54 protein-coding genes and 1 tRNA gene (1 of these 55 running past the window's edge) are annotated in these 57671 nt (G+C 41.6%); 31 read left to right on the top strand and 24 right to left on the bottom strand.

All coding sequences use genetic code 11. From position 1 onward, the window contains the following. On the bottom strand, positions 1 to 1878 hold the 5' portion of the coding sequence (gene glnE, locus FTU22_RS13195; RefSeq protein ID WP_180094876.1) for a bifunctional [glutamate--ammonia ligase]-adenylyl-L-tyrosine phosphorylase/[glutamate--ammonia-ligase] adenylyltransferase. Its footprint begins 882 nt before the window's first position; the window shows 1878 of its 2760 coding nt (coding positions 1-1878); the start codon lies at positions 1876 to 1878; its stop codon lies beyond the left edge, outside the window. Positions 1879 to 1997: 119 nt separating this feature from the next. Next, positions 1998 to 3257: a sensor histidine kinase KdpD gene (locus FTU22_RS13190; protein ID WP_180094874.1), complete on the bottom strand. Its 1260-nt coding sequence runs from the start codon at positions 3255 to 3257 to the stop codon at positions 1998 to 2000. 1122 nt (positions 3258 to 4379) lie between these two features. Between FTU22_RS13190 and FTU22_RS13185 the strand changes: the two genes are divergently transcribed. Together FTU22_RS13185 and FTU22_RS13180 are read left to right on the top strand one after the other, a co-directional pair. Further along, positions 4380 to 6614 carry an NADP-dependent isocitrate dehydrogenase gene (locus tag FTU22_RS13185; protein WP_180094872.1) on the top strand — a complete coding sequence of 745 codons (2235 nt, stop codon included), beginning with the start codon at positions 4380 to 4382 and terminating at the stop codon, positions 6612 to 6614. A 191-nt stretch (positions 6615 to 6805) separates the two neighbouring features. Next, positions 6806 to 7105 carry an HNH endonuclease gene (locus FTU22_RS13180; RefSeq protein ID WP_168378735.1) on the top strand — a complete coding sequence of 100 codons (300 nt, stop codon included), beginning with the start codon at positions 6806 to 6808 and terminating at the stop codon, positions 7103 to 7105. Positions 7106 to 7362: 257 nt separating this feature from the next. On the opposite strand, the gene FTU22_RS13175 is transcribed toward FTU22_RS13180, so the two are convergent. Next, positions 7363 to 7449, bottom strand: a tRNA-Leu gene (locus FTU22_RS13175). A 178-nt stretch (positions 7450 to 7627) separates the two neighbouring features. Between FTU22_RS13175 and queA the strand changes: the two genes are divergently transcribed. The 8 genes from queA to secF all read left to right on the top strand — a co-directional run bounded on the left by queA (position 7628) and on the right by secF (position 15889). Next, entirely contained in the window at positions 7628 to 8668 is a 1041-nt protein-coding gene (gene queA, locus FTU22_RS13170) for a tRNA preQ1(34) S-adenosylmethionine ribosyltransferase-isomerase QueA (RefSeq protein WP_180078731.1), read from the top strand. 21 nt (positions 8669 to 8689) lie between these two features. Continuing rightward, positions 8690 to 9718 (top strand): hypothetical protein, encoded by a 1029-nt coding sequence (locus tag FTU22_RS13165; protein WP_180094870.1) that lies wholly within the window; start codon positions 8690 to 8692, stop codon positions 9716 to 9718. 54 nt (positions 9719 to 9772) lie between these two features. Continuing rightward, a complete protein-coding gene (locus FTU22_RS13160) occupies positions 9773 to 10339 on the top strand; it encodes a LemA family protein (protein ID WP_078191268.1) in 567 nt (188 codons plus the stop codon). Between the two features lie 80 nt (positions 10340 to 10419). Next, entirely contained in the window at positions 10420 to 11316 is an 897-nt protein-coding gene (locus FTU22_RS13155) for a DUF4303 domain-containing protein (protein WP_180094868.1), read from the top strand. A gap of 80 nt (positions 11317 to 11396) precedes the next feature. Continuing rightward, positions 11397 to 12527: a tRNA guanosine(34) transglycosylase Tgt gene (tgt, locus tag FTU22_RS13150; RefSeq protein ID WP_078194179.1), complete on the top strand. Its 1131-nt coding sequence runs from the start codon at positions 11397 to 11399 to the stop codon at positions 12525 to 12527. A 106-nt stretch (positions 12528 to 12633) separates the two neighbouring features. Further along, complete coding sequence (gene yajC, locus FTU22_RS13145; protein WP_078191271.1) at positions 12634 to 12963, top strand: preprotein translocase subunit YajC; 330 nt, start codon at positions 12634 to 12636, stop codon at positions 12961 to 12963. 54 nt (positions 12964 to 13017) lie between these two features. Next, a complete protein-coding gene (secD, locus tag FTU22_RS13140; protein ID WP_180094866.1) occupies positions 13018 to 14916 on the top strand; it encodes a protein translocase subunit SecD in 1899 nt (632 codons plus the stop codon). 10 nt (positions 14917 to 14926) lie between these two features. Beyond that, positions 14927 to 15889 carry a protein translocase subunit SecF gene (secF, locus tag FTU22_RS13135; protein WP_078194181.1) on the top strand — a complete coding sequence of 321 codons (963 nt, stop codon included), beginning with the start codon at positions 14927 to 14929 and terminating at the stop codon, positions 15887 to 15889. A gap of 61 nt (positions 15890 to 15950) precedes the next feature. On the opposite strand, the gene FTU22_RS13130 is transcribed toward secF, so the two are convergent. The 5 genes from FTU22_RS13130 to cysM all read right to left on the bottom strand — a co-directional run bounded on the left by FTU22_RS13130 (position 15951) and on the right by cysM (position 22189). After that, positions 15951 to 16601 carry a hypothetical protein gene (locus tag FTU22_RS13130; RefSeq protein ID WP_180094864.1) on the bottom strand — a complete coding sequence of 217 codons (651 nt, stop codon included), beginning with the start codon at positions 16599 to 16601 and terminating at the stop codon, positions 15951 to 15953. 81 nt (positions 16602 to 16682) lie between these two features. Then, positions 16683 to 18989, bottom strand: coding sequence for a bifunctional (p)ppGpp synthetase/guanosine-3',5'-bis(diphosphate) 3'-pyrophosphohydrolase (locus FTU22_RS13125; RefSeq protein WP_078194183.1), 2307 nt, complete (start codon positions 18987 to 18989; stop codon positions 16683 to 16685). A gap of 33 nt (positions 18990 to 19022) precedes the next feature. Then, positions 19023 to 20411 (bottom strand): 23S rRNA (uracil(1939)-C(5))-methyltransferase RlmD, encoded by a 1389-nt coding sequence (gene rlmD / locus FTU22_RS13120; RefSeq protein WP_180094862.1) that lies wholly within the window; start codon positions 20409 to 20411, stop codon positions 19023 to 19025. Positions 20412 to 20417: 6 nt separating this feature from the next. Beyond that, complete coding sequence (locus FTU22_RS13115; RefSeq protein ID WP_180004601.1) at positions 20418 to 21236, bottom strand: 3'-5' exonuclease; 819 nt, start codon at positions 21234 to 21236, stop codon at positions 20418 to 20420. Between the two features lie 32 nt (positions 21237 to 21268). Next, the gene (gene cysM / locus FTU22_RS13110; RefSeq protein WP_078191278.1) at positions 21269 to 22189 is read right to left on the bottom strand and encodes a cysteine synthase CysM; all 921 of its coding nucleotides are present in this window, start codon (positions 22187 to 22189) and stop codon (positions 21269 to 21271) included. 153 nt (positions 22190 to 22342) lie between these two features. Between cysM and FTU22_RS13105 the strand changes: the two genes are divergently transcribed. The 5 genes from FTU22_RS13105 (at position 22343) to rsfS (ending at position 28267) form a co-directional block, all read left to right on the top strand. Then, positions 22343 to 25150 (top strand): ATP-binding protein, encoded by a 2808-nt coding sequence (locus tag FTU22_RS13105; protein WP_180094860.1) that lies wholly within the window; start codon positions 22343 to 22345, stop codon positions 25148 to 25150. Between the two features lie 111 nt (positions 25151 to 25261). Next, positions 25262 to 26050 carry a crotonase/enoyl-CoA hydratase family protein gene (locus FTU22_RS13100; protein WP_180039859.1) on the top strand — a complete coding sequence of 263 codons (789 nt, stop codon included), beginning with the start codon at positions 25262 to 25264 and terminating at the stop codon, positions 26048 to 26050. A gap of 32 nt (positions 26051 to 26082) precedes the next feature. Beyond that, entirely contained in the window at positions 26083 to 26952 is an 870-nt protein-coding gene (locus FTU22_RS13095; protein ID WP_180094858.1) for an NAD(P)-dependent oxidoreductase, read from the top strand. 42 nt (positions 26953 to 26994) lie between these two features. Then, positions 26995 to 27792, top strand: coding sequence for a hydroxypyruvate isomerase family protein (locus FTU22_RS13090; RefSeq protein WP_180094856.1), 798 nt, complete (start codon positions 26995 to 26997; stop codon positions 27790 to 27792). A 73-nt stretch (positions 27793 to 27865) separates the two neighbouring features. Continuing rightward, positions 27866 to 28267, top strand: coding sequence for a ribosome silencing factor (gene rsfS / locus FTU22_RS13085; RefSeq protein WP_078194190.1), 402 nt, complete (start codon positions 27866 to 27868; stop codon positions 28265 to 28267). A 92-nt stretch (positions 28268 to 28359) separates the two neighbouring features. Here the strand turns inward: rsfS and FTU22_RS13080 are convergent, their stop codons facing one another. The 5 genes from FTU22_RS13080 to FTU22_RS13060 all read right to left on the bottom strand — a co-directional run bounded on the left by FTU22_RS13080 (position 28360) and on the right by FTU22_RS13060 (position 33581). After that, positions 28360 to 28971, bottom strand: coding sequence for a hypothetical protein (locus tag FTU22_RS13080; protein WP_180094854.1), 612 nt, complete (start codon positions 28969 to 28971; stop codon positions 28360 to 28362). Between the two features lie 13 nt (positions 28972 to 28984). Then, the gene (locus FTU22_RS13075; RefSeq protein WP_180094852.1) at positions 28985 to 30316 is read right to left on the bottom strand and encodes an ammonium transporter; all 1332 of its coding nucleotides are present in this window, start codon (positions 30314 to 30316) and stop codon (positions 28985 to 28987) included. Positions 30317 to 30663: 347 nt separating this feature from the next. Further along, positions 30664 to 32118: an NAD(P)(+) transhydrogenase (Re/Si-specific) subunit beta gene (locus FTU22_RS13070; protein WP_078191286.1), complete on the bottom strand. Its 1455-nt coding sequence runs from the start codon at positions 32116 to 32118 to the stop codon at positions 30664 to 30666. A 3-nt stretch (positions 32119 to 32121) separates the two neighbouring features. Continuing rightward, a complete protein-coding gene (locus FTU22_RS13065; protein WP_078191287.1) occupies positions 32122 to 32442 on the bottom strand; it encodes a proton-translocating transhydrogenase family protein in 321 nt (106 codons plus the stop codon). Between the two features lie 11 nt (positions 32443 to 32453). After that, positions 32454 to 33581 carry a Re/Si-specific NAD(P)(+) transhydrogenase subunit alpha gene (locus FTU22_RS13060; protein ID WP_111885447.1) on the bottom strand — a complete coding sequence of 376 codons (1128 nt, stop codon included), beginning with the start codon at positions 33579 to 33581 and terminating at the stop codon, positions 32454 to 32456. Positions 33582 to 34522: 941 nt separating this feature from the next. Between FTU22_RS13060 and FTU22_RS13055 the strand changes: the two genes are divergently transcribed. Together FTU22_RS13055 and FTU22_RS13050 are read left to right on the top strand one after the other, a co-directional pair. After that, positions 34523 to 35440, top strand: coding sequence for a DMT family transporter (locus tag FTU22_RS13055; RefSeq protein WP_180094850.1), 918 nt, complete (start codon positions 34523 to 34525; stop codon positions 35438 to 35440). Between the two features lie 123 nt (positions 35441 to 35563). Then, complete coding sequence (locus FTU22_RS13050; protein ID WP_180008993.1) at positions 35564 to 36760, top strand: MFS transporter; 1197 nt, start codon at positions 35564 to 35566, stop codon at positions 36758 to 36760. A gap of 52 nt (positions 36761 to 36812) precedes the next feature. Here FTU22_RS13050 and FTU22_RS13045 read toward each other — a convergent pair whose 3' ends face one another. From FTU22_RS13045 to FTU22_RS13035, 3 genes are all read right to left on the bottom strand, one after another. Next, positions 36813 to 37457: a HEPN domain-containing protein gene (locus FTU22_RS13045; RefSeq protein ID WP_180022580.1), complete on the bottom strand. Its 645-nt coding sequence runs from the start codon at positions 37455 to 37457 to the stop codon at positions 36813 to 36815. A 97-nt stretch (positions 37458 to 37554) separates the two neighbouring features. After that, positions 37555 to 37965 carry a hypothetical protein gene (locus FTU22_RS13040; RefSeq protein ID WP_180094943.1) on the bottom strand — a complete coding sequence of 137 codons (411 nt, stop codon included), beginning with the start codon at positions 37963 to 37965 and terminating at the stop codon, positions 37555 to 37557. Between the two features lie 194 nt (positions 37966 to 38159). Beyond that, on the bottom strand, positions 38160 to 39575 hold the full coding sequence (locus FTU22_RS13035; protein WP_180094848.1) for a methylenetetrahydrofolate reductase C-terminal domain-containing protein: 1416 nt from the start codon (positions 39573 to 39575) through the stop codon (positions 38160 to 38162). Positions 39576 to 39859: 284 nt separating this feature from the next. Here FTU22_RS13035 and dusA point away from each other — a divergent pair, with 284 nt between their 5' ends. Further along, positions 39860 to 40891, top strand: coding sequence for a tRNA dihydrouridine(20/20a) synthase DusA (dusA, locus tag FTU22_RS13030; protein ID WP_180094846.1), 1032 nt, complete (start codon positions 39860 to 39862; stop codon positions 40889 to 40891). Positions 40892 to 41009: 118 nt separating this feature from the next. On the opposite strand, the gene FTU22_RS13025 is transcribed toward dusA, so the two are convergent. After that, a complete protein-coding gene (locus FTU22_RS13025) occupies positions 41010 to 41528 on the bottom strand; it encodes an Asp-tRNA(Asn)/Glu-tRNA(Gln) amidotransferase subunit GatC (RefSeq protein ID WP_180065618.1) in 519 nt (172 codons plus the stop codon). Between the two features lie 391 nt (positions 41529 to 41919). After that, a complete protein-coding gene (gene coaBC, locus FTU22_RS13020; RefSeq protein WP_180059448.1) occupies positions 41920 to 43191 on the bottom strand; it encodes a bifunctional phosphopantothenoylcysteine decarboxylase/phosphopantothenate--cysteine ligase CoaBC in 1272 nt (423 codons plus the stop codon). Between the two features lie 112 nt (positions 43192 to 43303). Here coaBC and radC point away from each other — a divergent pair, with 112 nt between their 5' ends. Both radC and FTU22_RS13010 read left to right on the top strand, forming a co-directional pair. Continuing rightward, complete coding sequence (gene radC, locus FTU22_RS13015) at positions 43304 to 44005, top strand: DNA repair protein RadC (RefSeq protein ID WP_180008987.1); 702 nt, start codon at positions 43304 to 43306, stop codon at positions 44003 to 44005. Positions 44006 to 44080: 75 nt separating this feature from the next. Then, entirely contained in the window at positions 44081 to 44992 is a 912-nt protein-coding gene (locus tag FTU22_RS13010; protein ID WP_078191309.1) for a bestrophin family protein, read from the top strand. A gap of 96 nt (positions 44993 to 45088) precedes the next feature. Here the strand turns inward: FTU22_RS13010 and FTU22_RS13005 are convergent, their stop codons facing one another. Then, positions 45089 to 45940, bottom strand: coding sequence for a PHP domain-containing protein (locus FTU22_RS13005; RefSeq protein WP_180094844.1), 852 nt, complete (start codon positions 45938 to 45940; stop codon positions 45089 to 45091). A gap of 44 nt (positions 45941 to 45984) precedes the next feature. Here FTU22_RS13005 and FTU22_RS13000 point away from each other — a divergent pair, with 44 nt between their 5' ends. From FTU22_RS13000 to mnmC, 4 genes are read left to right on the top strand one after another with little or no spacing between them, the layout of a single operon-like run. Next, entirely contained in the window at positions 45985 to 46596 is a 612-nt protein-coding gene (locus FTU22_RS13000) for an inner membrane-spanning protein YciB (protein ID WP_078191311.1), read from the top strand. A 28-nt stretch (positions 46597 to 46624) separates the two neighbouring features. Continuing rightward, positions 46625 to 46927: a YciI family protein gene (locus FTU22_RS12995; RefSeq protein ID WP_180094842.1), complete on the top strand. Its 303-nt coding sequence runs from the start codon at positions 46625 to 46627 to the stop codon at positions 46925 to 46927. A 5-nt stretch (positions 46928 to 46932) separates the two neighbouring features. Beyond that, positions 46933 to 47448, top strand: a complete 516-nt coding sequence (locus tag FTU22_RS12990) for a hypothetical protein (protein ID WP_180024579.1) — start codon at positions 46933 to 46935, stop codon at positions 47446 to 47448. Positions 47449 to 47485: 37 nt separating this feature from the next. After that, a complete protein-coding gene (gene mnmC / locus FTU22_RS12985; RefSeq protein WP_180094840.1) occupies positions 47486 to 49441 on the top strand; it encodes an FAD-dependent 5-carboxymethylaminomethyl-2-thiouridine(34) oxidoreductase MnmC in 1956 nt (651 codons plus the stop codon). Positions 49442 to 49475: 34 nt separating this feature from the next. On the opposite strand, the gene FTU22_RS12980 is transcribed toward mnmC, so the two are convergent. After that, entirely contained in the window at positions 49476 to 49790 is a 315-nt protein-coding gene (locus FTU22_RS12980; RefSeq protein ID WP_180024581.1) for a rhodanese-like domain-containing protein, read from the bottom strand. Positions 49791 to 49882: 92 nt separating this feature from the next. Between FTU22_RS12980 and FTU22_RS12975 the strand changes: the two genes are divergently transcribed. The 3 genes from FTU22_RS12975 (at position 49883) to FTU22_RS12965 (ending at position 51535) form a co-directional block, all read left to right on the top strand. Continuing rightward, entirely contained in the window at positions 49883 to 50371 is a 489-nt protein-coding gene (locus tag FTU22_RS12975; protein WP_078194203.1) for a YajQ family cyclic di-GMP-binding protein, read from the top strand. A 27-nt stretch (positions 50372 to 50398) separates the two neighbouring features. Beyond that, positions 50399 to 50902 carry a DUF4442 domain-containing protein gene (locus FTU22_RS12970; RefSeq protein WP_180094838.1) on the top strand — a complete coding sequence of 168 codons (504 nt, stop codon included), beginning with the start codon at positions 50399 to 50401 and terminating at the stop codon, positions 50900 to 50902. A gap of 132 nt (positions 50903 to 51034) precedes the next feature. Then, complete coding sequence (locus tag FTU22_RS12965; protein WP_180094836.1) at positions 51035 to 51535, top strand: ester cyclase; 501 nt, start codon at positions 51035 to 51037, stop codon at positions 51533 to 51535. 66 nt (positions 51536 to 51601) lie between these two features. Here the strand turns inward: FTU22_RS12965 and FTU22_RS12960 are convergent, their stop codons facing one another. From FTU22_RS12960 to FTU22_RS12950, 3 genes are read right to left on the bottom strand one after another with little or no spacing between them, the layout of a single operon-like run. After that, positions 51602 to 52021, bottom strand: coding sequence for an acyl-CoA thioesterase (locus FTU22_RS12960; protein WP_078191328.1), 420 nt, complete (start codon positions 52019 to 52021; stop codon positions 51602 to 51604). 21 nt (positions 52022 to 52042) lie between these two features. After that, positions 52043 to 52474 (bottom strand): thioredoxin TrxC, encoded by a 432-nt coding sequence (trxC, locus tag FTU22_RS12955; RefSeq protein WP_078191319.1) that lies wholly within the window; start codon positions 52472 to 52474, stop codon positions 52043 to 52045. Then, complete coding sequence (locus FTU22_RS12950; protein WP_078191320.1) at positions 52475 to 53371, bottom strand: alpha/beta hydrolase; 897 nt, start codon at positions 53369 to 53371, stop codon at positions 52475 to 52477. A 124-nt stretch (positions 53372 to 53495) separates the two neighbouring features. On the opposite strand from FTU22_RS12950, the gene FTU22_RS12945 reads away from it, so the two are divergent. The 4 genes from FTU22_RS12945 to FTU22_RS12930 all read left to right on the top strand — a co-directional run bounded on the left by FTU22_RS12945 (position 53496) and on the right by FTU22_RS12930 (position 57096). Continuing rightward, positions 53496 to 53831, top strand: coding sequence for a TIGR01244 family sulfur transferase (locus FTU22_RS12945; RefSeq protein ID WP_180094834.1), 336 nt, complete (start codon positions 53496 to 53498; stop codon positions 53829 to 53831). Then, positions 53824 to 54246 carry a beta-lactamase hydrolase domain-containing protein gene (locus FTU22_RS12940; protein WP_180094832.1) on the top strand — a complete coding sequence of 141 codons (423 nt, stop codon included), beginning with the start codon at positions 53824 to 53826 and terminating at the stop codon, positions 54244 to 54246. The genes FTU22_RS12945 and FTU22_RS12940 overlap by 8 nt, the downstream gene beginning before the upstream one ends. Positions 54247 to 54449: 203 nt before the next feature. Then, positions 54450 to 55631 carry a hypothetical protein gene (locus tag FTU22_RS12935; protein ID WP_180094830.1) on the top strand — a complete coding sequence of 394 codons (1182 nt, stop codon included), beginning with the start codon at positions 54450 to 54452 and terminating at the stop codon, positions 55629 to 55631. Positions 55632 to 55716: 85 nt separating this feature from the next. Beyond that, positions 55717 to 57096, top strand: coding sequence for a dihydrolipoyl dehydrogenase (locus FTU22_RS12930; protein ID WP_180094829.1), 1380 nt, complete (start codon positions 55717 to 55719; stop codon positions 57094 to 57096). A gap of 230 nt (positions 57097 to 57326) precedes the next feature. Here the strand turns inward: FTU22_RS12930 and FTU22_RS16375 are convergent, their stop codons facing one another. Then, positions 57327 to 57503: a hypothetical protein gene (locus FTU22_RS16375; protein ID WP_257223001.1), complete on the bottom strand. Its 177-nt coding sequence runs from the start codon at positions 57501 to 57503 to the stop codon at positions 57327 to 57329. Positions 57504 to 57671 lie beyond the last annotated feature (168 nt).

The raw sequence follows: 57671 nt of genomic DNA, 5'->3' as shown, positions 1-57671 counted from the left end.
TGGATAGCCATGTTTTTTGGCAACAATTTGATATGCCAAATGCAAGGTTGCATTCACAGACACTTCAGCAATATCGGTCAATGCATCCGATACTTTCATCAATGGGCTTTCAGCCAAAACATCACTAGCAGCTACTGCTAAGACATTGGATTTTTTAAATAATCGAAGAACACGCATCTGATCTTCAACTTGATCAATTTCAATTCGAAGCAGTTGTTGACGTAGAGAGTCTTCTAAATCTTTACGCTTTGGCAGCTCAAAATCCATCGATAAAAACTCATCCAACAGCACGGGATAATGCGTCAATTCTTCGCAGATCCACGGACTCACTGTTGCCATTTTCACTAATCGTTGTAATGCCCCTTTGCTCTCAATCAGCATCACCAAATAGACCGTACGGCGCAGCACCGACTCCACCAAAGGCATGAGACGTAGTAAGGCCACCTGAGGTTTATCTGACTGTAATATCGCCTCAATGAGATGTGGCCAAAAGGTTTTTAAGCGCTGTACAGCTTTGGCAGGTAATTTTTTCAGCGCATGTCCATACCAAAATTCGTGAATTAAATTTTTGGCATCATCATCTAGAACATCGTTCAACTGGGCTTCTAAATGACTAAAACTTTCCAATAACGGATCGGGTTCTTTTTCTTTAATAAGATGTTCAAACTGGTAAATGACTTTGGCACGTTTCTGATTGAGCACATTCAAAAAGTCATCCCAAGATGCAAAACCTAAAGTATCTAAAATACGTTGGCGTGGTTCAGGCTCATGGGGCAACGATTGGGTTTGCTGATCATTGAGCGCTTGTATCGCATGTTCAATACGACGTAAAAATAAATACGCATCTTCTAAATCAGCAACCGCGGTATTTTCTAATAATCCAACTTCACCTAAATGATGCAGACTCACTAAACATTGACGGTCTTGCAACTCGAGTTTTGAACCGCCATAGATGAGCTGAAAGACTTGAACAATAAACTCTACTTCACGAATTCCGCCTGCACCGAGTTTAATGTCATCTTCAATATTACGACGTAGCACTTCACGTTCGATCATGGCTTTCATGTCACGCATAGCTTCGAAAGCAGTGTAATCGACATATTTGCGGAAGACGAATGGTCGGGTCATTTCTAGTAACTCGGCGCCTTCTTTACCGCCCGTGACGATACGTGCCTTAATCCAGGCATAGCGTTCCCATTCGCGTCCATGCTGGCTTAAATATTTTTCTAATGCCGCATGACTGATTGCTAAGGCAGAACCATCACCCCATGGGCGAAGGCGCATATCTACACGGAAGACAAAACCATCTGCGGTAATATGGTCAAGCAGGTAAATTAATTTTTGTCCCCACAAAATACAGAACTGCTGTACATCGATACATTTTCGACCATTGGTTTCGCCCTGTTCATCAAAGGCAAAAATAAGATCAATATCACTTGAAAGATTAAGTTCCTGTGCACCAAGTTTTCCCATGGCAACCACAATTAGGTCTTGAAATTTCCCCTTATAGCCTAGCGGTTCACCATATTTCGCAATCAACGAATTCAGCGCAAAATCTTTTGCCGCACAGATGGACGCATCGGCAAAGTCTGAAAGCTCTCGAGTTAAGGTGACGACATCGGTGAGTTGATTGGCATCTTGCCAAATCCAACGAAACATGAGACGTGCGCGCAGCACACGAATTGCACGCATCCAACTATTTTCATCTTGGATATCGGCAAGGCTGCTTGCGACAAAATGTTGAATTTGTGCTGTACTGAGCGAGGTTTGAAACTGATCAATTGCATAGTCTTGTTCTAAACTGGCCTGATGGATTCCGAGCACCTGTTCAGCATATTGACTGGCACGTAATGTTTTCTGCAATTGCTCCGCATTCATTTCACAAACCCTAGCGTGATTTTTTTCTAGTTATAACAGTTGATAACGCTTAGGGAAAAGTATTTTTAGGCTTTTATACCAATAGATGCGCATTAAAGTTCACTTAAGGTCGCATCTTTCTATGCACTGCTGCTCTCGGTACTTAGGGTTTGATGCAGGCTCGTCGCCTGTGGCAACCAGACTTTAAATTGTGTGCCTTCACCTTCTTTCGAATTCACCACAATTTCACCCTGATTTAAGTCCACAAAACGTTTACAAAGGACTAAACCCAACCCCGTACCACGTTCTCCTGCCGTACCTTTAATACTAACCGTCAGTTTTTGCTGAAATAAATCATCAATCTGAGCTTGGGTCATCCCCAATCCAGTATCTTGAATAGTGAATACAACCCGTTCTCCATCTCGATCGGCTGAAATAGTCACCACACCTCTACCATCGGTATGGGTAAATTTCAATGCGTTTGACACCAAGTTTTGCATCACTGATGTGATCATATTGATATCTGCATTGACTTTAATGCCTTCAGGCACGGCATTGATCAGTCGAATATTTTTCTTCACAGCCAAGCTATTTAAGACATCACTTACGATTTTTGCAGACTGATGTAAATCAAAATTAATCGGGTGATAAACAAAGCGACCACCTTCTGCCATGGCCCAGTTTAATAAGCTTTCTAAAAGGTTATACGTCGACTGTGTGGTGTCATATAAATAGTCTGCAATATTTTGAACGCTTGAATCATCTAAGGTATGACGCTCCTGTGCCAAAACTTCAGAAAATCCAAGTAGACCATGAAAAGGTGCTCTTAAATCATGCGCAATAATTTGGAAAAATTTAGTCTTACTAAAATTCAGTGCCGACTGCTGTTCATAGGCTTCTTTTAATTCAGCATTTTCAACGCGAAGCTGAACAATATTGACTAGACTTTGTACAAATTCTTCAACGATCTTTAATTGCTTGGCTTCAAATGCAGTGACTTGATCATCAAATAAAATAACTTTACCAATAGATTCTTGGTCATATTTTAAATCGAAAGCGACTAAACGCTGATGCCCTAATCCAAGTTCTTGCATATAGTCGGAATAAGCTTGGTAATTTTCAGCGTCTCGGTCTATACGAGAATGTTCAGCAAAAAACTGATCGAGACGATCATCATCAGCTTCGGCCATAAATGCCTTAAATATGTGCTCTGACGCATACCATATATAAGGTTCATTTTTAAATGCGAGGACAGCATTATCGACTTGCACAATACCACGCGCGAACTTTAAAAATTCTGCAATGCGGTTGTCGTCCGTATAAACCCCCATCAATAAAGACAAACGACAGGCAGTTAATAATTCGGTTTGTGTACCAATATCCAGTAAACGTAAAGCCATCCCGTTGCTCTCCTCAGGGTTTATCTTAAAGATAAAAACCAACTGTTATGTTCAAGATTAATAGCAAAAATAGCCCAAACACTCAATAACAAAACCCAACAAAAAGACAAACATCATTTACGAATACGCTATTTAATCGAACTTTCATCCAATTAGAAAATAAAAATATCTATAAAGAACATAACATTAAAGGTAAAACAAAATTTAAAACAATAAAATTAGAAACTTAAATTAATTTAAATTTTATTGACTGTTTATTTTAAATCGCACTTTTCGCATTTTATTCAAACTAAAAACATGACCAAAAGAAATATTCATTTACATAAGACCTAAAAAACTGGGTTTAATTTTCTTTAAATACATCACAAAAAATAGTGAGTTTTATGACTATTCTATGACCAGATTACTCATCAGGATGCTCGTTTCAGTCAGCTACACTAAATGAATCTATTATTAATCTTTTCTATTAGACTAATTTATTAGTTTTTATCAGTTGTGTGTGTCATTTGAGCATTAAACCATACTTGCTCGCTTTTACTTTATTAAACTGAGCTAAAGATTCGTTTCATGCTTCTAATGCACATGAACTCATTCACCCAAATGACTGAAGCTGAAAAAGTGCCATGCCTTATTCATCAGATATATAAGTTATCGCATAAACATTCCGCGACCGCTCAAAGTCAAACGGAGCATCAAACTCACGTCGTTCTTTAATAAAGTCCCCAACCCTGACTGATTTTTGAACTTCCGCACCAAATCTACATCTAAAAGTTAAGGCATTCGGTTTGACCTATCAAACGCTTTGCTTTACAACTAAAACTTGAACGAGCCATAAAGAACAGATCAGCCCCAAAAAAATGATATAAATTTAATAGTTCAATAGCTTTAAGCTATGAATAACAAGCTTTCAATATTTCCCTTTTCGGTTTTGCGCTAAAATTGGGCGTCAAACTGCACTTCTTTTGTATCATTTTTCTACGAAATGACCACATCACAGGATCTTGCGTTGACTGAAAAGCAATGAACCCCGATACTTTCATAGTTTTATTTAAGCAAATCGGTTCATAGAGGCGAGCCACAAGCTCGAACCTCAAAGACACAATCTAAAGCAAGGGGCTATATATGGCTGGTGGAAAGTCAACTATCATCTACACACTGACCGACGAGGCGCCATTATTGGCGACTTACTCTCTGCTGCCGATCATTGAAACCTTTACTAAACCTGCTGGCGTTGAAATCGTTAAACGCGATATCTCAGTTGCAGCACGTGTACTCGCTGAATTTTCAGACTATCTAAGCGAAGAACAAAAGGTGCCAAATAACTTGGCAGAGCTTGGACAATTAACCCAAGATCCAAGCACAAACATTATCAAACTTCCGAACATCAGTGCTTCAGTTGGCCAATTAACTGCTTGCATTAAAGAATTACAGTCTAAAGGTTTTGCAATTCCGAACTACCCAGAAAACCCAGCGACTGAGGAAGAAAAAGAAATCAAGGCACGTTATAGCAAATGCCTAGGTTCTGCTGTAAATCCTGTACTTCGTGAAGGTAACTCTGACCGTCGTGCGCCTACTGCAGTAAAAAATTACGCGAAGAAACATCCGCACTCTATGAGCGAATGGAAACAGTGGTCACAAACTCACGTTTCTCACATGGACGAAGGTGACTTCTACCACGGCGAAAAGTCTATGACTTTAGACCGCGCTCGCAATGTAAAAATGGAATTGATCACGAAGTCTGGTGAAACTGTTGTTCTTAAGCCAAAAGTTGCGCTTCAAGAAGGCGAAATCATCGACTCAATGTTCATGAGCAAAAAAGCACTTTGCGACTTCTATGAAAAAGAATTAGATGATTGTAAAGAAGCAGGCATTTTGTTCTCTCTACACGTAAAAGCGACCATGATGAAGGTGTCTCACCCAATCGTTTTCGGTCACTGTGTGAAGATTTACTACAAAGATGCATTCGAAAAACATGGCAAATTGTTTGATGAGTTAGGTATTAACATCAACAACGGTATGTCTGGTCTTTACGAAAAAATTGAAACTCTTCCGACTTCTCTTCGTGAAGAAATCATTGCTGACTTACACGCTTGCCAAGAACACCGTCCCGCACTTGCAATGGTTGATTCTGCAAAAGGTATCACTAACTTCCACTCACCTAATGACGTCATTGTAGATGCTTCTATGCCGGCAATGATCCGTGGTGGCGGTAAAATGTGGGGTGCTGACGGCAAACAGTACGACTGTAAAGCTGTAATGCCTGAATCTACTTTCGCGCGTATCTACCAAGAAATGATCAATTTCTGTAAATGGAATGGTAACTTTGACCCACGCACTATGGGTACAGTTCCTAACGTTGGTCTGATGGCGCAAAAAGCTGAAGAATACGGTTCACACGACAAGACTTTCGAAATTCCTGAAGCAGGTATTGCAAACATCACTGACCTTGAAACAGGTGAAGTGTTGATGTCTCAAAACGTGGAAGAAGGCGACATCTGGCGTATGTGTCAGGTGAAAGACGCTCCGATCCGCGACTGGGTGAAACTTGCAGTAACTCGTGCACGTAACTCTGGCATGCCTGCGATCTTCTGGCTTGACCCATACCGTCCACACGAAAACGAATTGATCAAGAAAGTTCAAACTTACTTGAAAGACCACGACACTACTGGTTTAGACATTCAAATCATGTCTCAAGTACGTGCTATGCGTTATACACTTGAACGTGTTGCTCGTGGCCTAGATACAATTTCTGTAACTGGTAACATCCTACGTGACTACCTAACAGACTTATTCCCGATTATGGAATTGGGTACTTCTGCGAAAATGCTTTCTATCGTGCCTTTAATGGCAGGTGGCGGCATGTACGAAACTGGTGCCGGTGGTTCTGCTCCTAAACACGTACAACAGCTTGTTGAAGAAAACCACTTACGTTGGGATTCTTTAGGTGAGTTCTTGGCACTTGCTGTTTCTCTTGAAGAAATGGGCATCAAAGAAGACAACGCGAAAGCTAAACTTCTTGCAAATACACTTGATGCTGCGACTGGTAAATTGCTTGACAATGACAAGTCTCCATCACGTCGTACTGGCGAACTTGACAACCGTGGCAGCCACTTCTACCTTGCTAAATACTGGGCTGAAGAACTTGCTGCGCAAGACGAAGATGCAGAGCTTAAAGCGAAATTCGCTCCTCTTGCTCAAGCACTTGCTGAAAACGAAGAAAAAATCGTTGCAGAACTTGCTGAAGTTCAAGGTAAAGCCGCGGACATCGGTGGTTACTACGCTGTAGATACAGCAAAAGTAAATGCTGTAATGCGTCCAAGCGCAACTTTAAATGCTGCTCTTGAGGCTGCTCAATAAGTTGATGCTGAACTAATGCAAGTTAGGGATGTAAAAAACCAGCGCGAAAGCGCTGGTTTTTTTATACCCTCATTTATATAGTGTTATGACAACTCTTTCATTTAATGCTTAGATCTAAATTTTATGAATGTGATTTATCAAAGGTTAGGATTTTTCATTCAACTACAGCCCTAAAATAAGGAAAACCTAAAATGGCAAATTCATGGGGAATACCAAAGCACATAGAGGATGCGGTCTCGGAGCGAGACCTGTGCTGTGTATATTGCGGCAAAAAGTTTGGCACTGAAAGAGCCAACAAGAAGTCTTGGGAACACATTATCAACGATATAAGAATTACAACCTTAACCAATATTGCATTGTGCTGTGTTGGCTGCAATGCATCTAAAGGCAATAAAGACTTAGCAACTTGGTTCCACTCTGAGAATGCTCGAAAAAGAGGTGTCAACACTGAGACAATCGCAGATGTCATCAAAGTAGCTTTAGATAGTTAATAAATCTTTTAAATACTACAAGCCCTATAAGACACCCGATCAATCACATTTGATTATTGTATTGATCTAATAATTTAAGCTTAGCATCTGATTCCACCATGAGTACCCAAACAAAATTCAGGTACTCATTTTACGAAGTGACCACCTGAAACGTGGCTAGTGAAATCATTGGAAATTTTCTAGGAATTTTATATAATTCATTACTTTTAGACATAAAAAACCCCAAGTCTTAATAAGCTTGGGGTCTTTTAGAATTTTGGTCCCGAGGGTCGGACTCGAACCGACACATCATCTCTGATAGTGGATTTTGAATCCACCGCGTCTACCAATTTCACCACCTCGGGAAGGTGTTGAAACGTATAATAAACTGTTTCAAAAACTTGTCAACGCATGATGTTCTCATTTGATTAAAAATAAACCGTATAAGAATTTATAGATGGATAATCCATCAATTTCAGCGTTAAAACCCAAAAAAGCTTATACTAAGCCAAATTTCATTATCCCCTTTTCAGATTTCTTAACATGCAACTTTCTGACTTTAACTTCAATCTCCCTGACGAACTCATTGCCCGCTATCCGCTTGAAACACGTAGTGCATCACGCCTACTCCATCTCGACCTCAATGGCGAATATCACGACCATCATTTCACTGACATTCTAGACTTGCTCAATGAAGGTGACTTGTTGGTACTGAACGATACCAAAGTGATGAAAGCCCGCTTGAAAGGCAAACGTGCAACTGGTGGTGCAGTTGAAGTCTTGGTTGAACGTATTCTTGACCCAAAAACCGCACATTGCCACATTAAAGCCAGTAATACGCCTAAAGAAGGGGCAGAATTATTTATTGGTCCAGACGAAGTTAAAGTGACCGTTCAAGGCCGTCATGAAAACTTATTTGTTGTGGAATTTTCACAGCCTATTTTACAAGTTTTAGATTTATACGGCGCATTACCGATTCCGCCTTACTTTAACCGTGAAGCAGAAGCGATTGATACTGAACGTTACCAAACTGTTTTTAACGATCCGACCAAATTGGCTTCAGTTGCAGCACCAACAGCAAGCTTACATTTTGATGAAGCGCTACTCAAAAAATTGGCGGACAAAGGCGTAAATAAAACCTTTGTTACCTTGCATGTGGGTGCAGGTACATTTTTACCCGTGCGCACCAATGACATTGAAAATCACATCATGCACAGTGAGTGGTGTGACGTATCAGAAGAATCTATGGCTTTAATCCGTGAAACAAAAGCACGTGGCAATAAAGTCATTGCTGTTGGCACCACCGCGACTCGTGCGACTGAAAGTGCTGCTCAAGCCAATGGCGGCGAACTCAAGGGTTGGACTGGTGATACACAAATCTTTATCTACCCAGGTTATGAGTTCAAAGTAGTCGATCGTTTAATTACCAACTTCCATTTACCTGAGTCTACCCTGCTCATGTTAGTGTCAGCGTTGTCCAGTCGAGACAATATTTTGAATGCCTATCACCATGCCGTCAAAAGCCAATATCGCTTCTTTAGTTATGGTGATGCAATGTTAATTGATAATATTAACCACAAATAAAATTACGCCGAAATCATCCCTATGCCGATAGATTCTGTAAAGCACTCCATCCATATTCGTCGAAAAAAGAATGCTGTGGTTTTTCAGAATATCGCTCGGCTTTGGGATATAGGCCGAAACGCCAAAACACACCAAGAGCTCCTCGATGGACTGCATCCATGGAATGCTCCCATTACACTCAAATTTGAAAATTTACTCCCCCTAGCTTTAGCCGCACTGGGTATCGGATTCATGCTGTTTATTGTGATTCAGCCCGATCATGGCTGGGCACAGCTCTGCTTTGCTGCGGGGTTGGCCATGGTGTTCTGGGCCTATATCAGCTATGAAAAAGATGATCCGCTCGAAGAAGTTATTGCGTTTTTAGAAACCGAATGCATTGCCAGAAAATACCAATTGGCTTTTAACCGACAGCCTCAATACATTTCGATGCCACTGAATAATCTGCAATTTATTGGCAATCTTAAACGTATGTTCCCCGTGTTTAAGCAAGGCAGCCTTTCGAATGATATTCAGACCTTCGCGAGCACCGTTTGGGAAGATGAAAATCAGCAACAGCATCAAGTCATGGTCTTTCATTATCACTATGTGAATGAACTGAAAGTACGTGACAAAGACGGTGATGAAGTCACGGTGAAAGAAATTCATAAAGACCTGTGGGGCGTATTTGTTTTTGATATTGGCATCCATGGACTAGCCGTATCTGCAACAGGCAAAAACTTTGGCTATCCCTATAGTTTTCCTTGGCACAGCAGCGACATTCAAACCAATCAAAAATTAAAGTTTTATGGCGAGAACCAAATGGAAATCGCTAAATTGCTCAGCCCGGGCTTTGTCCTCCGACTAGCGGATTTTTTTCAAAACCGTGAAGGTGATCTGCTATTTCATCCGAGCCACCGAGTAATGTGCTATCTTGGCTCTACAGATTTATTTAAAGTCAGTAGTAAAGCAAAACGAATTCAGGATGTTTCGGCATTGCGTGGACATCTCAGAACCTTTAAATTAAATGCTTTAGAAAATTTGAAAAACGATTTAACGCAGTTTTTAAAATAGATTTCATACAATAATGTTTTAAATTACGACCTTTTATCTTGAGGATAAAATTTTATGGGGCTTTTGATCTTTGTTTTAATCATCATTGCATTGGTGATTGGTGCAATCATGATTCGCAACAACATTGTCCGACATCACAATGCAACCATTCGTGCATGGTCAGATGTAGCCAGTTATGAACGTCAAAAAATCAAAATTTTAGATGGATTACAGCCTTTGGTGGAGCAATATTCCAATTTTGAACAAGGGACTTTGGCAAAAGTCACTGAACTCCGTCAAAATATTATGAATTTGAACGTAAACAGTACCGATGTCAGCCAATTACAGCGTATCGAAGCCTTAAATCAAGATCTGATGCGCAGTCTGAATGTTGTGGTTGAAAACTATCCTGAGCTCAAAGCCAATGATATTTATCTGAAAATGATGAATGAAATTGAAGAACAAAACGAAAATGTCGGTGCGGCGATTACTATTTTTAACCGCAACGTCGAGTTGTTCAACAACCACATTCAAGTGTTTCCTAACAATATTATTAATACGCTATTGCTGAGTAAAAAAGCGGTTCGCCCTTTCCGCGATCAAGCTGCCAGCCAAAATTTTGATTATCGTCCGAACTTTTAAGTTCGGGCTTTAATGCACAAAAGTAAAAAAATAATGATGAGGTGATCAAGCACCTCCAAAACTAGAAAGAAAAATAAAATATGCAAAATCAAATTAATGCACTGAAAAATGTGCTGATTCAGGCGTTTTTCAAACTCTATGAGCAGCACCAAGACGACCATATTTACGCATGTACGTTGGTGTTCAATCCCTATTTGTCCATGGACTATATCGCAGTCTCTACGCAGCGTAGTATTTTTGCCGAAGATGAAGATTCTGCTCAATATCTTGCAGTGCATGATCGATGGAATGTGTCGAAATGGCGCTATCGTAGCCTACCGGCTTTAAGTCAAGACTTGGCGCAGTTTAAACTGACATCTGTAAATGAAGTGGGCCATTTAAACCTTGATCCATCTTCTATAAAAAGTACGATAAAGTCTGAATCGGCTAACCATCTTTCAATCTTGCTCAATGCTATACAACAAACAAAATTCGACTTGGTTCAGTCCTACGGCATAGAACTGGACAATATTCTGTTTTTTATCACGGTCCAGACACAGCCCGAAATAGAAATTTATTCAGCTCAGGTTTTAAATCCTCCAAGTACACAACTTGACGATTTTCTCAAATCCAAACAACCCCTCAAGCTCGACAGCTTACACAAGCGTATGAAGCTGTCTCAGTATGATAAAGACCTGCTGATTGATTTAGCTCAAATCGTTGAAATACAACCTTATAACTATTTACATGTTGCCAATGAAATCTATCTCTTAAGCTTAGAAAAAAGTTATGCAACCACGAATCCCTATATTCAAAAGCTCATTGACAGTATCGTAGCCATGACATCGGACCCGAAAGGCACATTTGCGATGGAAAAAGAAGAAATTTTGCAGCGAATTAACCAGTTCTATTTTAATGCCAAGAGTTCAGATGAAACCTTGTCACAAGATGCAATCTATAAATTTACAGACTTAACACCCGACAAAGCTAGCGTTTAACCGCAGAATCAAGGAAAATAGAGCACTTTTAGCACTCTTACCATCAGCGAACTGTTTTTTCGCCTTGATCTGGACCTTGTATGAAGTTTGAAAAATTGGCGCAATCGGGCCGTGCTCGTCGCGGCCGTTTAACCCTTGAACATGGTGTTGTTGAAACACCTATGTTCATGCCTGTCGGTACTTACGGTACTGTAAAAGGCATGCTCCCACGTGACATTAAAGAAATTAAATCCCAAGTTATTTTGGGCAATACCTTCCATTTATATCTACGTCCAGGCCTAGATGTTATTCGTGAACATGGTGGCTTACACCAATTCATGAAATGGAATAACCCGATTTTGACAGATTCAGGTGGTTTCCAAGTCTTCAGCCTTGGCGCTATGCGCAAAATTAAAGAAGAGGGCGTGACTTTCCGCTCTCCGATTGATGGCTCTAAAGTCTTTTTATCTCCTGAAATTTCGATGGATATTCAGCACACGCTGAATTCAGACATCGTGATGATTTTTGATGAATGTACGCCTTATCCTGCGACACATGAAGAAGCGCAAAAATCATTGCAGCTTTCATTACGTTGGGCGAAACGTTGTAAGACTCAACATCATGACGTGCTGAAAAACCGTAATGCACTATTTGGTATTATCCAAGGCGGCATGTATGAAGATTTACGTGATGAATCTTTAAATGGTCTGAAAGAAATTGATTTTGATGGTTATGCCATTGGCGGCTTGTCTGTTGGCGAACCAAAAGAAGAAATGATCAAAGTATTGGATTATCTTCCAGAGAAAATGCCTGCAGATAAACCACGTTACTTGATGGGTGTCGGTAAACCAGAAGATATCGTAGAAGCAGTTCGTCGCGGTGTCGATATGTTTGACTGTGTGATGCCAACACGAAATGCACGTAATGGTCATTATTTTGTGACTGATGGTTTAGTGCGTATTCGCAATGCCAAATATCGTCATGATCAAAGTCCGCTTGACCCACATTGCGACTGTTATACATGTACAAACTTCACCAAATCTTATCTCTTCCATCTTGAGAAATGCGGCGAAATGCTCGGTTCAATGCTCGGTACTATTCATAACTTACGTTATTACCTGCGTCTGACTGAAGCGATGCGTGATGCTCTCGATCATGGCACTTTTGATGAGTTTGTTGAAGACTTTTATCGTCGTCGCGGCATGGAAGTACCACCTTGTCCTCAAGATTAATTCTTTCAGTATTTGCGCTGAAGAAAAAGACAAGGTAAATTGCTGAACAAGTCCAATTTATTTATCAAAGTATTGATAACCAGTTTTTTTAGTTTAGGAAAATGAAATGAGCCTTTTTATTTCTACTGCTCACGCGGCAGGTGAAGCTGCACAGCAACCAAGCATGATGGCAAACCTGTTGATGATTGCGGTATTTGTCGCAATCTTCTACTTCTTGATCTGGCGCCCTCAATCAAAACGTGCAAAAGAACATCGTGCACTAATTGAAAGCCTAGGTGTTGGTAGTGAAGTTGTTTTTGCGGGCGGTTTAATGGGTAAAATCACAAAAATCGAAGGTGATTTTGCAGTTGTTGAACTGAACCGTGGCGTAGAAGTAAAAGTACAACGCGCAAGTGTGATTTCAGTTCTGCCTGAAGGCACTCTAAATAACCTTTAATCAAAAAATAAGTCGTGCACCCGCACGGCTTTTTTCATTTTAAGAAGAAAACGAATGCGTTACCCAGCATGGAAATATCTACTGATTCTAGTGGTACTAGTCATCAGTACATTATATGCCCTGCCAAGTTTGTATCCTGATGAACCTGCTGTTCAAATTTCAGGTGCCAAAGCCGGTACCCAGATTGACCAAAGCATCGTACAAAAAGCAGAGCAGATTTTAAAATCTGAAAATATTGCCAGCCATGACAATAGCTTCACCAATAATGCCGCTTTATTACGTGTTGATTCGAGCGAACAACAATTAAAAGCGAAAGAAGCACTGCGTCGTGGGCTCGGTGAAAATTATGTCGTCGCACTGAACCTTGCGCCTACTACGCCAGAATGGCTACAAAAAATTGGTGCTAAACCAATGAAGCTAGGTCTGGATTTACGTGGTGGTGTACATTTCCTACTTGAAGTGGATATGGATAAAGCCATTTCACAACGTATGGAAACGTCTGCGGCTGACTTACGTCGCCAACTTCGCGACAATAAATTAAAATTCAATAGCTTATCTTTGAACAACAACACCATTACGATGCAATTTGCAAATAATGATGATCGTTCTGCAGCTATGGATTTCCTTCGTCGTAACGGCAATGAATATACTCAACAAGCGGTTGCAACAACTGAAGGTTCGACTCTTCGTCTAAGCTACACAGATACACGTAAACAAGAAATTCAGTCTTATGCTGTAAACCAAAACTTAACAACTTTACGTAACCGTATTAACGAGTTAGGTGTAGCGGAAGCATTGGTGCAAACTCAAGGTAGCAACCGTATTGTGGTTGAATTACCGGGTGTACAAGATACTGCTGAAGCAAAACGTGTACTTGGTCGTACTGCAAACCTTGAGTTCCGCTTGGTTTCTGACTTAAATGATCAATATATCGATCCTTACACAGGACAAGCAAAAGGCTCATTACCGCCAGGTACAGAAGCATTTGCTTATGAATCTTTGGACAGCGGTCGTCAATTATTGCTTAACCGTAACCGTATCTTAACAGGTGAACGTGTACAAAATGCGTCATCAGGCTTTAGCCAAGATACAGGTGGTGCTGAAGTAAATATTACGTTGGATACTGCGGGCGGTAAGTTGATGTCTGAAGCCACTCGTAATGCTGTAGGCAAACGAATGGCTGTTCTGTTCATCGAGAACAAACAAAAAATTAGTTATATTGCAGATCCTACAACAGGCACACAAACTGAAGTTCGTACACCTTATACCGAATCTGTGGTCATCAATGCGGCAACGATTCAAGCCGTATTGGGTTCTCAGTTCCGTATTACTGGTCTGGATTCACCTCAAGAAGCGTCTGAACTTGCATTGATGCTACGTGCAGGTGCATTGGCAGCGCCAATGTACTTCGTGGAAGAACGTGTGATTGGTCCGAGTCTCGGTCAAGAAAACATCGACAAAGGCGTATTATCAACTCAAATCGGTTTCTTATTGGTTGCGATTTGGATGGTGGTCTTCTTCCGTGTGTTCGGTTTGATTGCCAACTTTGCTCTCGTGGTTAACCTTGCCATGATTTTAACCATCATGTCTTGGATTGGCGCGTCCCTCACCCTTCCGGGTATTGCAGGTATCGTGATTACCATTGGTATGGCGGTCGACGCCAACGTACTGATCTGTGAGCGGATACGAGAAGAAATTAAATGGGGTGCCTCGCCGAAACAGGCGATTGTTGCGGGTTATGATCGTGCGTATAACACCATCTTTGACTCCAACTTAACCACATTCTTGGTTGCTTTCATTCTGTTTGCAATTGGTACAGGCCCGATTAAAGGCTTCGCGGTTACCCTAATGATTGGTATTGTGTGCTCGATGTTCACAGCGATTACCGTGACACGTGCAATCGTACAAATCATTTATGGTAAAAAACGTAACCTGAAGAAGTTGAGCATTTAGGAGATCGAAGATGACTGAAAATACTCAACCGAAACAATACGGCCGTCCGGACAACGAGCGCATTATTCCGTTTATGAAGATTGCCAAACCGGCAGCCTTTATATCGATTATTTTAACGCTCGCAAGTATCTTTTTTATTTGCACCAAAGGTCTAAACCTCGGTTTGGACTTTACTGGCGGTGTGGCAGCAGAGTTGAACTATAGTCAACCAGTAAAATCTACCGATGTGAGCTCAGCGCTGACAAAAGCTGGTTTTAAAGATCCTGTAGTACAAACCTTAGGATCTGACCGCGACCTGATGGTTCGTATGCCAGTTCAAAAAGACATTGAAGCTGAAGACTTAACCAAAGCCATTACGACTGCCGCTCAATTGCCGAGCAATAAAGCAGAAGTGCATAAAGTCGATGTGGTGGGTGGTCAAGTCGGTAATGAACTCTACGTGCGTTCTGCTGGCGCTGTAGGTCTTGCCCTACTGCTCATGCTGGTTTATGTCACTATTCGCTTTGAATTCAAACTTGCGATGGGTGCTGTACTGTCTTTATTCCACGATATCGTGGTGACCATTGGTATCTTTGCCATGATGCAGTGGCCGTTTGACTTAACAGTTTTGGCTGCGCTACTCGCAATTATCGGTTTCTCGCTCAACGATAACATCGTTGTATCTGACCGTATTCGTGAAAACTTCCGTAAGATTCGCGGTGCTGAACCTCTTGAAGTTGTGAACAGTGCTTTGACTGAAACACTTCGCCGTACCATTCACACCTCTATGACACTGTTACTGGTTGTTGTGGCGATGATGGTACTGGGCGGTGATGGTCTGAAATGGTTCTCTGTTGCAATGTTTGTTGGTGTATTTGTGGGTACATATTCATCAATCTACATTGGTACAGCCTTCGCGTTATGGCGTGGCCTGAACCGTCAAGACTTCATTGTACAAGTGAAGCCTGAATTTGAAGAAGAAGAGATTCCTTAAGCTTTTCAACTTATAGTTCAGATCAAAACCCATCTTCGGATGGGTTTTTTATGCGACTACCTTAAATAAATGAGCTAGGCAAAATCGCAATAATAGGATGTAACTTTTTAATATCGGATTGCAGGAATTCTACCTGTCGTTTTTGGTCTAGACTTGCAAATTGCCATGTATCATCTGTTTGCTGTATCACGTTTAAAATAAGATTTAAGCCATTTCGCAAATAGACACAGGCTACATCCGATCTCTCCACCCCTCGCCGTTCATCACAGACAACAAGCCAACCCTCTTGTAATATAGGTGCATAATACGACGCTGTGATGCGAATGAAATACAGGTTTTGAGTGTTTTTAAATAATGCTGAATATTGAGATGAATCATTTGAAATCAGTTTTAACGAAAATGCCTGTGTCTCAACTACCTGCATTTCAAAAAGGACTAAGTTTGGTTGCTCTGTAGTACTTTTGGCTTGTTCTATAAATTGAACTTCATGATCCAAACTTCCCTTTATGAGTTCCAATTGTGTCTCTAACTCACGTGCAAATTTCTCTCCAATCTGCCGATGACTATTTAATAATTGGGAAATTAAAGGAACTGATAAGCCAAAATGTTCACATACGGCTTTACCATTTTTAAAAGGGCCAATTGACACCCAATGATCGATAGCTCGTGTTAAATTCTGTCGACGCTTTTCAAAAAGCTCTGAAGGCAGCATAAGCACTCAATTTTATAATTTCTCTCCCCCAATATAATAAAAAAACCCGCATGCAGCGGGTTTTTTTATACAGCTTTATTTTTAGCTACCTTGTACCAAGCGACGTGCGCTGATAATGCCCGGTTGTTGCTCTAGACGTGCCAACAGTTTCGACAACTGCGCCAAGCCTTTCACTTCAATCAATAGCTTCATATTGGCAATACCATCACTCTCGGAAATGGTATTCACCTGACGAATATTGATTTGGTCTGAGAAAATCACCTGAGTCAGATCTTTAAGCAAACCACGACGGTCATAAGCTTCCACCACGATTTGCACACTTTGACCACGAGTTGGCTGCATTTCCCAATCCGCTTCAACCGCACGTTCAGGCTCTTGCCCAATCATACGGATATAATCCGGACATGCGACCTTATGGATACTTACGCCACGATTCAGGGTGATATAACCAGCAATCGATTCACCATGCACAGGCTGACAACACTGAGCAATGTGTAGTTCTACATTGTCCAAACCATCAATCAAAATACCATGCGCCGAAAGCGTATGACTTGCACGTGGGTTCAAGGTTGGTTTTAACACCAGTTCAGGCTCATCCTGATCGAGGTGCATATGACGGTTAACCTGATTGATTAAAGCATGCAAGCTAATGTCACCACTCACCAAGCCAATCAATATATCTTCACCCAATTTCACATTAAAATGATTGCAGTAATCATTCAAATCGATACTTTTCGGGTGAATCGCCAAACGTGACAATTCTTTATTCAGAATCTCACGTCCCACTTCCAAGTTTTTACTACGGTCTTGCTGACGGAACCAATGACGCAACTTATCACGTGCACGAGCCGTCTTGATATAACCCAGCGAGTTTACCAACCAATCTCGGTTAGGTTCACGATCTTTCTTGGTTAAAATCTCGACCTGTTCCCCAGTTTTTAGGGTATAGGTTAAAGGTACATAACGTTGGTTCACCCGTGCTGCATAGCACTTGTTGCCCACTTCAGTATGCACATGATAGGCAAAGTCAAGCACGGTCGAACCGCGTGGTAATTCTTTGATATCACCATCACGACTGAACACATAGATTTTCTCAAAATCTTCAAACTCTTGGATTTGTTCGAAGTTTTCAGAAGCCTCATCTTCTTTATGGGCGCTGGCATCATTTCGTTCTTGATAATGTTCAAGCACTGCACGTAAAGAATGTAAGCGATGATTAAATGAATAATCTGTGGTTTTAGAACCTTCTTTATAGTTAAAGTGCGAACACACCCCGAGCTCAGCTTCTTCGTGCATATTATGCGTACGAATTTGCACTTCTAAAGATTTGTTCTCTGCAATCACGGCCGTGTGCAGTGAGCGATAACCATTGGCTTTCGGGTTAGTAATATAATCATCGAACTGATGCGGAATATGACGCCAAATCTGATGAACGATCCCCAGTGTGTGATAACACTCAGGTACATTATCCACCAAAACGCGAACCGCTCGAATGTCATAAAGCTGATCAAAGCTCAGGTTCTTACTCTTCATTTTTCGATAAATCGAATAAATGTGTTTCACCCGACCATTAATCTCGGCCTCAATGCCATGATCTAATAGTTCTTTACGCAACTTTTCTGTCACGAACTGAATATATTGCTCACGCTCTAAACGTTTTTCATTCAGTAAAGAGGCAATTTCTTTATAGCGTTCAGGTGCTAGATAACGGAAAGCAAGATCTTCAAGCTCCCACTTGAGCTGTGCAATCCCTAAACGGTGCGCGAGCGGCGAGTAAATAGTTAAAATTTCTCGTGCGACACGCTCTTGACGCTCTTTGGTTGAGTGCGCCAACTCACGTAATGCATAGGTACGTTCAGAAAGTTTGATTAATACAACACGAACATCTTCGGTCACCGAAATCAGCATTTTATAAATGCCGGTCAAATGTTCACGCTGATTATTATTAAAATGATCTTCTAGACGTTTATTTTGCTCGATCAGGTCAGACAACTTACCCATGGCAAGCGTGCCTTTCACCAAAGCATGCACTTGATCGCCAAATTTGCTTTGGACTTCTTCTAAACTGGTTACGCCTTCACGAACACTTCGATACAGCATGGCTGCTGATAACGTATCTTCATCCGCATACAGATGGGCAAGAATATCCGCCATTTCAATACCCGTATAGAAGGTATTTGAGCGATGGTTGACCGTTGTTTCAAGTTCATTCTGTAAGGTCAGATGGGCAACTTCTTCGAGTTGCTTGAGAGGAGCCCCGTCAAACATGCCACTCACACGCTCTAGCCATTCAGCTAAATCATGCTGTGCTTGCTCGGCATGTTCTACAGTCGTTTCCTGAGACAGCTCATTGAGACGTCCAGGTAATTGTTCACGTACTGTGACCATACCCTACTCCTAGTTTTCTACGCTTCATAACTTTTAATCGTTTATCTGATTTTCTTTTTCGAACAAAGCAATCGATTCGACATGCCCTGTATGGGTAAACATGTCCATGACACCCGCTTTTTTCAAACGGTAGCCTTGTTGTACCAGCATTCCAGCATCGCGTGCTAGTGTTGCAGGATTACATGACACATAAACGATTCTTTTTGCACCAAATTTGGGCACATAACGCATTATTTCTTCTGCACCAGAACGTGGTGGGTCTATCAATAATGCATCAAATCCTTGTTTTGCCCAAGAATGATGCGAAAAATCTTTTGTTAAATCTTGTGAATAAAATTTCAGTTGCGAAAGGCCATTGTTTTGTGCATTTTCTGCACCACGCTGAACCATTTCTTCACTCCCTTCAACTGCAACGACTTGACCCGTTGAACCCACACATTGAGCAAGTGGTAAAGAAAAGTTTCCTAAACCACAAAACAGATCTAGAACTCGCTCACCTTGTTGTAACTGAAGCAATTCACATGCCAGTTTCACCATTTGCGGATTAATCGTGGAATTCACTTGCGTGAAGTCCTGAGGATTAAAGCCAAATTCCACACCAAAGTCACTTAGACCATAGTGCAGACGCATCGGTGCATCGGGATAATCCACGCGATGTAAGCTATCTGGCCCTTCAGGTTGTAAGTACAGTTGCCACTCTTTATGTAACGCAAATTTTACTAATTGGTTGACATCTTCCGCGCAAAGTTCCGCCGTATGACGAATCAGGAGAGCAATTTCTTGATCTCCCATGGCCAGTTCCATATGCCCAATATCTGCTTTACCTTGCAGACTTTGTAACAATTGTTTGAGTGTGGTGATGGAGCCAAACTCACGATCCAACACCATACAACGGTCAATCGAAGTCAGTTTATTTGACTGGCTTTCACGAAAGCCGACCACGAGCTTATCTTTTGCAGGTAAGTAACGCACACCGATACGCGCTTTACGACGGTAATCTTCACGCAATGAACGTAAAGGAGCTAACCATTGATCAGGTTGTATCCCAGCAAAATGTTGCAAATGTGATTGTAAAACATCTTGTTTTAAACGAATTTGCTCGTCGGGATGAATATGCTGCATGCTACAACCACCACAGACCCCATAATGTGGACAGGCAGGTTTTACCCGTAGAGACGACTCTTCACTCAGCAATTCCAGACTGTCTGCTTCTTCGAGACGCTTAACAACATTGGTAATACGCGCACGCACTGTTTCACCCGGCAAGGCATAACGGATAAAGACTTTCTTACCGTGTTTTTCTGCAGGATGATCTGGATGCGTGCCAAAATGCGCTATGCCTCGCCCCTCATGTGAAAGCGATTCAACCTGAAATGTATAAATGGGTTGTTGGGCTTCTTGGGGTTTGGCTTTGTGTTTCATGCGTACCTAATGTGTGGAAGATGGGAAATCAGATTGGGTGAATTCGGTACGTTGCGAGGTTTGCTGCCATACCGATAAAAAGTCAGCGTGTTGCGGCTGAGTCTGTAAATATTGAATCGTACTTTGAATCAGGTGCTGATGATCATTCAACAATAACTGTCCTTTCAACAACAGCCAGCGTAAATAAATCAACCATGTATTGAGCACATCGCCTTCACAGTAGCTGGTCAGTTCCATCCACTGTTGTTCACGTACATATTCAGGCACATGGTAGCCACCATCACCACGTTTACCGGGGAAACCAAGTAAATGTGCTGCATCGTCGAGCTTTTGAAAATGACGACCATGGAACATGGCCATGACATCCATCAAATCTACATGTCGATGATGATAACGATTCTGGTAGTTATTATAGCGCTTTTGCGTATCAATCTCGCCCTGATCGAACAAACTTGGTGCAGATAGTCCGTGATACATGGCACGGAACAAAATTACAGGCAAATCAAACTGCGAACCGTTCCAACTGACCAAGGTCGGATGACGCTTTTCAAAAATAGAAACGAATTTTTTTAAAATTTCAGCTTCGCTATTGTCTTCACGGCTAAATGAAAACAACTTCATGCCCTTTTCATCAATCCATAGGCCAGAGATACAGACAATTTCATGCAAGGCCAAACGCTGAAAATCCGTGCCCGCCTCTTGGCGACGCAGTTTAGTCAGCGCTGCATCTAAATCCACCTCAGGCAGATCCAGTCCATACAAATGCGCACCTGACTTCAAATCTGTCAGTGTTTCGATATCAAAAATTAAAACAGGTAAACGCATAAGTACTCACCAGTGCCGATCGGCTACTGTAATTATTCAGGATCAACAACAGAGAATAGACCAGTCGACAAGTAACGGTCACCACGGTCACACACGATGCAAACAATCACGGCATCCGGATTTTCTTCAGCCAATTTAACTGAAGCCCATACCGCACCACCCGATGAGGTGCCCGCACTTATACCTTCTGTACGTGCTAAACGACGAGCTGTTTTTTCCGCTTCAATTTGCGGAATATCCATAATACGGTCAACGCGTGAAGGATCAAAAATCGTAGGAAGATATTCTTGTGGCCAACGGCGAATACCAGCAATGTTTGAGCCTTCAGACGGTTGTAAACCAACAATTTGAATATCCGGATTTTGTTCTTTTAAATATTTCGAAATCCCCATAATGGTCCCGGTGGTTCCCATTGAGCTGACGAAATGTGTAATTTTACCGCCTGTTTGTTTCCAAATCTCAGGCCCCGTAGTGAGGTAATGTGCTTCCACATTGTCCGGGTTACCAAACTGGTTTAGGACTAAACCTTTGCCGTCTTTTTCCATTTGAAGGGCAAGGTCACGTGCTTCTTCCATGTTTTCAGATTCGATCAGTTCAGCACCGTAGGCACGCATGGCATCTTTACGCTCTTGGCTAGAACTTGCAGGCATGATCAAGGTCATTTTATAGCCACGCATTGCTGCAACCATAGCTAAAGCAATCCCTGTGTTTCCGCTCGTCGCTTCAATCAACGTATCACCCGGTTTAATCTGACCACGCTTTTCCGCTTGCATAATCATGTTATATGCAGGGCGATCTTTGACCGAACCCGCTGGGTTATTGCCTTCTAACTTGGCTAATACTGTTGCTTGAGTATGACTTGCCAGACGCTGTAAACGCACTAACGGCGTGTTGCCGACGTAATGGTCTAATAAAAAATCGTCTGCTTGAAAATCAGGGGTTGTATTACTCATTATTCACACCTATATCGAGGTGCGCCTATTGTATGAAAAAATGCCTTTGCCTGCACCCATTTGCCTCGCTTTTTCGCGAAAGTGATTAAAGCACAATCAGTTTTAAATAATCCATGCTAATATTCGGGGCATAAGGAATAAACTGCTTAAACCATGTCAAATATCAACAAAAAGCTTTTTAAACGCCTACACTTAAATCATGCCTATGGTCAGTTGATTGCACTTATTTTCGTGCCGATCACCATTTTGGCTTGTGTCGGTGCGATGTTGGTAATAACAGAAACCTCCAATGCAGCCAAAGCACAACAAAAACAAATGGCTGTCGCGATTCTGACACGCTATCAACCCACGTCAGAATCTGCGATTGATTTGCTGAATCATTACCCTTGGCAGTTTGATCAAGCTCGTAATGCCATGCAAAGCATGTTGAACGAAAAACATTTGATTCGTGCCGCGATTTTAGATCTTAAAGGCAACAACCGCCTGAGCATCGGCTTTCAAGATCAAGATATTTGGCCTGCTTTTGACAGTAAAGCATCTTTTATTGGACCGATTGCACATCAGGGTAACCATATTTATGCCCTGAAAATTTCAGATTCAACTCAGACCCCAGCATGGTTAAGCATTGAACTGGACAATCAACCGCTGCAAATTGCCCGCTATCGCGTGTTAATTGTGTTGATTGCAACAGGTTTATTGACACTCTTATTACTTTTGCTGTGTTTGAATTTTTATTCACGTCGTTGGATCGCACCAATGTACGAAATTCGCATGCAGTTACAACGTTTAAATGCCGACACTCTAGATCAGCACATGATCATTAACAGTACTGGAGAACTCCGGTTATTACAGCGTGATATAGCCAATGTGGTTAAACGCTTACATTTCAGTTTCTTAGAGCTACGTGAACATACCGAACAAACGGAAGATGACTTAAGACGCACGCTTGATACTTTAGAAGTACAAAATATTACCTACCGTCAAGCACGTGACCAAGCAATTCAAGCCAACCAATCAAAATCAGTGTTTTTGGCCAATATTTCCCATGAACTGCGCACACCGCTGAACAGTATTGATGGCTTTATTCATCTTTTACTGCGCCAAGGCAACCTCAGTAATGAACAAAATTTATATCTACAAACGATTCGTAAATCTTCTGCGCATTTATTGGCTTTAATTAATGACGTGCTTGATTTCTCGAAAATCGATGCAGGCAAACTAGAACTCGAAACTGCGCAATTCGACTTAGAAGAAGCCGTCTTTGATGTGATGGATATGTTGTCGCCATTGGCAGCACAAAAACACATCGATATGACCTTCTACTATGCGGACAATGTGCCGAAATTTGTGGTTGGTGATGTCCTACGCTTCAAGCAAATTTTGACCAACTTAATTTCAAATGCAATTAAATTCACTCCAGATGGTGAAATTATTGTCCGTGTCCGTATGGAGCATGATGACATCGGTCAATGTCTGCTGCACTTTAGTGTGCAAGACAGTGGTATCGGCCTAAGCGGTACCGATCGTAAGAAACTGTTTGAATCCTTCTCGCAAGGTGATGCATCTGTTACCCGTCAATTTGGTGGTACAGGTTTAGGTCTTGCCATCTCCAAACAATTGGTCAGCCTGATGCATGGACAAATTGGTTTTGAAGATAACCAAGAACGTGCCCCAACGGAAAAAGGTTCAACCTTCTGGTTTACTGCGCGCTTTGTGGTCGATGAAGAAATTGAAATTGTGCATCCACAATTTAGCAATCTACAAGTCGTTTCCTACTTAGCACATCCAGCAACCGCCAATGTCCTGCGTCATTACTTAGAAAATTATGATGTTGAACATATTGAAACGCAGTCGATCCTTGATTTATTTAGTCGACTCAATCAGCTAAAAACCAATGAAAATACCTGGTTGATCGTCGATCACAGTGGTGACTCCGAAGCCTTACTGAAAGAAATTCGTCATCGTTATAGCGGTAACTTAGCAGTTTATGGCTACCAAATGATGCTCGATCCAAACATGTTGAACGAGTACCGTGCACGTCCATTGCATCAACCGCTCAGCCGTACAGCGCTGATTCAGTTGTTGAGTAATGAGCCGTGGTTTGATCAGGAGCAACATGAAGAATTTAATGGTCAAGGTCTGCATATTTTGGCAGTCGACGACCATTTACCAAACCTGATTGTGCTTGAAGCCCTGCTCTCTGAGTTGAATGTGAAAACCACCAAGGCTTTGAGTGGACAAGAAGCCATTGAAATCATTCAAGCTCGCCAAGAGCAAGGTTTGACAGCTTTTGACCTCATCTTTATGGATATTCAAATGCCAGTGATGTCAGGTGTCGATACCACGCGTGCCATTCGTTCACTTGAGTCGACTTTTGAAAATCATAAGCGCCTTCCGATTATCGCTTTGACGGCACATGCGCTCTCTGATGAAAAACAAAAGCTTCTGCAAAGTGGTATGGATGACTATGTCACCAAGCCCATTCAAATGGATCAAATTATTCAAATCTTGACCCAGTGGACTACCGATAACTTTAAGAAAGTGCCGGTTTTAGAGCGCAGTTCGGTGATTGAAGCCCTAGAGCCAAGTATTTTAGATTGGCAGCAAAGCTTGCAGTTGGCCGCGAATAAAGAAGATCTTGCAGTCGATTTACTGAAAATGCTCGTCGATAGCTTTGAGCAAGAAATCCATGAAATGGCACAGCTCATCGAAGATGAAGATTTTCCACAATTAGAGCATGTACTACATCGGCTTTATGGCGCAACCCGCTATGTGGGCGCTCCAACCCTCCAAGAGGTTTCAGGTCAATTTGAGCAATTTGTTTCGACTTTACGTAAGGAACGCCGTAAAGCAGATGACGCTTTTGTCCAAGAAACCCTGAACCGTTTTGATGAGTTAAAAAATGTCATGGCGCAAGTTGAACACGCAGCTCAACAAATCTTAGCCAAACAAAATAATTAAGCGCAGTCCGACTAAAGTCAGTGCCGTCTAGCTTCTGTTGTGACTGCACTGTCATGTATCCTGTCAGGGTGCATGCTATGCTCGGGCGCAGAAACAACAAGAGTAATTACCATGGCTTTATTACGTGTAGAAAAAAATAATGGCATTGCAACGGTTTACTTAAACCGTCCAGAAAAACGTAATGCAATGAGCTTTGCATTGCTCAAAGAATTGGTCAGCACCGCTGAAAAATTAAAAAAAGATCGTAGCTTACGCTGTGTCATTTTAACGGGTGAAGCCAATGTATTTAGTGCTGGCATTGATTTGGCTGACCTAAATGATCCGAAAAATCGTGCCTACGCCGCATGGGAACTATTAAAACCCGGTCAAAGTTTATTTCAAAAAGCCTTCCTGATTTGGCAACAGCTTCCTGTGCCGGTGATTGCTGCACTTGAAGGCTTTTGCTTTGGTGCAGGCATGCAACTTGCCTTGGCTGCCGATATCCGTATTGCCCACCCGAAAACGCAAATGTCGATTATGGAAAGTCGTTGGGGCTTAGTTCCTGATATGGGCTTAACTCGCTCACTCAAAGGTGTGATAGGACTGGATTTAGCCAAAGAATTAACCTTAACAGCACGTATTTTTGACGCAGAATATGCCAAGGAAATTGGATTGGTGACACATTTAAATGAACAGCCTTTGCTTCAAGCGCAGCAGTTAGCCGAAGAATTATCACAACGTTCACCAGATGCCTTGGCAGCGGCAAAACAAGTACTAGATGCCATGGAACATAGTCCAAAACGTTCTTTACGCTTAGAAAAAATCTGGCAATTTAAATTACTGCTCGGCAAAAACAGCCAATTGGCACGTAAAAAAGACAAGAACCCAGAGGTTCAGTTTTTACCACGCCAATATAAGTAAAATAGTCACACAGGATAGATTGAGTACAGCACATGGCGTTTGATCGTAATACAAAAATTGCATTTTTAGGTATGGGGCTGATGGGTAGCCGCATGGCCACGCGCCTCATTCAGGCAGGATTTGAAGTTGCGGTATGGAACAGAACTGCCGCTGCGTGTGATGAGTTGATTGCGATTGGCGCGACAGCGCTTCAATTGGACAAGATTGCCCATTATCCTGTGGTTTTATCTTGTCTCGCAGATGATGCTGCTGTTGCCGCGGTGTATGCAAGCATCGAAAATCATTTAGCGGCAGGACAAATTATTGTCGACTTCTCGAGTCTTTCTGTGAATCAAACCCATCAATTGGCTCATGCTGCAAAGTTGAAACAAGTCACTTGGATTGACTCTCCTGTTTCGGGGGGCACAGCAGGTGCTGAACAAGGCACTTTGGTCATCTTTGCCGGTGGTGATGCTCAAACGATTCAAGATTTGAGTCTGATCTACAATGTTTTATCTCAACGTGTTACTCGCATGGGCGACTCAGGTACAGGTCAAGCCACCAAAATTTGTAATCAGCTGATCGTCGCTGCCAATAGCACGTTAATCGCAGAAGCTGTCGCATTGGCCGAGAAGTCAGGTGTAGACACCTCTTTATTAGCGCCAGCGCTTGCCGGTGGATTTGCAGACTCAAAACCTTTTCAGATTTTAACCCCACGTATGGCAACGCATCAGTTCGAACCCGTGCAATGGAAAGTTCAAACTTTATCTAAAGACCTAAATAATGCAGTTCAACTGGCTGCCCAGTTTGAATTAAGCATCCCTGTTGCCAGCCTTGCTTTATCGCAACTCAAAGCCCATCAGGACAATGGTTTTGCAGAAAAAGATTTAGCCACCATCATTCAACATGTCGAACAAAACTAACAACTCCCACTTTAGAAGTGAATTGCTTCAAGGACGATATACATGACACAGCTCGCGGTTAATTTATCCATGATTTTTACCGAAGTGCCGTTGTTAGAGCGTTTTGCTTTGGCTCGTGAACACGGTTTTAAGCATGTAGAAATTCAGTTTCCGTATGAGCTGAGTATTGAGCAGATCCAAACCCAACTCACCATCAATGATTTAAGCCTGTGTTTAATCAATGTCCCTGCGGGTGATTTGATGCAAGGTGGTGATGGTCTTGCGGGAGTTCCGGGGCGTGAAAATCAATTTCATCAAGCCTTAGAACAATGCATTCGCTATGCCACTGCGTTAAATGTACCGAGTGTCAATATTTTAGCCGGCAAACAGCCACAAGATGCTGACTTGCTCCCATGTTTAAATACCTTGTCGAGCAACCTCAAACTGGCGTGCCACATGTTGTCTGAACATCATATTCAACCGGTATTTGAAATGATTAATGGCACTGATATGCCGCGCTTTTTGGTCCAAAATATTGCCCAAGCTCAGGAAATGCTTGAAGCTGTACAACACTCTACTTTGAAGATGCAATATGACTGCTACCACATGGCGATGATGGGTGAAGATATTCTCAGTACTTTGGCAGAAAATATTCAGGATATCGGTCACATACAGTTTGCTGACTGTCCGGGGCGACATGAACCTGACTCAGCACAGATTCCATTTGCAGAGATTTTTAAATGGTTAGATCTAAGCCAATATACAGGTTACATCGCGGCTGAATACCGACCACGAAGCAACTCATCACATTCTTTTGCGTGGAAAGACAAATACTTCCCTCATTTAGCCAATGGTCAATGACGTGTTGATTTGAAATTCATCAACAAAACCGCTATATTAGATCATGTAAAATTGTCAGGAAATCATACTCTCTATGAATTTAGAACCATCGCCCAGCGCTTCTAATTCTCTCGATCTCGCAAAATCAACGCAAATCAAAGACGTACAAGCTTGCTTAGCTGTTGTACGTGAAGCACTTGAAGATGTAAAAGCCAAAGATATTGTTGAACTTGATATCAAAGCAATCAGCAATGTCGCAGATGCGATTGTAATTGCGAGCGGTACTTCAACTCGTCACATTAAGTCTCTTGCAGACAACGTGGCAGAAGAAGCACGTAAAGCTGGATTCCGCCCGATTGGCGTTGAAGGTGAACGTGATGCAGAATGGATCCTGATTGATCTCGGTTTTGTAGTGGTACATGTGATGTTACCTACAGCACGTAAATTCTATGATTTAGAAAGCTTATGGCGTACAGCTCCAGAAACTGTAGCTTAAGCTTCCAGAAAAAAGCGACCTAATTAGGTCGCTTTTTTTATCCCTTGATTTCATACACGGACAATCAGCTTCATGGTGTTTTACCCCCTACACTAAAGCAGTTGATGTAAATCTACCTCAGGATAATTGGCTTTAATTTTCAGCTTGGTTTGAGCATAAACTTGGTCCGCACGCATCGGACCATAAAAGTCACAATACACTTCATAAATGCTCGTTAAAACTTTGGCATAACTGGTCAAGGGCAAAAACTCGACAAAATTCGCCGTATTTATTTGTGCATTTGCCGCAATTGCCAGCCCGATTTCTTCTAATTGCTCAATCACATCTTGGGTGAAATCAGCCTGATCTGTAGATTTCACCGTCAGCATGACTGACTCGATAAAGCCTAAAAAAGCTTCGCTAATGGTTTCTGCAATGAGCTCGTCTTCTTGCTCCTGCGGTTTTTCAACCCTTAACAGTTCCTGCTTTTCTAAGGTAGATAACTCATACAAAACTTGCTTCAGCATATCTTTACGATAAAAGCGAAGCTCCTCTGTGGTACAGATATCATTTAAGAAGCGATTTAAGACAAATGACGGTTTCATGCTGTACTGCTGTTCCCAGTGCCGTAGCGCACTCTCGAGTAACGTCCCATGAATAAATTGTTGTAAGCCTTTTTCTAAAGCTTCGCGGCGTTGTGCCAAATTCAACAGTTCGGTGCTCATTGCTTTACTCCTGTTAATGACGCTTGGTCATATCATCCGTTTCAAAAATCACATCTTTTTGAAACTCGGGATAAGACAATTCAGCATGTTCGGTATAGTCCAAACCCCGTTGTTCATGTTGCTTACTCACCCGTAAGCCACCCAACAATTTGTCCAAGACCTTAAATACAATGAACGCAACGCCAAAGCCCCATAAAAAGGCTGCAATCACCCCAAGCCCTTGTATCGCGATGACATCGCCATTAAACATATTATTTTCAAGGAAGATCCCTGCAGCCAATGTTCCCCATGCGCCACAGAAACCATGTACCGTCACCGCATCCACCACATCATCCAGTTTCATTTTTTCCATGAGCATTGGCAGGAAGGTCACCATAACACCTGCACATAAACCGGTGATGACCGCATACAGTGGAGACATCGTTGCACAGCCTGCCGTAATGGCAACTAAACCACCCAGTGAGGCATTGATCGTGCTGCGGATCAAAATGGCTTTAGATCGGATGAGACAGAGCAACATATATGCAACCGCTGCAGCACACGCTGCAAGGTGCGTATTTAAAGCGATACGTCCTACGCTGACATTGGCATTAATGGTCGAGCCTGCATTAAAACCAAACCATGCTAACCATAAAATAAAACCACCTAATGCCACTAAAGGTAAGTTATGCCCCGGTAAATAATGGCTTTGCCCATTGCGTCCAAATCGCCCCAAACGTGGGCCCAGTACGATGATGCCAGCTAAAGCCACCCAGCCGCCTATAGAATGCACCACGGTCGAACCTGCAAAGTCGATAAACCCGAGTGCTTTTAACCAACCGTCTCCGCCAAATAAACTGCCCCATGCCCAACTACCAAAGACAGGATAAATCAGACCTGACACAACGGCCGCACTCACCACATAAGCCACAAAATGAATCCGCTCCGCCATTGCACCACTGGCAATGGTGGTTGCCGTTGCAGCAAACATCATTTGGAAAAATAGTAGGTTCCAGTGCCAATCATCCAGTTGATCGGGTGCAAAATGACTTAAGCCAAACCAGCCCGTGGTATTAACCCCAAACATCAGACCAAAACCCACCAGCCAAAACACCAAACCACCCAAGCAGGCATCCATGTAGTTTTTCATGAGTACGTTCACGGTATTTTTACTGCGAACTGAACCACTTTCGATCATGGCAAATCCGGCTTGCATAAAGAACACCAAGATACCGCCCAGTACCACCCAAATACTGTCGAGTGAAATACGAATGTCTTGAATATTACTGGCGATTTGCGGGTCAACTGCCCATGCAGTCGATGTCAGAACACTCAGAAACAGTGCCATCAAGTATGTTTTTTTCATGATTACTCCCCCAAGAATAACCATGCTGTGCAAAAAGAATACCAAATTTCAGACAATTAATTATTTTTCAATGCATTGCATCACAAAATCAGTTCGCAACGATGTTCTGAATCGCTGAGATCAAATCTAATGAAACAAAACAGCGCATCGATCTGCACCTTGTTTTCAAAATACGCATCAATTTGATTCAAGCACCTGATGCGCTAAATATTTGTGCACTTTTAGTGTGAAGCATCAATTAATCAAAAGCGAAGAAAATAAAAGCAAAGAAAACAAAAAACCACCCGAAGGTGGTTTTAAATCTTCCTCAATCCCGCTTTATCACAGCGGGACTTTGGCAATATGAATTAATGACCGCCGCCATTAATGGCTTTTGTCATATCTTCCACAACTTTCTTCGCATCACCGAAGATCATCATCGTTTTATCGTTATAGAACAAGTCATTATCTAGACCTGCGTAGCCTGTAGCCATAGAACGTTTGATCACCATAATGGTACGTGCTTTATGCGCTTCAAGAATTGGCATACCGTAAATTGGAGAACTTGGATCGTCTTTTGCCGCTGGGTTCACAACGTCATTCGCACCAATCACCAGTACTACATCTGTTGCTGGGAAGTCTGAGTTGATCTCGTCCATTTCAAGAATGTCTTCGTATGCAACATCAGCTTCAGCTAAAAGTACGTTCATGTGACCCGGCATACGACCTGCCACTGGGTGAATCGCAAAACGAACTTTTACACCTTGTTCTTTTAAGATTTCACACAATTCTTTCACGGCATTTTGTGCACGACCTTGCGCCATACCATAACCCGGTACGATCACCACGCTATCCGCATTTGACATCAAGAAGCCAGCATCGTCTGCAGAGCCTGAACGGTGATTACGCTGTGCTTTTTCACCATTATCCGCCGCCGCTACTGCTGTACCACCCATTGCACCACCAAACAAAACGTTGATGATTGAACGGTTCATGGCTTTACACATGATGTAAGACAGAATTGCACCCGATGAACCAACCAGTGAACCTGCAACAATCAGCATGTTATTTTCAAGCGTGAAACCAATCCCTGCTGCTGCCCAACCTGAGAACGAGTTTAGTAACGATACCACCACTGGCATATCACCACCGCCTACTGGTGCAATCCATACCCAACCAAATGCAAGTGCAAGAACAGTCATTGCCCAGAATGCGTTCATGTTGCCTGTGGTAAAGAAGTAGATACCACACGCCAACATCGCTAGGAAAATTAAAGCTTGAACAGGTTTTACCCATCCACCTGAAATGGTTTTTGCCCATTTCTTCGCAGCCAATTTACCGTAAGCAAATACCGACGCTGTGAATGTAATCGCACCAACGAAACAGCCTACAAACAATTCAAATAAATGAACTTTGCTCATGTGGGCATGTTCTACACCCGCTGCTGTTAATACCGCTTCATTCTCCGCGAATGCCGCAGTCAATTGGTTGTTATGTAGAATCGCAGCGATCGCAATCAGTACCGCAGCCAAACCGACCAATGAGTGCATCAGTGCCACAGTTTCAGGCATTTGCGTCATCGGAACTGTTTTTGCACGTGCAATACCAACGACCGCACCCAACACCATTGCACCCACAATCATCCAAATCACTGGATGATCTGCAACAAAGAATGTAGTAATTACAGCAATTGCCATTGCGATCATGCCATAACGGTTACCTTGAATCGCAGTTTTTGGACCAGACAAACCACGCAACGTTAAGATAAAAAGAACGGCACCAATCAGGTAGAACCAATCCGCATATTCTTTAATGAATTCCATGGATTAACCCTCTTTTTTCTTTTGCTTAGGTTTGAACATTTCAAGCATACGTGCAGTCACCGCAAAGCCACCAAAAATGTTGATACTTGCAAGGAAAACGGCAATCGCACCTAAAATACTCACCACGTTAATGCTTTGGAACTGTACGCTTGCATCCACAATACCTGGGATACCAACGGTTTGAATCATCGCACCAACGATAATGATCGATGACAAAGCATTGGTTACAGCCATTAATGGTGTATGTAGTGCAGGTGTTACCCCCCAAACCACGTAGTAACCAACAAAGATTGCCAAGACAAAAATAGTAATCGTTTCAACCATGATGATTCTCCTTAACCACGTTTCAGCAGCACTTGGCCGCCATGAGTGACAAGTAGTGCTTTTTGAATTTCTTCTTCAGGGTTAATTGCGAAGTTCTTTTCGCTATCAAACAGGGTTTCAATGAAATTCAAAACGTTACGTGCATACAGTGCCGACGCTTCAGTCGAAACTGTTGAAGGAATATTTGGAATACCGAGAATTTTCACGCCATTTGCAGTCACAACATTTTCGCCGCAAACAGAACCTTCAACGTTACCGCCAGTTTCAACCGCCATATCTAAAATGATTGAGCCTGGTTTCATTTTGGCAACGGTTTCTGCTTTGATTAAACGTGGTGCGTCACGACCCGGCAATAATGCAGTCGTAATCACGATGTCAGCATTCGATACGGCTTTATCAACAATAATCGCTTGGTCGCGAATGTAGTCTTCACCCGGCATCCAGCCATAACCATTTTTCGCAGCATCAGCTGCTTTTTGTTGCTCTTCTGGTGACATTGGTACGTCTAACCATTTACCACCCAAAGATTCAACTTGGTCACGTGCTGTAGGACGTAAGTCAGTTGCTTCAACTACGGCACCTAAACGTTTTGCTGTTGCAATAGCTTGTAAGCCTGCAACACCTACGCCCATGATCACAACACGTGCAGGTTTCACTGTACCTGCTGCTGTCATCAACATTGGGAACATACGTTGATATTCTGCCGCAGCCAAAAGCACAGATTTATAACCTGAAAGGTTGGCTTGAGATGAAAGTACGTCCATGTTTTGCGCACGAGATAAGGTCCGTGGCAAAAGTTCCAATGCAAATGCAGACACGTTTTGTGACGCAAATTGGTCAAGTTCGGTGTTGCGGTAAGGGTCAAACATCCCCACAACGGTGGTACCCGCTGTGAGTTTTTGAATTTCGTCACCTTTAGGCGCACGAACTTTCAAAATCATTTGACTACCGGTATAGGCATCATCCGTAATTTTGGCACCAACTTGTTCATAGGCACTATCGATGTAAGCAGCGTTTACCCCTGCTCCACGTTCAATAACGACGCTATGACCAGCGCTGATCAACTTCTTTACTGTTTCAGGCGTCGCAGCGACGCGATTTTCACCGACAACAGTTTCGGCTGGAATTCCGATCTGCATGAGCGTTCCTCAAGCTAATTTTTCTTAAGTAAACATCGCAATCCGCGATGTCTCCCCTCAGGATGTGTTTTTGTACAATTTTTGGATTCTAATTGAACTTTTTTAAAATACTACCCAATATTTATTTAATAAATACCCATATTTTGAACTCATGATTCATGAAAAGAATAGTGCGATATTTCATTTATTCAGTTTTATTTGTCGATTTATTACTCATTTTTATCCTATTTATAACTTTTTAATATTACTTAAGACCAAAAACATAAATAATTTCGCTGGTTTTAGTGCAGATTGTTTCAGTGCGTTGATCATTGTGACATTTTCATTCGACAACTAATGACCTGAACGTGTCGTGAAAAATCGACTTAAGTCAGGTAAAGCCACTCTTTCATGCAGACTGCATCAGCTCGTTGACTCATTTGACAGTTTTGACGTGCTGACCTGCATTGAAAACTGACTTTTTTCTGCCACAGTCTCGTCAAATCGGTCAGCTTGAATATCCGATGGATTTTTGCGCACATTTCGGGTTTATTGAGATCTTGCTCTCCCCACCTGATGCTTCGCCTTAAGTCTTAGAATTGACTTTTTTAGTTAAAAAAATAATTTTTTGAATATTTAGCATCATGATATCGCTACTGAGTTTCTATCCCTAAAAAACACTATTGCACCATTTGTGTGCAATTTTCACCTTAAATGTTTCAGCCTGATATATTTGACCTGCCGAGTCATGTTGATATTAAAAAATTCAACACCAAATTGGTCATTTCTTCCGCTGTTTTTCCTGTTTGATCTAGCAATCCCTTATGCATAAAGGAATAAGTACTATTCTTTTTTTGCATTTTTACTCACACGATGCATTTTTTATAATCAAAATGACAGTTCAAATTTATCGGAACAATGCTGTCGAATTCGTTCAGTCGTCATGAGGCACACCTTAACTTATGTCAAGAAACCTTAGTCCGCACATCATCGGTGCAATTTTTGCGCTGATTGCTGCCTTCTTGTTTAGTACCAAAGCGATTTTTATTAAGCAAGCCTATGCACTTTCTCCTCTTGTCGATGCTACAGTCCTCATGGCTTTACGCATGATGAGTGCATTGCCGTTTTTCTTGGTCATTGCATGGCTAAGTCGATGTTCCTATCAAACGATTCAACGAAAAGATTGGGTGCTCTTGCTCATTTCCGGTTTAATCGGCTATTACTTTTCGAGTTGGCTCGACTTCCGTGGCTTGATGTATATCAGTGCTTCGCTTGAACGAATTATTCTTTTTCTGTACCCCACATTAACTGTACTGGCTTCCGCTGTTTTATTCAAAAAGCCACTGAGTTTTAAAACCATCCTTGCCCTGATTTTAAGTTATGGCGGGACAGTGTTAGTGATGCTACAAGAACAAAGTACCACACCACATGATCAGTATTTTTGGCTCGGATGTAGTTTGGTTTTTGCCAGTGCCGTGTTATTTGCAATTTACTTATTACTCACACCAGGCCTCATGCAAAAGTTTGGTTCTTTACACTTTACTGGTCTAGCCCTGAGCATAGCCTGCGTTGGGACGATTATTCATTTTCTATTTGCAACACCACAGCCTATCGCCTTGCTCCAACAACTCCCGAGTCAAGTCTGGCTGTATGGTTTAGCGCTAGGACTATTGGTAACCGTGCTTCCAACCATTTTGATGATGCAAAGTATCGTCCGACTTGGGGCTGCACAATCGGCCATGATTGCATCTATCGGGCCCATTTTAACGATTTTACTGGCCGTCGCTTTATTGAATGAACACTTAAACCTATGGCAATGGGTCGGTTGCGGTCTGAATATGCTGGGTGTCTTGATGATCAGTCTCAGTAAGAAATCCTAAACGCGTGCGTGGATACAATTCACAGAGAAACACTTTAAGACCTGTTTGATTTTCCTTATAGTGACCACAACAGCGTGGCAGCAAATTCTTTGCATACGCTTCCGCCCAATATCTGGACAATTTATGAAAGCCTCGATCGACATTAGCCATGATAAAACCCTGTTGTGGCTTATGGCTGCTGCATGTGGTTTATGTGCGGGTGCCAATTATTATTGCCAACCTTTAGTGGCTTCTATCCAACAGAGCTTTCAAATTCCACAATCTGAAGTTGCGCTAACCGTCACCTTTGCGCAAATTTCTTATGCTTTGGGTCTACTGTTTATTGTGCCGATTGGCGATATTGTGAATAAAGCCAAATTTATTCCATTACTCATGCTTGGTGCGACTGTCGGTTTAGCCCTCTGTGCTTTTTCGACCAATCTATACATGCTTTGGGCAGGAACCATTATCACGGGGCTATTTTCAGTGGCTGCTCAGGTTCTTATCCCTTTGGTCACTGTTGCGATACGACCTGAAAAAATTGGGGCAGTTGTTGGCTTTTTAATGAGTGGGTTATTGGTCGGCATTCTGTTATCGACCAGTCTCTCTGGCTTATTGTCCTATCTGTTTCATTGGAAATCGATTTACATCCTCAGTGCGCTCTTGATGTTGGTATTAGCACTCTTACTCAAAAAACGTCTGCCCGTGGTCAGCATCACACGGATGCCCTATAGCCAAGTTTTCCAGTCAATGGGCGCATTACTCAAACATGAGCCACGGTTAATTTTCCGTTCTCTAATTGGAGGCTGTGTCTTTGCCGCGATGAGTATGCTGTTTTCCACCATTGCCATGTTACTGACTGAGCCACCTTTTCAATTGGCCGATGTTTGGGTCGGTGTTGTGACTTTAGTTGGTGTATTTGGTGCCCTATCGACACAGTGGATTGGGCGTTGGGCGGATTTGGGTTTCAACCGAAAATTAACTTGGCTCGGTTGCAGCATCTTGGCCCTCAGTTGGGGACTGCTGTATTTGGGTGGATCATCTATAGCTTTTTATATTTTGGGCTATGGTTTAATCAATCTAGGTTTGGCAATGGTGCATAGCTGTAATCAAAATATTATTTTCCAACTCAACCCGATTGCACGCTCTCGAATCAATTCAATTTACATGACTTTTTATTTTGTCGGTGGTGCATGTGGTTCAGCTTTGGGCGTATTTGCATGGCATCATGGCGGCTGGACCACCACCTGCATGACAGGGATTGCCTTAGTGATTGCTTCTGGTTTTTTTGTATTGATCGATCAACTCTATACTTCGCGGCAACTAAAATATCCACAATGAGAAGTATTCATCACCGCAATAAAGCCACAATAAGTGGCTTTATTTTTACAAATTAACTGACCTGCACCACAGGATAAAAGGGTTTGCCTAAATCCAAGGTTTCTGCATTTTCCAAAAGAATCACCATAAACACCGGTAAGAGTGCCAACAGTATTGTGCAGCCGTCTTGAAGCTGTTTCCGATTGACCGAACTTTTATAGGTCGCGCCGCCATGAACCATTTGATTGCGTAGCGTATACATGCGATTGAACAGCACCATTAAAATATCAACGGAATCTTTTTCTTTAAGCGCGTGCAGTACTTTTTGTTTTTCATGCGCCAAGCCCTCTTTGCATGCGTCATGGCTAATTTTTTGATTTTGATAATCCCAAAATCCCTGATAAACATAGGGATTATCCAAAAACAACCGTATCGGCTGACTAAAACGTTCCCATAAAATATTGTAGATTTTATGCTCTGCATCCTTTTGGCAGATCACATATAAAAACTGCCTTAAGCTTTGCTTGTCCTGCGCAATCTGTAAGTCTTGCGCATATATTGCGTTGAAGGACACCCACAAACTTATAAATTGCAAATCGAGATCATCTTGAAGATCAATTGACTTTTTCAGCCAACTTAAACCTCGATGAATGCGTAAATTAAATTGGTCGGTATGTTCCGACTTTTTACTTTTAAATATTTCTTCAAGTAGCATCATGCCTGCTAAATTCCAATGGATAATTCGTTTATTTTTCTACCATTTGAACTTAGCGCAATTGTTTACCGGCATGCAATCAAAATATCTCTGTATTCAACTATTTGGTCTCATCTTGTGTGAGATAGGTATAACGTTCTAAAAGACCATTTTCATCAAAAATCAATTCATAAGACATTTTCTTTCCATTAAAAACGGATTCGGCAGGTGTTCCGAAAAGCTCCCATAAACCCACAGTCGCCACATCTGCCGCACCATGCCAAAACGCACGCCCCACTTTACTGGCAGTCGAATAACCTTGGGTAAAGGTATAAATTTCATGGCGTTTGCCATTTTTATATTCAGAGGTGATCGGTGCGCCAAATTCAGCAATCACCAATTTACGAGACAGCCCTTGTTGAATCATTTCGGTATTTTTCTTGTTTGGCTGCTTACTTGCCATGACAACTGAACAGCCTGTTGTGCCTGACAATGTGAAAACTAAAGCTATTCCTAAGCAGGTCTTTTTCATCATGTGGTATTCCCCAAATTCTTCAAATTTCTATTTTTAATTTTTGATTTTTGATTTTCATCTGCTGTTGATCTTAATTGTTTCTTTCATCTTTTTCATTTTTTTATACGACTATTCGTCTGATTTTTAGAATGATTAGCGCTTGAAAGATTCACATTTATGAAGGTTTCAGACTGAATAATGCTTTAAGTTAATTATTGTTTTGTTGGTGACGAATTCGGTGGAACAAACCAGTTTTTCCAAGAGCTACTATGGCGAGTTTCAATTGCAACGGTAGGGATGAGCTCTTGCTTCAGCATTTTTTCTTGACCCACGGCTTTCGCCAACCGCGCTTTGACCGAGTGTATACACTCACGGTCTTCAAACTCACAGCGGTCAAGGTTGGAGCCACCACAGGGTCCATTGGCTAATCCTTTGGGGCAGGTTTCTGGGCAAATATACAAGGTTTCACCTAAACGACATTGTCCGCAACTTTCACAGCCCACGATGCCATGTTTACTGATAAATTCTGTTTTCAGCAAGGCTGCATCAGCTTTCGGTTTTTGCCATAATTTGGCCGCAAAAATATAAGATCCCACCCCTTTGGCCAGTTTTGAACTAAAAAATAACTCATGCATGACATGCATACTTTTATATTTCAAAACTTGTTCAACTGGAGCTTTATGGTTATTTGCGCCCGTCGGGTGGAAGTTCACATCTACACTAGAGCGCCAAAGCATTTTCCATTTTGCTAAACACTGTTCAAACGTTAATGTGGCAAATTGCAAAATTGCTTTTTGCAACTTCTCTTGCTCTTCCACTTTATGGCAAGCTGATAAATGAACCCCTGCATAGCCCAAATGCTGACACATTAAAATTTGTAAAGCGCAGCGTGCATAGACATTTTGTTCAGCTTGTATGGCGTCAGTTTGCTGTTCTTGTTGCAAAAAATTTAATACATCTGCTGAAAGCACGATGCCTGCGACTTTTTGCTTGGCCATAAAGCGGGCACGGGCAAATGTCAGCGGCATGACACAAGCCAATACAGGCACACGTGGATAATATTGCTGCATATAGCGTTGGTAACTGCTCAACACATCCATGTCAAAGCCCAACTGTGTAATCACATAGTCAGCGCCAGCTTGAATTTTTTTATTCAGTTTAAAATACTGCGCATCCTTTTCTGCTTCTGCATATTTAAAAGGATTAAATGCTACCCCTAAATAAAACCCGCCATAGTCTTTGGCTGCCATGACTTGATTGACCGACTCTAAATAACGGCTCCGTAGAGTCGGATCATTTGCCCCATCCTGATGCTGCTTGAGTTTATCACCACTGAGCAAAAGTAAATTCTCTACCCCGTGCTGCTGAGCATCTTTCAGAAAAGTTTGAAAATCTGAGATATCTCGACCTTTCCCCGAATAATGCAGAATTTTTTCAATGCTTTGAGGGTAGTCTTGCATTGCTTCTAAAGGAGCAATATCCGTGTCACTTTGTACTCGGTCAGCCAATGTCATGCACACAGGAAAGCCTGCAAATGTCGTTGGGACCAGATGCGTTTTTTGCGTCGTTAGATATTCAAACGAGATACAAAACTGGCGTTGCAATAGATATTGGGAAAATAAAGACATAAAGGCAGGCAGTTAAATCTGCTGAGAAACCATACAATAAAGTTTATAAAATTATAGATTAATCACATAAAAATTTAAATTACTTAAGCCACACTTCCGACTTTTTCTAGCCTGACCTTGAATATGTCACGCTAGCAAGACCATGCCCCAAACCACAATTTATGCTAATATTGCGCGCGTCTTGAAATGCGGTTTTTTTCATCGTATTTCAGACAGCTTTTGGTATTTCTTCACCATTTTCCATTTCGTTCTTCCATCTTGTTCTTTTAAGGCGTGTTTTTTTAATGACTGATCTCCAACCCATTGAAAATAAACTTCAACCACGAATTAGTGTTGCGCCAATGATGGATTGGACGACTCGTGACTATCGTTTCTTTGCACGCTTGTTTAACCCTAATGTGATTCTCTACACCGAGATGGTCACCACAGGTGCGATATTATTTGGCGGTGCGAATCGTCATTTGGACTATAACAACGAAGAACACCCGATTGTGTTACAGCTTGGTGGTTCAAATCCCAAAGATTTAGCGACCTGTACCAAGATGGCACAGGACTGGGGCTATGATGAAGTAAACCTCAATGTCGGCTGTCCGAGTGACCGCGTTCAGAACAATAAAATTGGCGCATGCTTGATGGCAGAGCCTGATTTGGTTGCAGAATGTATTGCTGAAATGCGAAATGCTGTTGATATTCCAGTGACCGTGAAACACCGCATCGGGATTGATGACATGCAGTCTTATGAAGAAATGCTACATTTTGTCGATACCGTGGCAAAGACTGGCTGTGACAATTTTATCGTGCATGCGCGTATTGCCCTGCTGCAAGGGTTGTCGCCAAAAGAAAACCGTGATGTGCCACCTTTACGTTATGAAGATGTTTATCGTCTGAAACAAGAACGTCCAAATTTATTGATCGAAATTAATGGCGGGGTGAAAACCTTTGCTGAAACGCAGCAACATTTACAACATGTTGATGGCGTGATGATTGGCCGTGAGGCTTATCACAACCCGTATTTATTGGCTGAGATCGGTCAGCTTTGGGATCTCGAATTACCCAACCGTTTCGATATTATTGATCAGATGCTGCCATATATTGCGAAACGCATGGAAGAAGGTGCACCGCTTTCTATCATTACCCGTCATATTTTAGGTTTATTCCAAAACCTACCGGGTGCTCGAAAATGGCGTCAGGCTTTAAGTGGAGGTAATGCCAAAACCTTTGCCGATGTGGAAAATGCCATCCAAAATATTAAGTATGCAATGCAACGTACAGAAGACTATTTACGTGATCATCCTAAAGTCGTTTTAGAAGATTAATCCTATAAAGTAAAAGCCCGCTATTTTGCGGGCTTTTTTATTTTCACGCCTCACAAAATACGTGTTTGGCAACATCGTCACAACTCAGCAAAATCATCAAAGCAATCACAATCATCGCTCAATGACTATTGATCGTAATGTTCCCTTTGGGAAAAGGCTCATCATCATCGGTCCATTGATAATCGGATGGATCTTCTTCCTCACGTAAACCCACATAGCTCTCAGGCGCCGATGTAACAGGTTCAACCTCCTCGGTTGGTTGTTCCAATTCCTCAACCAAATGATTCAACTCTTGATCTAACTGCGCCTGATACTTTGCAATTTCAGCTTCGTCAATGAAGGCAAATTGTTCTTCATCTATTTTCCATGCATAGCCTTGCAGGTCTTTGTAAATATCGACCAAAACAGTATAAGGCTGACCATCGTATTGCAACGTCGCCTGAGCCTTAAAGCTTAATCCCTTACGCTCTAATACTTTTATATTTTGAATCCGTAAATGGTACTGCCGATAATCTGGATTCTGATCAAACTCGTGTTGCATCTGCTGCTCAATCTGCCGAGATAATTCATCTGTCGAGACAAAATAGCTACAACCAGCCAAACTCAACAGTAAAAAAATGGTGAGCCATCGAAACATATTGCATCCCCCATGATGCATTTATTCTTGATGAAAAAGTCAGACCGTTCACAGATTGCGATCCAAACATTCCTCATTGTTTGCTTCATAATAGCCAATAAAACACACAGTACAAGCCAAATTATCAAGATTTCTCAATTTTATATTTAATTTTGATATCAATCACTTAAATTGCATTTTTGCTGTTTTAAAACACTGACAGCTTTGGTCTTTTGCTGACATATTTTTGTTGAAAATGACCATTTTGGTAGTGGTTTCCTAGCCTTCATATTTTCAATATGAAATCGATCCTATTGTGATTTATTCAATATAAATCCTGAAATAAAACATCTTAAATGCGCCATAAAAAAATCCCCGAACATTGCGGGGATTTTTAAGGCATCAACTGAAATTATTCATCGTCCGTTTCAGGCTCATGATGTAGCGCATCATGTATGGCTTCCACCAATTGCTGTGCAATTTCTTGTTTTGACGCTTTCTCTAAATCACGCTTTTCCATTTGATATTGATCGGCGAAGAACACGGTCATGGCATTTTCATCTGAAGCAAAACCAATGTCTTTACGTGAAACATCATTGCACGCAATCATATCGAGTTTTTTTGCCACAAGTTTGCCTGCAGCATACTCTTCGACATTGCGTGTCTCAGCGGCAAATCCCACCATAAATGGACGTTTTGACTGCTGCGCAATTGTTGCAACGATATCTGGATTTTTAATTAAAGCCACATTGAGTTCATCGCCAGCTTTTTTGATTTTATGCTCTGCAACTTCTGCCACGCGATAATCAGCAACAGCCGCTGTTGCAATAAAAATATCACAGCCTTCATCTAACATTTGCAGACTGGTGTCTAACATTTTAATTGCAGACTGCACATTAATCCGTCGTACACCATTTGGTGTATCTAAACTGACGGGTCCAGCGATCAGCGTTACTTTAGCCCCAGCTGCATAACAAGCCGCTGCCAGTGCAAACCCCATTTTACCTGTACTGTGGTTGGAAATATAACGTACAGGATCTATCGACTCACGTGTTGGACCGGCTGTAATCGCCACATGTTTGCCTGCAAGCATGCCAAATTTTTCAGCAATAGCTCGCTGTGCTTGATGAAAATAGGCCGTCACTTGATCCGCTAAATCTTCTGGCTCAGGCATACGCCCTAAGCCCACATCACCACAGGCTTGAGAACCAGCATCGGGCATGATCACATGTACGCCATCTTCAACCAGTGTATTTAAATTACGCTGTGTCGCTTTGGCTGCCCACATTTGCTGATTCATCGCAGGGGCAACCCAGACTGGTGCTTTAGTCGCAAGATAAAGTGTCGAAAGAAGGTCATCTGCTAAACCCACCGCAAATTTTGCCAGCGTGTCGCAACTAGCAGGAGCAACCAATACCAAATCAGCCCAACGCGCCAATTCAATATGCCCCATACCCGCTTCTGCTTCGGGATTGAGTAATTCGGTATGCACAGGGTTGCCTGAAAGCGCCTGAAACGTTAGCGGGGTCACAAAGGCTTGCGCACCTTGAGTCATCACCACGCGCACATCAAATCCGGCATCTTTTAACCGACGGACAAGAATGGCACTTTTATAGGCTGCGATACCACCAGTGACACCTAAAAGAATATTTTTTGTGGGCATTACACTTAAATCAAAGCTCACGAACAGGCTACCTATCTGTTGCAGTGGCGCTCACAATAGCATTAAATATGCACTGACCCAACAATCTGCTGTGAAAAAGCCGATTGACTGATAATAAAAAAGTCTAAGAATAATGAATAATTCAATTAAAAATTGGCCTGAACAAGAGCGCCCACGTGAGCGCCTGATTCATCAAGGCGCACAAAGTTTATCCGATGCTGAGCTACTGGCTATTTTCCTACGCTCTGGTTCCCAGCAGCACTCTGCTGTCGAACTCGCACGACTCTTGATTCAACATTTTGGTCAGTTGCAAGCGCTGATGGATGCGTCACTTGAGGATTTACGCCAGTTTCATGGCATCGGAAACAGTAAATATGCGCAGCTCATGGCGGTAAAAGAACTCGGTAAACGCTATGTGAGTCAACATTTTCAAAATGAAGCCTTGCACTTGCAACACTCTGAACAATTACAAAATTTTCTTCGCTTTGAATTTTTAGCGGAACGTCAAGAAGTCTTTGGCGTGCTCTGTCTAGATGCGCATTTAAGAAAAATAAACTTTAAAAAACTTTTTTATGGCAGCCTCAATACCTGTGAAATTTCCATCAATCAACTGCTGCGTTATGCCATTTCTGAACACGCCAGCAGTATTGTCATTGCACATAATCATCCTTTCGGTCGTGCAGAACCTTCTGCTGCCGATCTTGAATTGACTCGACTCATTCAGCAGGCTTGTCAGCTGGTGGAAATTCGACTGATCGATCATTGTATTATCTCAACAGAAGGGAGTTTTTCCTTTGCTGAACATGGCTTGCTCCAAGCACACTCATCTGCATGAAACAGTTATTGACAAGTGCTTGAGCAAACCCGAAGATCATCATAATTTTTTAAAACTAGAAATTATCATTCGAACATGATCGTCCGTGACCAACCGAGTATTTTTAAACTGCTATTTTCTTGGCGAGGAACGATTTTACCTAAGGTTTTACCGCCGCTCGGGATCGTTATGTTGCTGTCTGCCATTGTGGGCGGCTTATCCTATGTCGATATCTTCCATTTTACCGAATTTCCTTTGGTCGGCTTTACCCTGATCGGTGTTGTGTTGTCGATTTTCTTAGGCTTTAAAAACTCAGCCTGCTATGACCGTTGGTGGGAAGCTCGGCGTTTATGGGGCATTTTGATTGCCAATGCACGCCATTTTGACCGTGACTGCCGTTTACTCAGTCAAGGCCGTCGTGAACGTGTGATTCAACATGTAATCGTCTTTGCCAACGTTTTACGTGACCGACTCCGCCATCAAACCGCCAATCCCACTGAACTGGTTGAAACCAGCGGCATGAGTGCGAATGCCATCACCCAGTTATACCAACAGGCCAATGCACCGCAGTACACGTTGAGTTTGATTCAATGGGAGCTAATGCAAGCGCTCAAAGATGGTGAGATTTCAGATATTATTTATACCCAGATGAATCAGCATGTGATGGAGCTCAGTACCGTACAAACCGGCTGTGACCGTATTGCCACCACGCCATTACCGTTTGCTTATTCGGTCTTGCTGAATCGAACCGTTTATTTTTTCTGTTTTGTCTTACCCTTTAGCTTGGGGTCTACTTTAGGTCTAGCGACTCCCCTTTTGGTCGGGATTTTGGCCTATACCTTTTTAGGCTTAGATGCACTAAGTTCAGAGATAGAAGAACCCTTCGGTACACAAAGTAATGACCTTCCATTGGACTCGATGGTGCGTACTATTGAAATTGAACTTCTTGGAACTTTAGGAAAACCCACCCCACCACCGATTCAAGCCAAAGATCATAATTTACTTTAATTAATCAATGCGTATAGACCCTCGCTTACATAGCCTTGCCGTACACTTTTTTGTACATCGAAAATATGTAAGTGAGAGCAATCATCACGTAAGGATTTAAACAAAGCTCTCCCAGATTCCAACTTGCCCCTCTTTCACTCGAGGAATATTGCCGAGTTTAATCCACGGCATATTGTCACCATGAAAATCACTGCCAACAGAAACTTTTAAGTTAAAGGCAGCAATCATACGATCTACCATTTGACGAGTCGATAATGGCTCAATTGCCGGTGGTAATTCCACTGCATCACCGCCCGCTTCAGCAAAGATTTCAATCAAATAACGAATATTGGTCGCAGATAAATCATAACGCGTCGGATGCGCCAACACTGCAAAGCCACCACTGGCATGAATCACCTCAATGGTTTCAGCAAGACTCGGACCTTCAAATTTTACAAAGGCTTTTTTGCCTTCTTTAATATATTTATCAAAAGCTTGTTGTGGACGCGCAACCACACCCTTTTCCACCAAAGTTTTGGCAATATGGGTACGTGTTACCCGATCTGGAATATGGTCGACCTTGGCAATCACATCGCTATAAATATCTTGACCGATTAACGGTATCAGTAAGTCACAAATCTGCCGAGCACGTTCCGCTCGAATACGCTTTTGATCCATCAATAAGGCTTGTAAGGGCGCAGGATTTTGCATATTTAAAGCGACGATATGCACACCATAACTTTTTTTGGTCGCAGGTCTCGACCACTGGCTAGAAATCTCCACGCCAGAGATTAATTGCAGCTTTAATTCATGAGCGACTTGCTCTGCAGCCAACAATCCGTCCATTGTATCGTGATCAGTCAAAGCCAGCGTATGAATTCCAATAGCACTTGCGGCCTGCACCAAAGCCTCTGGTGACAAAGTACCATCAGAAATATTACTGTGTGTATGTAAATCTACGCCTTGCATCTCTATACTATGTCATTTATTTGATCAGATTTAGATACTCTAACATGAAAGCACTTTTAGACTTTGTGCCACTCATTATTTTCTTTTATTTATATAAAACTGTAGATCCAAAAGATACGCAGCACCCATTATTACAATTGATTGGTTCTGCTGGGGGTGTCGATAACAATAACATTCTTGTGGCAACATCAGGTCTCATCATTTCCATGCTTGTGGTTTATGGTGCATTGTTTGTCATGCAAAAATTCCGTCTAGATAAACAACAATGGATTGTGTTGTTCATGACCGTGATTTTTGGTGGTATTACCCTGATGTTAAGTGATGATTTTTATATTCGTTTAAAAGCCGTTTTACTGAACTTAGTGTTTGCTGGGGCGTTTTTACTTTCTCCACTATTTAGTAAAGATAAGAAACCACTCATCGAACGTTTATTTGGTCCAGTCTTAAATTTAACCGCTGTCGGTTGGAAACGATTGAACTATGCATGGGCTGCAATGTTCGTGGTGATGTCATGTTTACACACCTTTTTCGCTTATTTGTTTGCAGACGGAAAATATTGGGGTGAATTCACTGCTTTTGGTGACATGATCGTGATGTTTTCCTTTATCATTATTCAGTTTATTGTATTACGTAAATACTTTAAGACCTCAGAATAATCCATTCGGTCAAAAATCAGGAAAAGTCATGCCATTATTCGTCGTAAGCTGTACAGATAATGAAGGTACAGTAGAAAAGCGCCTTGCAGTTCGCCCTCAACATCTTGAACGTCTACAAAAACTCAATGATGAAGGTCGTCTGATTGTTGCAGGTGCCATGCCTAAAGATCCGGCAAACCCGCAAGCTGGTTTTTACGGCAGTACGATCATTGTCGATTTTGATAGTCGTGAAGCCCTAGACCAATGGTTGGCAGATGAACCTTTCCTCAAAGAAGGGGTTTATGGCCAAATTGATGTCAAACCATTTAACAAAGCATTTCCTAAAGGATAAGGTTCATGCGCGTCGTTGTTTCTAGTTTACTGGGCTTATCTTTAATTTGTTCAACTGCATGGGCTGAAGAATCGGCTCCTGCACCTGCTGTAGCCCCTGCTGCTCAAGCAACGACTGCAACACCTCCTCCCAATCCTGTGCCGCATACCATTCCTGCCAATAAACCGGGCATCATTAAAGTGGCGGCAACCGTCAATCCTAATGGTCAACCTCAAGATGCAAATCCATTGACCATTGAGCAATTGGCAAAAAATAAAGCGCTACAAGATGCCAAAGTCAAAGCAATGGTCAAAGACCAATCTGTACGCTTACAACAGCTAGAAAAAGCTAACCTTGAAGCCTTGGCGCAAAACCAAGAATTACAACTTAAAAATGATAGCTTGGGCGTACAAGTACAAGTGCTACAAAGTGAACGTAGTGCGCAGATGTTTTTATATGGTGGGACCACACTAGGTGTTGGCGTGATTTTAGGTTTCTTATTGGCCAGTTACGTCTATACCAAACGTCGTCGTCAATGGTAATTCGTTTTTCTACTTCAATTTATAGGTTGCTTGAGTTTTGTCAGGTGCAATTCAGACTGCCGATCTCGATTGGCAAATGATCGATGGCATTGATATTCCAGTGTCTAAACAGTTTGGTGATGTGTATTTTTCGAAGGATAACGGCCTGCTCGAAACACGTCATGTGTTTTTAAAAGGGAATGACCTCGACACTCGCCTCGCGGCACTGACTGATTTTGAATATTTCAGTGTCGGCGAAACAGGTTTTGGTACAGGCTTAAATATTTTGGCCCTGTGGCAATTATGGCAACAGGTTCGTCCAGATAATCACAGTCATCTGCATGCCATTTCTGTAGAAAAATTCCCTTTATCTAAAGCAGACCTCATTCGTGCATTAAATGCATGGCCTGAATTACAACCTTTGGCACAGCAACTGATTGCGCAATATCCTGAACCTATTGCGGGATGTCATCGACTCAATTTTCCAGAAGAACGTTTTTCAATTGATCTTTGGTTAGGCGATGCACATGACGTTTTTCCGGTCATGGCAAAAACTGCTACGGTCAATGCATGGTTCTTGGACGGTTTTGCACCCGCCTGTAATCCTGACATGTGGGAAGAAAACGTACTCAAAAATATCGTGCGTCTATCGGACATTGGGACGACCTTCGCCTCATTTAGTGTGGCAGGTGTACTGAAACGCGGCCTACGTGAGCATGGTATTACCATTACACGACCACGTGGCTTTGCGCATAAGCGTGAAATGCTCAAAGCTTTTTGGCTCGCACCTGAAAAGTTAGATGATCAATCCGTAGTTGCTGACATACCCACCTTAGACGAAAAAAAAAATCCTGAAATCCCTGTAGGTCATAAGCCCCGTCAAATCGCGATTATTGGCGCTGGCATCGCCGGTTTAAGCTGTGCTTGGGCATTTGCTCAACGTGGGCATCAAGTGCGTATTTACGAGAAATCAGCACCACTCAGCGGTGGATCGGGTAATCCTCTTGCCCTACTCAACCCTAAACTCTGTCCAATTGAACAAAGTGCTGAACATTTGATGACCTTGAGTTGGTTATATGCGCTCAAGCATTATCAAAACTTCAAGGCATTTCGTCCCTTACAGATTCACCAATCTATTTTAAAAAATAAAGCAGAACACCTAGATTTAGCTCAAGCTTATCCTTCAGAGGTATTAGCTGCTGAAGAAGGCACGCTAAATCAATTAGCCTCAACATATCCAACCTTGCTCCTCAAACAAGCAGGCGCAGTCAGTCCACATCAGCTTCGTGACCAAATCTTGGCGCATCCACACATTGAATTGTTACAAGCAGATATTCAACGCATTGAGCAACAACAAAATGGCGTTGCGCTATTTACAATGGATCAGCAGCTTCCATCTGCCGAGCATGTCATTCTCTGTGCGGCACGTGACAGTATGCGGCTACAAACAGATTATCCAGAGCTGCGTGCCATTCGTGGACAAGTCAGTTGGTTGAACAACCCCGCTCAACAAATGGATATGCATACAGCCTATAGTTATGGGGGCTATTGTATGCAACTGGATGCCGAACAGATGATTATGGGCGCGTCATTTTATCCCGGCCGTGATGACACCGACGTTCTCACAGAAGATCATGTGCATAACTATGAACTTATCCACAGTGTGTTCCCTGACTTTGCAAAAACCTTAGCACCGATTGAGCAATGGCAAGGACGTGCCGCAATTCGCGCACAGACAAAAGACTTTTTCCCAGTAATTGGTGCAGTCCATGAAGATCAGCAAATTTATAGCTGTAGTGGACTCGGTTCTAAAGGTTTCCTGTATGCCCCGCTCTGTAGTGAAATCATTGCCGCGCTGGTCTTAAAAGAAGCCTGCCCTATTCCAACACAGCTACTCGATAAAATTCATGCAGCACGTTTTATACGACGCGCCAAAGCCAAACAAAAAACTAAGAAGCCTTATTTTCAGGGTCAGATGCCGTCATCTCCACCTCAAAAAAATAACCTGCAATAAAAAAGCGCCTTTCGGCGCTTTTTTTGATTCGATCTCATTTCCCTTGTTCCAAAGGAAGACCGGCATCACGAGCAGCACGCGTGCCGCCCATTAAGATTACATATTCACGTGAGCTGTCAAAACCCTCTAGTAACTCTGCTGCACGTGGAGCTTTACTTCCGCCACCACATAAAATGTAAATGGGTTGATCCGTTGACACCTGAGTCAGTGCATCTGATGACAATGCGTTGATCGGTCGGTTAACCGCACCTTTCAGATGTGCTTCAGCATAAGCACTTGCATCGCGAACATCCCAGATAATCGAGTCTTCTGGGAACTCAAATGTTGTAATTTCTTGTTTACGGATCATTGCACACTCCTTTTGATGTAAACAACACTTGGCAAATGAAGAAAACATCCCTAGCATCTCAGATATTCTTTCCCTTTGTAAAGGTCTAATCTATGCCTTCTTTTGATATTGTTTCCGAATTAGAAGTTTTTGAAGTAAATCATGCAGTTCAAAACACGCAAAAAGAAATAGCGACGCGTTTTGACTTCCGTGGTCAAGACGTTTCAATTGAGTTAAATGAGAAAAATAAGGAAATCAAAATCTCAACAGAAAGCGATTTCCAATGTGAGCAAGTGTATACCATGCTCGAAAATCATTTCTTCAAACGTAAAGTAGACATTCAAGCACTCGATCCACAAAAAATGACAGCTTCTGGTAAAAACGTTATTCAAGTGATCAAACTAAAAGACGGTCTTGACTCTGATACTGCAAAAAAAATCAATAAAGCCATTAAAGAAAGCGGCATTAAAGTGCAATCTTCTATTCAAGGCGACAAAATTCGTGTGACTGACAAGAAACGTGACACTTTGCAACAAGTGATGGCGTTCTTAAAAGAGCAACAGTTTGGTGTGCCGCTTCAATTTAACAACTTTAAAGATTAAGGCAGCACAACTGCCATTGAGGTCAATATGGCACGTCCAAATCGTCTAAATAAACTGGTCAAAGCAAGCTCTAAATTACCCAAAGGTATTCAAAGTCGTTTGCTCAGTCGAGCTTTTGGTCGTGTCGTGCCCATGGTTGGAACAGCTAAGATCCAATATCAACATGTCAGCCCTGAGCGTGTTGAGGTGAGCATCGCCAATCATAAGGCGATGCAAAACCATATCGGGCAAGTACATGCCTGTGCCATGGCACTGATCGCAGAAACAGCCACAGGTTTTGTCACAGCAATGAACGTCCCTGATAGCGCCATTGTCCTGATTAAAAGCTTCAAAGTTGATTTTAAACGTCCAACCCAAGGTGGGATGAAAGCCATCGCAACGCTTACACCCGAACAGCAACAACAAATGCAAAGCACAGAAAAAGGTGAAACCTTAGTACAGGTCTTAGTCACCGACGAAACTGGTGAAGCACCGATTCAATGCGAAATGCTTTGGGCTTGGGTGGCAAAATCCGCTCTGAAAAATAAATAAATGTAAATAAAACTTACTTTTAGGTAAGTGTAAGTTTTACCAAATTTCAGCAAAATCAAGACTGTTTTTTACTATTTATACGCCCTAATTCCGCTCAATATGCTTGCACGACACAAATATATTGAGCACTTTATGAAAAAAATCATTCCCCTTTCATTCATCGGCATGGCGGTTTTTTTAACTGCATGTCAAAGTAATATTCCTGCAACGCCAACGACTCCAAATCAAGCGGCTGATAGCAATATTCAAACCAGCCAAGCGGCGGAAAATAAGAAAATCGTGATTGATTTTTATGAAGGTGTCTTTCTTAAACATCAGGTTAAGACATATGCTGACCGATATATTGGCAATCAATATATTCAACATAATCCGCATGTACCTGATGGCAAAGCGCCTTTTGTCGATTATTTCACCCAGTATTTTAAACAAAATCCTGAAGCAAAAAACCAGATCAAACGTGCTGCTGCCGAAGGTGATTTGGTCTATTTACATGTGCACTCTATGCAAAATAATCAAGACCGAGGAGAAGCCATTATTGATATCTTCCGTGTTGAAAATGGCAAGATCGTCGAACATTGGGATGTGCAACAGAGCATTCCTGAAACCAGTGCCAATTCAAATACAATGTTCTAATTTCTCAGTCACTATTCATAAAAAAGCCACTCGATTGAGCGGCTTTTTTATTGCGTCTAACTTTAATTAAGCTTGATCTGCAGCAAATTTAGCTTTTGCATCCGCAGGAATTTGACGCTTAGCACCTTTCACATCCACAGCGACAAATGTAAACACACCTTCGGTTACGCGAATAGGATCTCGTGAGCTGTCATGACTATCCCAAACTTCAATCTGCATTTGGATAGAGGTATTACCCACTTTTAAAATTTTGGTATATACACTGATGACATCTCCGACTTTCACTGGAACGAGGAAGGTCATTTGGTTAATTGAAATCGTTGCACAGCGTCCTTGACTGAAACGCTCTGCGTGAATTGCACCGGCCAAGTCCATTTGTGACACGATCCAACCACCGAAAACATCACCACTCCAGTTGGTGTCTGCAGGCATCGCGATGGTTTGTAGGGAAAGCGTTCCTTCAGGTTTTACATGAGTTTCTGACACTTTAGCTCCTGGCGCTGACATTTATTGAGGTAGATTTAACTGCTGGTTGAGCCATTGTTGTAACTCACCAGCACGCATTGCACCGCTTATTCTAGCAATTTCGTTGGTTTTATTCATCAAAACCAGTGTAGGAATACTGCGAACATTAAATGCACCGCTCAATCGAGGGTTTGCTTCAGTATCAATTTTGGCAAAAACCACCTTCGGATTTGATTTTGCAACTTGTGCAAAGTGTGGCGCCATCATCTTACATGGGCCACACCATTCAGCCCATAAATCAATCAGCACAGGTAAATCACTATTGCTAATAAAATTTGCAAAGTTCTTTTCATTCAACTCGATGGGAGCCAATGGAATCAATGCTTGATGACATTGACCACATGCAGGTCCAACTTCGAGTTTTTCTTCAGGTACACGGTTTTTTGCACCACATTCAGGACACACAACGATCATTTAGCTGACTCCAACATGTTGATGTAAAAATTCTAATTGGGTTGCCATGGCTTTTTCAAACCATTGCCCATGATAAATATCAAAATGTTGCATTTCCCACTCATAATATTGCACATATGGTGCAATATTTGTCGCAGTTTCTCGGCTTGATTCGATGGGAATCAAACTATCTTCTTTGGCTGCAATAAAAAGTACTGGTATGCTAATTTTCCGGACATCCAAAATTGGACGATAACGGATTAACTTAAAAAAGGCCCGAGCCGGAATTTCGCCACTCCAATAAAAATCAGGATTTACAATCGATAAGTAGCCCGCATAACTATCTTCAGACTGTAAAAAGCACAATCGATGTGGATCGACTACAGGCAAAGTCGTTGGACTCATCCCAACTTTAGACCCCATATAGTCCTGACTCGATAATTTTAACGCTTTGGGTAATTGCTGTAGGGGATACAATTTTGCACTTTCAGCGCCGTCGACAAATGGTACTTGTACCATTACTGCTTTAATATTTTTAAGCTCTGCCGCCAAACTAAGTACATAGCCACCACTCAGCGATGTTCCCCATAATACAATGCGTCTCGAATCAATCGATTTACGCTGCTGTAAATGATCGATCATGGTCCGCCAATCTTCAAGTTGAGCTTTAAGGTTTACTAACTCTCGCGGACGCCCCGTACTGCCACCCCAATAGCGATAATCAAACAATACGACAGCATAACCCGCTTGTACAAAGCGCTTTGCATATTGCACTAATTTAAATTGGCGTAATGCCGCTAAACCATGTGCCATGAGAATTACTGCAGGTTTTTCAACAGATTTTGGACGATAAAAGTCAGCAGCTATAACATCTTGTCCGCTTTTGACATACAGTGGTTCGACTGTATAGGCGTGCATACGCGCTCCATTGCGTTATTTTATGGTTGTAATCGCTTATAAAAATTTAAGAACATTCTGCTCAAGTTTGTGCTTAATGCTATCATAAAGCATAAATCTATGAATTAAATTATGGAGTGACTCAATGAGCGAAAATGTTGGTTTTGCAGGTCAAATCGGCCCAGAACATGTAGTGCAAGTGGTTGAAAAAGGCTTTAAATCGATTATCAATAACCGCCCTGACATGGAAGGTGGTCCGGAGCAACCAACCAGTGCTCAAATTGAAGAAGCAGCACGTAGCGCTGGTTTAGACTATGTTCATCAACCGGTTGTTGCGGGTCAAATTTCTGAGCTAGATGTCCGTAACTTTGCTAATCATTTTAATGAATTGCCAAAGCCAGTTCTAATGTTCTGCCGTACAGGTAACCGTTCAAATAACCTATATCAACTAGCAAAACAGATGGATCTTTTGGATGACTAAGGCTTTCATTCAAAAAGCTTTATTGATCGCAACATGCATCTTTTCGGCACCCACATTTGCTGATAATAGCAGTCAGCCCTTAAATGCAAATTTAAGTGTCTCTGGGCAAATGACCACAGATAAATTTTCAAGTTTACTCAAACACCTTAAATTTAAATCTGTGATTGTGAACCGACCAGATAATGAGGCGGGCAATGAAGTGACTGTTTTACAGTTACGAGGCATTGCTGAAAAGTCTCATGTGAGTGTTGTGTATCAACCTGTGCAAAGCGGTAAAATTTCTCAAACAGACGTGAAAGAATTTGCCAAATATTATAATGAGCTTCCTAAACCCATTTTGATGATTTGTCGTAGCGGTTCTCGTTCGACATCTCTTTTCAATCAAGCTAAGGCTCAAGGTTTGCTCAATGAATAAATTCGTGTTTACCGTTTTATTTACAACGTTGTTGCTAACAGGGTGTAATTCTATGAATGTACGTCCAACCGTTGGTGTAAGTGTCGGGACTACACTATAAAATGACGAATATAAAGATGGCGCTATTTGCGCCATTTTTTATGTGTGGTATCTTTACGCAATATAACTTTTTCTATACATAAATAACTATTTTGGGGTACTTCATGAAATTCGTTCAAGGGACACTTGTACTTACTTTAGCCGCTATACTTACAGCTTGTGGTGGTGGTGGTAGTGATGGATATTTTAATAACGAAGGAACAGATTCCTCTAATCAAAACAATAACAGTGGTGGTACAACAACCCCAACTGAAATTGCAAAAGCACAGTTAGATATTCTAAAACGTGAAGGGCAATATTTATTCGGTAATTATGATCCTAACGATGCATCAACAGCAAAAGGCTATATTGATCATTCAATGGATACATTTGCGCAAGGTCCATTACAAATAGCTCTAGATGCAAAAAAATTATTCGACAAAGATAAAACGGCATTTTTTTATCGTGAAAAATGTATGGATTCAGGTACATATGCAAATACAGGTTGTTATATCCTTTTTGGTGACGAACAAATTAAAATTGCGCTAAATAGCGTAAATCCTCAAAAATATAATAACTGGGACTTTGATGTTAATGATGATGAAGTTTCAGGTATGAAACTATCACAAGAACAAATTGATGCATTTACTGGAAAAACGATGATTATCATTTTTGATAATCGCAATACTGATAAAAAATATAATGATATTTGGGTTACTGGTGTATTTGGCTACCCTTATAAACAAAGTTGGGGTTTAAGTCAGACAGAGCAGTTAAGAATCGTTTCAATGAATGAAACAGATAGTGAATATCAAGTAACATTAACATATGAAGACGAAACCACTGAAACTAAGGGTGCGTTAAGCATCTATAAAGACCCAACATCAACAGATGGGGAACTGTTTGTATTACAAAATAACTCGTCATTTGATGTTCTAACAAATGACAACCCAAATACACCTGAAGTCGAATCAGTTTCTTTCACTATTAATTCATTGCCAGGGAATCCATCTACTCTTGCTACTTATCGAATTAAATCTAATTCCGTGCAAGTATTAGATATCCCAAGCATTTCAACAATTTCTGGTAGTCGAATAGAAAATGAAACTCCAAATTCAAATTCCCAAAATTTTTCTGGAAGTATTTATTTAGAAGGTACTAATATTTTTACATTTAAAAATTCTTTAAATGGCACAGTACTCAAATTTAAACATATTTTCAATAATATTACTTTTGAAGGACAATCAGTGAATAATAACGGCGTTATTACAACAACTTTGAGCCAACCAACATCCATTAAATATTAATATGTAAGTATTTGAAATAAAACCTTCCTTATGGAGGGTTTTTTTATATATTTAATTATAATTATTTAAAATGAAATTTAGAAAAATGTACGACATCATCATTATCGGTGCAGGAACAGCAGGCATTTCAGCCTATAAAGAAGCAATCAAAAAAACACAGAATATTCTTATCATTAATGATGGTCCTTGGGACACCACCTGTGCACGGGTCGGTTGCATGCCAAGTAAAATACTCATCTCTACTGCCAACCGTATGCACGAAATTGGAAATGCTGATAATTTAGGGCTAGATGTCAAAAGTGAAATTGATACCTCTAGCGTCATGCAACATGTTCAAACTTTACGTGATCGTTTTACACGAGCCACTTTAAAAGATGTTGAAAGTTGGCCAAGCCAACATAAAATTTCAGGAAAAGCTGAATTTATTAATTCAAATACCATTCAAGTAAATAACCAAACATTTAAAGCAAAATCATTTATCCTTGCAGTAGGTACAACGCCTACTATAGATACAGAACAAAAACAAATATTAGGCGATAAATTAATTACATCAGATCAGATATTTGAATTAGAACAACTACCAAAATCTGTCGCAGTTATTGGAAGTGGCGTGATCGCTTTAGAATTGGCTCAGGCTTTAACACGGCTTAATGTAAACACCACTGTTTTTGCACGTAGTCGAAAAATTGGCTCATTGACTAGCCCCATATTACAAAAGCTCGCACAGGAAGAGTTAAGTAAAGAATTAAAGCTAAAGTTTGAAATTTTACCTGAACATTACTCTCTTGAAGGCGATCTAGTTCATTTAACCTATACTGAAGAAAACGTACAAAAGTCGCTACAAGTTAACTATGTTTTAGCTGCAACTGGCAGACGTACATTATTAAATACCTTAGGTTTAGAACGTATAAGTGCAGAATTTAAAGATATTAAAAATTTACCGATCAATCCGCATACAAAGCAACTAGCTGATTATCCTATTTTTATTGTCGGTGATGCACATACCAATACCCCTATCCAACACGAAGCAGCTCATGAAGGTAAATTTACAGTACAAAACTGTTTAAACTTTCCACAAATTAAATCCATCAAGACGCTAACCCCTTTAGGCATCTTATTTTCTACACCACAAATGGCAACTATTGGTCAAAGCTATAAGCAACTACAAGATAAAAACACAGAATTCGTCATTGGTTTCGTTTCTTACGAAAAACAAGGTCGTGCGATTGTTGCTGCTAAAAATAAAGGGGCTGCCGAAGTATATGTGGATACAATTAACCATACACTATTAGGAGCTGAGCTATTCTGTGCAGAAGCTGAACATTTAGCACTTTTACTAGCTTGGATGATTTCAGAAGAACTAAGCATACATGAAATTTTGGATAAGCCTTTCTATCATCCAACGTTAGAAGAAGGGTTAAGAACAGCATTAAAGCATGCAAGACGACAGCTCAATCAAGCTTAGTCTATAAATGTCTCAGGGAGTATAGTAACCACTCATATTCCCTGAAGAAAACCCTGCGATAAAAGCATATTCGATATAAAATTGAGTCAGATTCAATCCATATAAAACCAAACAAACCACTACAAAGACCACCAATGCTGACATCACACGCGCAGCTTTATGTTCTGCCTGATTATATTTTGATGTTTGAATTACCACATTTTAATTTATTTCGATTGATATAAAACTGCTTAAAAATAGGCAATCGAATAATCAAAAATATGCATCAGCACAATACCTATAAACCAATGCAAACCTGCAACCCAATAATTAAATAACAAATGCTGTGGATGCATGACCACACCGATCAGAATCAGCGATAAGACTAAATTTAACAGTAAGTAGTTCGGATAAAATTTTCTGTACATCAAGAGTTTATAATTATTCTATGAATGATTTCAGACTATATCTTTTCTCCGCACATAAAAAAACACCCCCTGCACTAGTCAGGGGGTGTTTCGAATAATGAGCTGGCGATGACTTACTCTCACATGGGTAACCCCACACTACCATCAGCGCTAAGAGGTTTCACTTCT

The sequence above is a fragment of the Acinetobacter sp. YH12076 genome, from assembly GCF_013419525.1.
GTDB classification, from domain to species: Bacteria; Pseudomonadota; Gammaproteobacteria; order Pseudomonadales; family Moraxellaceae; genus Acinetobacter; species Acinetobacter amyesii.
This window is presented reverse-complemented; position numbering and strand designations above follow the sequence as displayed.

Bases quoted from the DNA above. Each gene is read 5' to 3' on its own strand.
- FTU22_RS13190 (WP_180094874.1), bottom strand. From the start codon at position 3,257: ATGGCTTTACGTTTACTGGATATTGGTACACAAACCGAATTATTAACT.
- FTU22_RS13185 (WP_180094872.1), top strand. From the start codon at position 4,380: ATGGCTGGTGGAAAGTCAACTATCATCTACACACTGACCGACGAGGCG.
- FTU22_RS13180 (WP_168378735.1), top strand. From the start codon at position 6,806: ATGGCAAATTCATGGGGAATACCAAAGCACATAGAGGATGCGGTCTCG.
- queA (WP_180078731.1), top strand. From the start codon at position 7,628: ATGCAACTTTCTGACTTTAACTTCAATCTCCCTGACGAACTCATTGCC.
- FTU22_RS13165 (WP_180094870.1), top strand. From the start codon at position 8,690: ATGCCGATAGATTCTGTAAAGCACTCCATCCATATTCGTCGAAAAAAG.
- FTU22_RS13160 (WP_078191268.1), top strand. From the start codon at position 9,773: ATGGGGCTTTTGATCTTTGTTTTAATCATCATTGCATTGGTGATTGGT.
- FTU22_RS13155 (WP_180094868.1), top strand. From the start codon at position 10,420: ATGCAAAATCAAATTAATGCACTGAAAAATGTGCTGATTCAGGCGTTT.
- tgt (WP_078194179.1), top strand. From the start codon at position 11,397: ATGAAGTTTGAAAAATTGGCGCAATCGGGCCGTGCTCGTCGCGGCCGT.
- yajC (WP_078191271.1), top strand. From the start codon at position 12,634: ATGAGCCTTTTTATTTCTACTGCTCACGCGGCAGGTGAAGCTGCACAG.
- secD (WP_180094866.1), top strand. From the start codon at position 13,018: ATGCGTTACCCAGCATGGAAATATCTACTGATTCTAGTGGTACTAGTC.
- secF (WP_078194181.1), top strand. From the start codon at position 14,927: ATGACTGAAAATACTCAACCGAAACAATACGGCCGTCCGGACAACGAG.
- FTU22_RS13130 (WP_180094864.1), bottom strand. From the start codon at position 16,601: ATGCTGCCTTCAGAGCTTTTTGAAAAGCGTCGACAGAATTTAACACGA.
- FTU22_RS13125 (WP_078194183.1), bottom strand. From the start codon at position 18,989: ATGGTCACAGTACGTGAACAATTACCTGGACGTCTCAATGAGCTGTCT.
- rlmD (WP_180094862.1), bottom strand. From the start codon at position 20,411: ATGAAACACAAAGCCAAACCCCAAGAAGCCCAACAACCCATTTATACA.
- FTU22_RS13115 (WP_180004601.1), bottom strand. From the start codon at position 21,236: ATGCGTTTACCTGTTTTAATTTTTGATATCGAAACACTGACAGATTTG.
- cysM (WP_078191278.1), bottom strand. From the start codon at position 22,189: ATGAGTAATACAACCCCTGATTTTCAAGCAGACGATTTTTTATTAGAC.
- FTU22_RS13105 (WP_180094860.1), top strand. From the start codon at position 22,343: ATGTCAAATATCAACAAAAAGCTTTTTAAACGCCTACACTTAAATCAT.
- FTU22_RS13100 (WP_180039859.1), top strand. From the start codon at position 25,262: ATGGCTTTATTACGTGTAGAAAAAAATAATGGCATTGCAACGGTTTAC.
- FTU22_RS13095 (WP_180094858.1), top strand. From the start codon at position 26,083: ATGGCGTTTGATCGTAATACAAAAATTGCATTTTTAGGTATGGGGCTG.
- FTU22_RS13090 (WP_180094856.1), top strand. From the start codon at position 26,995: ATGACACAGCTCGCGGTTAATTTATCCATGATTTTTACCGAAGTGCCG.
- rsfS (WP_078194190.1), top strand. From the start codon at position 27,866: ATGAATTTAGAACCATCGCCCAGCGCTTCTAATTCTCTCGATCTCGCA.
- FTU22_RS13080 (WP_180094854.1), bottom strand. From the start codon at position 28,971: ATGAGCACCGAACTGTTGAATTTGGCACAACGCCGCGAAGCTTTAGAA.
- FTU22_RS13075 (WP_180094852.1), bottom strand. From the start codon at position 30,316: ATGAAAAAAACATACTTGATGGCACTGTTTCTGAGTGTTCTGACATCG.
- FTU22_RS13070 (WP_078191286.1), bottom strand. From the start codon at position 32,118: ATGGAATTCATTAAAGAATATGCGGATTGGTTCTACCTGATTGGTGCC.
- FTU22_RS13065 (WP_078191287.1), bottom strand. From the start codon at position 32,442: ATGGTTGAAACGATTACTATTTTTGTCTTGGCAATCTTTGTTGGTTAC.
- FTU22_RS13060 (WP_111885447.1), bottom strand. From the start codon at position 33,581: ATGCAGATCGGAATTCCAGCCGAAACTGTTGTCGGTGAAAATCGCGTC.
- FTU22_RS13055 (WP_180094850.1), top strand. From the start codon at position 34,523: ATGTCAAGAAACCTTAGTCCGCACATCATCGGTGCAATTTTTGCGCTG.
- FTU22_RS13050 (WP_180008993.1), top strand. From the start codon at position 35,564: ATGAAAGCCTCGATCGACATTAGCCATGATAAAACCCTGTTGTGGCTT.
- FTU22_RS13045 (WP_180022580.1), bottom strand. From the start codon at position 37,457: ATGATGCTACTTGAAGAAATATTTAAAAGTAAAAAGTCGGAACATACC.
- FTU22_RS13040 (WP_180094943.1), bottom strand. From the start codon at position 37,965: ATGAAAAAGACCTGCTTAGGAATAGCTTTAGTTTTCACATTGTCAGGC.
- FTU22_RS13035 (WP_180094848.1), bottom strand. From the start codon at position 39,575: ATGTCTTTATTTTCCCAATATCTATTGCAACGCCAGTTTTGTATCTCG.
- dusA (WP_180094846.1), top strand. From the start codon at position 39,860: ATGACTGATCTCCAACCCATTGAAAATAAACTTCAACCACGAATTAGT.
- FTU22_RS13025 (WP_180065618.1), bottom strand. From the start codon at position 41,528: ATGTTTCGATGGCTCACCATTTTTTTACTGTTGAGTTTGGCTGGTTGT.
- radC (WP_180008987.1), top strand. From the start codon at position 43,304: ATGAATAATTCAATTAAAAATTGGCCTGAACAAGAGCGCCCACGTGAG.
- FTU22_RS13010 (WP_078191309.1), top strand. From the start codon at position 44,081: ATGATCGTCCGTGACCAACCGAGTATTTTTAAACTGCTATTTTCTTGG.
- FTU22_RS13005 (WP_180094844.1), bottom strand. From the start codon at position 45,940: ATGCAAGGCGTAGATTTACATACACACAGTAATATTTCTGATGGTACT.
- FTU22_RS13000 (WP_078191311.1), top strand. From the start codon at position 45,985: ATGAAAGCACTTTTAGACTTTGTGCCACTCATTATTTTCTTTTATTTA.
- FTU22_RS12995 (WP_180094842.1), top strand. From the start codon at position 46,625: ATGCCATTATTCGTCGTAAGCTGTACAGATAATGAAGGTACAGTAGAA.
- FTU22_RS12990 (WP_180024579.1), top strand. From the start codon at position 46,933: ATGCGCGTCGTTGTTTCTAGTTTACTGGGCTTATCTTTAATTTGTTCA.
- FTU22_RS12980 (WP_180024581.1), bottom strand. From the start codon at position 49,790: ATGATCCGTAAACAAGAAATTACAACATTTGAGTTCCCAGAAGACTCG.
- FTU22_RS12975 (WP_078194203.1), top strand. From the start codon at position 49,883: ATGCCTTCTTTTGATATTGTTTCCGAATTAGAAGTTTTTGAAGTAAAT.
- FTU22_RS12970 (WP_180094838.1), top strand. From the start codon at position 50,399: ATGGCACGTCCAAATCGTCTAAATAAACTGGTCAAAGCAAGCTCTAAA.
- FTU22_RS12965 (WP_180094836.1), top strand. From the start codon at position 51,035: ATGAAAAAAATCATTCCCCTTTCATTCATCGGCATGGCGGTTTTTTTA.
- trxC (WP_078191319.1), bottom strand. From the start codon at position 52,474: ATGATCGTTGTGTGTCCTGAATGTGGTGCAAAAAACCGTGTACCTGAA.
- FTU22_RS12950 (WP_078191320.1), bottom strand. From the start codon at position 53,371: ATGCACGCCTATACAGTCGAACCACTGTATGTCAAAAGCGGACAAGAT.
- FTU22_RS12945 (WP_180094834.1), top strand. From the start codon at position 53,496: ATGAGCGAAAATGTTGGTTTTGCAGGTCAAATCGGCCCAGAACATGTA.
- FTU22_RS12940 (WP_180094832.1), top strand. From the start codon at position 53,824: ATGACTAAGGCTTTCATTCAAAAAGCTTTATTGATCGCAACATGCATC.
- FTU22_RS12935 (WP_180094830.1), top strand. From the start codon at position 54,450: ATGAAATTCGTTCAAGGGACACTTGTACTTACTTTAGCCGCTATACTT.
- FTU22_RS12930 (WP_180094829.1), top strand. From the start codon at position 55,717: ATGTACGACATCATCATTATCGGTGCAGGAACAGCAGGCATTTCAGCC.
- FTU22_RS16375 (WP_257223001.1), bottom strand. From the start codon at position 57,503: ATGTACAGAAAATTTTATCCGAACTACTTACTGTTAAATTTAGTCTTA.